33 protein-coding genes are annotated in these 44,086 nt (G+C 61.5%); 9 read left to right on the top strand and 24 right to left on the bottom strand.

Annotated elements, in window-relative coordinates:
* Window positions 1-101: 101 nt before the first annotated feature.
* The 5 genes from RDW26_RS06725 to thrH form a co-directional block, all read right to left on the bottom strand.
* A complete protein-coding gene (locus tag RDW26_RS06725; protein ID WP_307982998.1) occupies window positions 102-1,457 on the bottom strand; it encodes an ATP-binding protein in 1,356 nt (451 codons plus the stop codon).
* 452 nt (window positions 1,458-1,909) lie between these two features.
* Entirely contained in the window at window positions 1,910-2,944 is a 1,035-nt protein-coding gene (locus tag RDW26_RS06720) for an asparaginase (RefSeq protein ID WP_307982997.1), read from the bottom strand.
* A gap of 311 nt (window positions 2,945-3,255) precedes the next feature.
* On the bottom strand, window positions 3,256-5,967 hold the full coding sequence (gene fdhF, locus RDW26_RS06715) for a formate dehydrogenase subunit alpha (RefSeq protein WP_307982996.1): 2,712 nt from the start codon (window positions 5,965-5,967) through the stop codon (window positions 3,256-3,258).
* Complete coding sequence (locus tag RDW26_RS06710; protein ID WP_307982995.1) at window positions 5,960-7,840, bottom strand: NAD(P)-binding protein; 1,881 nt, start codon at window positions 7,838-7,840, stop codon at window positions 5,960-5,962. The genes fdhF and RDW26_RS06710 overlap by 8 nt, the downstream gene beginning before the upstream one ends.
* Window positions 7,841-8,173: 333 nt before the next feature.
* Window positions 8,174-8,779 carry a bifunctional phosphoserine phosphatase/homoserine phosphotransferase ThrH gene (gene thrH, locus RDW26_RS06705; protein WP_281624902.1) on the bottom strand — a complete coding sequence of 202 codons (606 nt, stop codon included), beginning with the start codon at window positions 8,777-8,779 and terminating at the stop codon, window positions 8,174-8,176.
* A gap of 246 nt (window positions 8,780-9,025) precedes the next feature.
* Between thrH and RDW26_RS06700 the strand changes: the two genes are divergently transcribed.
* The 4 genes from RDW26_RS06700 to RDW26_RS06685 all read left to right on the top strand — a co-directional run bounded on the left by RDW26_RS06700 (window position 9,026) and on the right by RDW26_RS06685 (window position 14,065).
* Window positions 9,026-9,700: a response regulator transcription factor gene (locus RDW26_RS06700; protein ID WP_307982994.1), complete on the top strand. Its 675-nt coding sequence runs from the start codon at window positions 9,026-9,028 to the stop codon at window positions 9,698-9,700.
* On the top strand, window positions 9,697-10,866 hold the full coding sequence (locus tag RDW26_RS06695) for a sensor histidine kinase (RefSeq protein WP_307982993.1): 1,170 nt from the start codon (window positions 9,697-9,699) through the stop codon (window positions 10,864-10,866). Before RDW26_RS06700 ends, RDW26_RS06695 begins: the two co-directional genes overlap by 4 nt.
* Window positions 10,867-10,951: 85 nt before the next feature.
* A complete protein-coding gene (locus tag RDW26_RS06690) occupies window positions 10,952-11,821 on the top strand; it encodes an ABC transporter ATP-binding protein (RefSeq protein WP_307982992.1) in 870 nt (289 codons plus the stop codon).
* 12 nt (window positions 11,822-11,833) lie between these two features.
* Window positions 11,834-14,065 (top strand): ABC transporter permease, encoded by a 2,232-nt coding sequence (locus RDW26_RS06685; RefSeq protein ID WP_307982991.1) that lies wholly within the window; start codon window positions 11,834-11,836, stop codon window positions 14,063-14,065.
* A gap of 59 nt (window positions 14,066-14,124) precedes the next feature.
* Here the strand turns inward: RDW26_RS06685 and RDW26_RS06680 are convergent, their stop codons facing one another.
* Together RDW26_RS06680 and RDW26_RS06675 are read right to left on the bottom strand one after the other, a co-directional pair.
* Window positions 14,125-15,156, bottom strand: a complete 1,032-nt coding sequence (locus tag RDW26_RS06680) for a class I SAM-dependent methyltransferase (RefSeq protein WP_307982990.1) — start codon at window positions 15,154-15,156, stop codon at window positions 14,125-14,127.
* 4 nt (window positions 15,157-15,160) lie between these two features.
* Entirely contained in the window at window positions 15,161-16,354 is a 1,194-nt protein-coding gene (locus tag RDW26_RS06675) for a cysteine desulfurase family protein (protein ID WP_307982989.1), read from the bottom strand.
* A 554-nt stretch (window positions 16,355-16,908) separates the two neighbouring features.
* Here RDW26_RS06675 and RDW26_RS06670 point away from each other — a divergent pair.
* On the top strand, window positions 16,909-18,930 hold the full coding sequence (locus tag RDW26_RS06670) for a GNAT family N-acetyltransferase (protein ID WP_307982988.1): 2,022 nt from the start codon (window positions 16,909-16,911) through the stop codon (window positions 18,928-18,930).
* Window positions 18,931-19,102: 172 nt separating this feature from the next.
* Here the strand turns inward: RDW26_RS06670 and RDW26_RS06665 are convergent, their stop codons facing one another.
* From RDW26_RS06665 to RDW26_RS06615, 11 genes are all read right to left on the bottom strand, one after another.
* Window positions 19,103-19,876, bottom strand: a complete 774-nt coding sequence (locus RDW26_RS06665; protein WP_298628185.1) for an ABC transporter ATP-binding protein — start codon at window positions 19,874-19,876, stop codon at window positions 19,103-19,105.
* Window positions 19,863-20,828, bottom strand: coding sequence for an iron ABC transporter permease (locus tag RDW26_RS06660; RefSeq protein ID WP_307982987.1), 966 nt, complete (start codon window positions 20,826-20,828; stop codon window positions 19,863-19,865). Before RDW26_RS06660 ends, RDW26_RS06665 begins: the two co-directional genes overlap by 14 nt.
* Window positions 20,829-20,911: 83 nt before the next feature.
* On the bottom strand, window positions 20,912-21,904 hold the full coding sequence (locus RDW26_RS06655) for an ABC transporter substrate-binding protein (protein WP_307982986.1): 993 nt from the start codon (window positions 21,902-21,904) through the stop codon (window positions 20,912-20,914).
* Between the two features lie 30 nt (window positions 21,905-21,934).
* Window positions 21,935-22,957, bottom strand: coding sequence for a putative heme d1 biosynthesis radical SAM protein NirJ2 (gene nirJ2, locus RDW26_RS06650; RefSeq protein ID WP_307982985.1), 1,023 nt, complete (start codon window positions 22,955-22,957; stop codon window positions 21,935-21,937).
* A gap of 93 nt (window positions 22,958-23,050) precedes the next feature.
* Window positions 23,051-23,806 (bottom strand): MerR family transcriptional regulator, encoded by a 756-nt coding sequence (locus RDW26_RS06645; protein WP_307982984.1) that lies wholly within the window; start codon window positions 23,804-23,806, stop codon window positions 23,051-23,053.
* An 82-nt stretch (window positions 23,807-23,888) separates the two neighbouring features.
* Window positions 23,889-24,875, bottom strand: a complete 987-nt coding sequence (locus RDW26_RS06640) for a C-terminal binding protein (protein WP_307982983.1) — start codon at window positions 24,873-24,875, stop codon at window positions 23,889-23,891.
* A 24-nt stretch (window positions 24,876-24,899) separates the two neighbouring features.
* Complete coding sequence (locus RDW26_RS06635) at window positions 24,900-25,310, bottom strand: hypothetical protein (protein ID WP_281624086.1); 411 nt, start codon at window positions 25,308-25,310, stop codon at window positions 24,900-24,902.
* An 8-nt stretch (window positions 25,311-25,318) separates the two neighbouring features.
* A complete protein-coding gene (ruvB, locus tag RDW26_RS06630; protein ID WP_374110313.1) occupies window positions 25,319-26,395 on the bottom strand; it encodes a Holliday junction branch migration DNA helicase RuvB in 1,077 nt (358 codons plus the stop codon).
* Window positions 26,396-26,451: 56 nt separating this feature from the next.
* On the bottom strand, window positions 26,452-27,054 hold the full coding sequence (gene ruvA, locus RDW26_RS06625) for a Holliday junction branch migration protein RuvA (protein WP_307982982.1): 603 nt from the start codon (window positions 27,052-27,054) through the stop codon (window positions 26,452-26,454).
* On the bottom strand, window positions 27,051-27,659 hold the full coding sequence (gene ruvC / locus RDW26_RS06620) for a crossover junction endodeoxyribonuclease RuvC (protein ID WP_307982981.1): 609 nt from the start codon (window positions 27,657-27,659) through the stop codon (window positions 27,051-27,053). The genes ruvA and ruvC overlap by 4 nt, the downstream gene beginning before the upstream one ends.
* Window positions 27,660-27,841: 182 nt before the next feature.
* Window positions 27,842-28,642, bottom strand: coding sequence for a YebC/PmpR family DNA-binding transcriptional regulator (locus RDW26_RS06615; protein WP_042436615.1), 801 nt, complete (start codon window positions 28,640-28,642; stop codon window positions 27,842-27,844).
* Window positions 28,643-28,938: 296 nt separating this feature from the next.
* On the opposite strand from RDW26_RS06615, the gene RDW26_RS06610 reads away from it, so the two are divergent.
* The gene (locus RDW26_RS06610) at window positions 28,939-33,519 is read left to right on the top strand and encodes an acyl-CoA dehydratase activase (protein ID WP_307982980.1); all 4,581 of its coding nucleotides are present in this window, start codon (window positions 28,939-28,941) and stop codon (window positions 33,517-33,519) included.
* A gap of 3 nt (window positions 33,520-33,522) precedes the next feature.
* Entirely contained in the window at window positions 33,523-34,164 is a 642-nt protein-coding gene (locus tag RDW26_RS06605) for a TetR/AcrR family transcriptional regulator (protein WP_298628219.1), read from the top strand.
* A gap of 118 nt (window positions 34,165-34,282) precedes the next feature.
* On the opposite strand, the gene RDW26_RS06600 is transcribed toward RDW26_RS06605, so the two are convergent.
* On the bottom strand, window positions 34,283-34,843 hold the full coding sequence (locus RDW26_RS06600; RefSeq protein WP_307982979.1) for a putative ABC transporter permease: 561 nt from the start codon (window positions 34,841-34,843) through the stop codon (window positions 34,283-34,285).
* 492 nt (window positions 34,844-35,335) lie between these two features.
* On the opposite strand from RDW26_RS06600, the gene RDW26_RS06595 reads away from it, so the two are divergent.
* Window positions 35,336-36,502, top strand: a complete 1,167-nt coding sequence (locus RDW26_RS06595; protein ID WP_294382483.1) for a phosphoglycerate dehydrogenase — start codon at window positions 35,336-35,338, stop codon at window positions 36,500-36,502.
* Between the two features lie 395 nt (window positions 36,503-36,897).
* Here RDW26_RS06595 and mnmA read toward each other — a convergent pair whose 3' ends face one another.
* The 3 genes from mnmA to upp form a co-directional block, all read right to left on the bottom strand.
* Window positions 36,898-38,052, bottom strand: a complete 1,155-nt coding sequence (mnmA, locus tag RDW26_RS06590; RefSeq protein WP_307982978.1) for a tRNA 2-thiouridine(34) synthase MnmA — start codon at window positions 38,050-38,052, stop codon at window positions 36,898-36,900.
* Between the two features lie 67 nt (window positions 38,053-38,119).
* Window positions 38,120-39,049 carry a gamma-glutamyl-gamma-aminobutyrate hydrolase family protein gene (locus tag RDW26_RS06585; RefSeq protein WP_307982977.1) on the bottom strand — a complete coding sequence of 310 codons (930 nt, stop codon included), beginning with the start codon at window positions 39,047-39,049 and terminating at the stop codon, window positions 38,120-38,122.
* Between the two features lie 8 nt (window positions 39,050-39,057).
* Window positions 39,058-39,699 carry a uracil phosphoribosyltransferase gene (upp, locus tag RDW26_RS06580; RefSeq protein ID WP_307982999.1) on the bottom strand — a complete coding sequence of 214 codons (642 nt, stop codon included), beginning with the start codon at window positions 39,697-39,699 and terminating at the stop codon, window positions 39,058-39,060.
* Window positions 39,700-40,276: 577 nt separating this feature from the next.
* Between upp and RDW26_RS06575 the strand changes: the two genes are divergently transcribed.
* Window positions 40,277-41,815: a hypothetical protein gene (locus tag RDW26_RS06575; RefSeq protein ID WP_307982976.1), complete on the top strand. Its 1,539-nt coding sequence runs from the start codon at window positions 40,277-40,279 to the stop codon at window positions 41,813-41,815.
* Here RDW26_RS06575 and RDW26_RS06570 read toward each other — a convergent pair.
* Both RDW26_RS06570 and RDW26_RS06565 read right to left on the bottom strand, forming a co-directional pair.
* On the bottom strand, window positions 41,804-42,865 hold the full coding sequence (locus RDW26_RS06570) for a ParB/RepB/Spo0J family partition protein (RefSeq protein ID WP_307982975.1): 1,062 nt from the start codon (window positions 42,863-42,865) through the stop codon (window positions 41,804-41,806). The two genes, RDW26_RS06575 and RDW26_RS06570, sit on opposite strands and share 12 nt — an antisense overlap.
* Entirely contained in the window at window positions 42,858-43,859 is a 1,002-nt protein-coding gene (locus RDW26_RS06565; RefSeq protein ID WP_307982974.1) for a ParA family protein, read from the bottom strand. The genes RDW26_RS06570 and RDW26_RS06565 overlap by 8 nt, the downstream gene beginning before the upstream one ends.
* Window positions 43,860-44,086: the final 227 nt, after the last annotated feature.

Raw genomic sequence — 44,086 nt, 5'->3', positions numbered from 1 at the left:
CGACAACGGCCCGTTGGCCTGCCCCACGCAGGCCAACGGGCCATCTTGCAACGCCGCGCCTATCGCCGGCACCCATTTCCCCAACTTGTTCGACTGCCTCTCTACGGCAATGCCGGAGCAAACGAGAAATCTCCCGCACTTTCCTCCGTCAACTCATCCAGGCAAAACGTCATGTACAGCGGAGCGTACGTGACCCGCCCTTCCTGCGAAAGGTTGTTGCGAGACAACACCACCGCTTCTGGAATCTTATAACCCCGAATGTCCAGAAGATGATTCAGCGCCGCATGCGCCCGGACCTTCTTACCTGATTTCACCTCGACGGGAACGACCTTCCCGCTTCTCCCCTCTATAAGAAAGTCCACTTCACCAGCCTGTTCGGACTGGTAATACCATAAAGGAATGCCCAAAGCCGTCAGCTCCTGCGCAACCACGTTCTCGTACACGCCGCCAAGGTTAGGGTCTTTCATGTCAAGATAAATCGACCGCGCCGTGCTTTGCGGATAGCGCGATACGAGCATGCCCGTATCCGATTCGTATAATTTGAACTTCGATGCCTGCTCCGTGCGCTTCAACGGGCATCGCGCTTCGGTGGTTTGCAGCACCTGCAAACCGACCCCGGCGTTCACCAGCCACAGAAAATCGTGATGGAACGACTCCATACGTGCCGCATCGCGTAGCGACGACAGCTTGAACCGATGCGCTGCCCCTTCAAGCTGCACGGGGATCTGGTCGAAAATCGCACGGACCTCGAAAGCGCGATTACCTGCATATTTGCCGATGTCTTGCGCGTATTGCCGCACAAGCAACGTCTGCATCGCACGCGTTTCCGCAAGCGAATAGCCCGAACCCACGTACTTCTGTACCACCTCGGGCATGCCGCCTGCCACGATATATGCGCGATAGTTTCGCATCATGATGTCGTGAAGATATCCTTCCACCGGCTTTCGCTCGCGCAAGCACTGCCTGACTTGATCCAGAAATCGCTGCTCAACGCCCACGGCCCAGCAAAACTCCTCGAAGTCCATAGGACGCATGACCAGCTGTTCGATGTAACCCACTGGAAACGACGAGATCCCTTTGAACTCGGTACCCAGCATGGAGCCTGAAAATACGAACGAATAGCGCCCATCTTCTGTAAGCGCCTTCATGAGCGTGACGATTTCCGGATATTCCTGAATCTCGTCGATAAAAATCAGCGTTTTGCCCTCGACAAGCGGACGATCGGACAGCAAAGCGACGCGATTGATGAAGTCCATTGCGTTTTCGGCACCGATCAGCGCTTCCCTTGCGGTTTTGTCGAGCAGAAGATTCACCTCGAAGTAGCACGCGTATTCCGCTGTTCCGAATTCACGGATTGCATAACTTTTCCCAATTTGGCGTGCACCAGTGACAAGCAAGGCCTTTTTCGAGTGATTTTTCCAGTTGACCAGCTGTTTTGTAACTTTTCGTCGCAACACGGACAACCTCCACCGCATGAATTGGAAAATAGAATGCATCGATTATCGCACGAATCGGGAAATAGCATCAGCCTAATTCTGCACTTTTCCGCAAATAGGAATCGCATAAAACAGCATTTTTTTGAAAATAGGAATCATCGTAAACTGCATTTTCCTGCGAATAGAGCGAAAGCGCCGGGCGACCATCGCGACGAACCCCGCAAAACGCCCCGAGATCGACAACGGCCCGTTGGCCTGCCCCACGCAGGCCAACGGGCCATCTTGCAACGCCGCGCCTATCGCCACAGCGCCGAAACCCCAATCGCGAAAAGCGACACGTTCTCCCGTCTCTTTTCACGTATGCGTATGCGCCTTCCTTGCGATCTCGTCCTTAAAATGTGATGTATCACACTTTTAAGGACGAGTATTTGCAATTTCAGACTGAGATGAGATTCTAGGCTATCCCCTCGCCCTTAGCAGCTGGCGAACAGTTCCGCCAGCTGCTCGCGGTCCACGACGCCGTCGGGGTCGGCCGCTTGCGCAAGCGCCCACATGGTCTTCGCCAACAGCGCCTCGGTGGTAGCGCTGCCGCCCATGAGCACGCCCGGGCGGTCGCAGAACGCGCGACCCACCTCGTACACGCTCAAGTCGGCGCCCTCGTACGGGCACTGCGTGGTCATGACCAGCGTTTTCCCGACATCCACCCATGCGAGCAGCGTTTCGGTGATGCCATCGTACTCCGGGATGCCTCCCAGCCCGAAGGCCTCCACCACCAGCGCATCGCACGCGGGGCGCAGCGCGTCGACGACCAGCGCGTCCATGCCCGGCGTAAGCTTGAGCACCGCCACCCGCGGGTTGAGCGCATCGTAGAAGCGCACGGTCGAAGGCGCACCGCCAACCTCCTCCGCGGCGCAGGCCCTTGCCGCCCCGCATATCCGCCCGCAAACCCCATCAGCCCATTCAACCCGTCCGTCGCGCACGCGCCCCAAGTCGGGAACGTTCAAGCTGTCGAAGGCCTCGAAGCTGCGGGTGCGCACCTTACGCGCCGCCGTCCCCGAGATCACCTTGCCCCCGAACGCCACCATCACGCCCACGGCGACATCATCGCAGGCCACACGCACGGCATCGAGCAGATTGCGCTTGCCGTCGGTTCCAGGGTCGCCCATGGGCAGCTGCGAGCCGGTCAGAACGATGGGCTTCGGGCTACCCTGCACCAGGTACGACAGCCCCGCCGCCGTGTACGCCAGTGTATCGGTGCCGTGAAGGACCACGAACCCGTCGAAGTCGTCGTAGCTCCGACGCACCTCGCCCGCGATGGTCAGCCATCCCTCCGGGCGCATGTTCGTGCTATCCACGTTCATGACCTGCGCCACCTCGACATGGCAAACCTGCGCCACCTCAGGCACGAACGCCACCAACTGCTCGCCGGTCAACGCCGGCGCTAGGCCGCTGCCTTCCTCGGCCGACGCGATGGTCCCGCCCGTCGCAATCACCAAAACCCGTTTCATATGCGCCCCTTCCCCTAAACGATCCGCGAATCCATTAAGCAAGTTCCGATTCCGCTACTGTACCCCGAGATACGCGCAACCAAGCCCTCGAACCCGCGAATCCCTGAAATGGCTGGCACGGGCGCCCACACCGAGACCAAACCCGCAACCAACCACGTAGCCGGACCCACAACCAACCCGATGTAACCAGCCGCAATCCAGCACAGCGCCCCTCGCGAACGCAAAAAAGCGCCGGCAGCATCCGCGGCCGGCGCCCCTTGGTTGCGAGGTCGCCGCCAAGCGGCGCCCCTCGCTCGATCTCGCTCTATCCCTTACGCCTTTTCCACCCTCACGGCGCACACCTTGTACTCCGGCGTGGCCGAGATGTTGTCGAGCGCGGCGTTGGTCAGCCAGTTGGCGTTGCCGTCCTGGAAGTGGAACGGCATCCACACCTCGCCGGGGTTGGTCTTGCCCGACACGCGCGCCCAGCTCTCGATGACGCCGCGGCGGCTGCTCACACGCACGCGATCGCCGTCGGCGATGCCCGCGGCAGCGGCGTCCACATCGTTGATCTCGATGAACGACGTGCCGTCGATCTGGTTGAGCCCATCGGTGCGGCCCGTCATGGCCTGCGCGTTGTACTGCGCGAGCACGCGGCCGGTCATCATGACGAGCGGGAACTCATCATCAGGCTGCTCGGCCGACGGACGGTACTGCGCCAGCGAGTATCCGCCCATGCCGCGCGAGAACTTCCCCTCGTGCATGATGCGCGTGCCCGGATGATCCGGACCCGTGCACGGCCACTGCAGACCCTGGCCCGCCACGGCGGCGGAGTCCAGACGCGCATGGCTGATGCCCGCGTACGACGGCGTCAGGCTTGCCACCTCGTCCATGAGCTGCGCGCCCGTGAGCGTCGGCTGGTCATACCCCATGCGGCGCATGATGTCGGCGAACACCTCGGTGTCCAGACGCGCGCCCGCCGGACCGTCCACCGCTTTGCGCACGCGCTGCACGCGACGCTCGGTGTTGGTGAACGTTCCCTCCTTCTCCGCATAGCTGCGACCAGGCAGGATGACGTCGGCATACTTCGCCGTCTCCGTCATGAACAGCTCCTCGCACACGAAGAAGTCCAGCGACTCCAGCGCGCGGATGACGTGGCCGGTGTCCGGGTCGGTGCGCACCGGGTCCTCGCCGAACAGGAACAGGCCGCGGATGCGCCCGTCGATCATGGCGGGGAAGCACTCGGTGGCCTTCAGGCCCGCGGCCTGGTTCAACTCGACGCCCCATGCGGCCTCGAACTTCGCGCGCATCTCGGGGTTGGCCACCTTCTGATAGCCCGTGAAGTCCGCCGGGCCCGCGCCCATGTCGCACGCGCCCTGCACGTTGTTCTGGCCGCGCAGCGGGTTGATGCCGCAGCCGGGACGGCCCAGCTTGCCCGCGGCCAGCGCCAGGTTCGACAGCGCCATAACGCCCTCGGTGCCCGTGGAGTGCTCCACCACGCCTAGGCAGTAGACGATAGGGGCGCGCTCGGCCGTCGCGTACATCTCGGCGGCCGCCTCCAGGTCACGCGCATCGATGCCGCAGATCTCGGCCACGCGCTCGGGGGTGTAGTCGGCCACCATGGCGGCAAGTTCGTCGAAGCCCTCGGTGCGGCTTTCCACGAACTCGCGGTCCACCAGGCCCTTCTGTATCAGCACGTTCACCATGCCGTTCGCGAACGCCACGTTCGTGCCGGGACGCAGCTTCAGGTGGATATCGGCCTTCTTCGCCAGCCCGATCTCGCGCGGGTCCACCACGATCAGCTTCGCGCCACGCTCGACCGCCTGTCGCAGGCGCATGCCCATGACCGGGTGCGCCTCTTCCGGATTGCTGCCCACCAGCAGGATGACCTGCGAATCCTCGCACACATCCTTGATGGAGTTCGTCATTGCGCCCGAACCAAGTGTAGTTGCCAGACCGGCAACGGTAGGGGCGTGTCAAACACGTGCGCAGTTATCGACATTGGGGCTGTCGAATGCGCACCTCGCCATCTTCTGGAAGAGATAGATATCCTCGTTGGTGGAACGCGAGCACGCGAACGCCGCGATGCTCTCGCCGCCATGCTCCTCCTTGAGCTCGGCAAACCTACGCGCCACCAGGTCGAGCGCCGTATCCCAATCGGCCGGCTCGAACTCTCCGGTCTCGGGGTTTTTCACCAGCGGGGTGGTGATGCGGTCAGGGGAGTTCACGAAGTCGAAGCTGCCGGAACGGCCCTTCACGCACAGCAGGCCGTCGTTGGACGGGCCGTCGGCTGCCTGCACGTCCACGATCTGGTCGCCCTTCACCACCAGGTCCAGCTGGCAGCCCACGCCGCAGTGCGGGCAGGTGGTGCGAACGGTATGGGTGTCCCATTCGCGGTACAGCCCGCGGCGCTTCTCCACCAGGGCGCCCGTCGGGCACGCCTGCGCGCAGTTGCCGCAGCTCTCGCAGATGGTGGCGTCCCAGTTCGGCCCGAACGGCGCGCGGATGGTGGTGCGCACGCCGCGCTTGCCGGTTTGCAGCACATGGTTGCCGGCCGCGTTGTTGCACGCGCCCACGCAGCGCTGGCAGGCGATGCACAGGTTGGGGTCGAAGCGCAAAAACGGGTTGGAATCCAACACCGGCTTGCGCGTTTGCGCAACGGGGAAGGTGGGGTGCGAAACGCCCACCTCGCGCGCCACGGCCTGCAGCTCGCAGGCGCCGTTCTTCACGCAGCTGAAGCAGTAGTCGGTCGAATCGAGGCCGTGGTTGGAGATCAGCAGGTCAACGGCCATGCGGCGATACTTCAGCACGCACTCGGTGGCCGTCTGCACCTGCATGCCGTCGACCACGCGCGTGGTGCACGCGGGCACGGGGGCGTCCTGCCCCTCGACGTCGACCACGCACACGCGGCACGATCCGATGGCGCTGCGCTCAGCCAGGTAGCACAGCGTGGGGATGTGGATGCCGGCCTCGCGGGCGACTTCCAAAACGGTCTGGCCCTCGCGCGCCTCGAGCGCGCGGCCGTCGATGGTGATGTTAAGCATACTGGATACGCCCCCCTTCGCAGGCGCCGGCGCCGAAGTGGTCGCAGCGCAGGCAGCGGCCGCATTCTTGCATGGCCTCCTCCGTGCTCATGGGAACCTCGACGGCATCGAAATCGTTCTTGCGCTCGCGCGCGGGGCGCTCGAGCACCTCCACGCGGCCGTACGCCGCGCGGTCGTTGGGCTGGGCCGGCGGAACCGCCACGCCGCAGTCGAGCGTGTGGTTGAAGCCCAGCATATGATCGATGTTACGCGCGGCCACCTTGCCGGCGGCGATGGCCTTGATGGCCGACGCCGGGCCGGTTTGGCAGTCGCCGCCCACGAACACGTTCGCACCCGCGGAGGCGTCGGCGCCGCGGGCGGCAATCGCCTCGGCGTCCATCTGCGCGTGCAGCTGCTCGTCGGCCTTGAACTCGCCCCATTCGGCCGCCATGCCGAACTCCTCGAACGGCGCGGACACGATGTTCTGGCCCACGGCGATCAAGATGATGTCGGCGGGGATGCGCATCTGCGGCTTGTCGGCGGCCACGGGCGCGGGGCGACCGCGCTTGACCGGGCCGATCATCTGCGGATTCGTCAGCAGCGCACAGCAGCGGCCCTGTTCGTCCTTCTCGATGGCGGCCGGCGCCTGCAGCGTGATCATCTCCACGCCCTCGGCGATGGCCGACTCGATCTCGGCCGGCAGCGCCGTCATGTCCGAGATGCGGCGGCGATACACCACCGACACCTCCTCGGCGCCGGCGCGCACCGCCGTGCGGCAGCAGTCCATGGCAACGTTGCCGCCGCCGATGACGGCCACCTTCTTGCCCGTGAAGTCGGGGTAATCGCCATCGCCGATGCGTCCGAGCAGGTCAACGGCGGAAAATACGCCCTCGGCATCCGTGCCGTCGATGCGCAGGCCCTTGCCGGTTTGCGCGCCGATGGCCACGTACACGGCATCGTAATCCGCGGAAAGCTGCGCCATGCGCGCGGCGTCCACGGGGCTTTCGGTATGTACGGTGATGCCGCCCACGGCCAGGATGCCGCGGATGTCCTCGTCCAAGCGCTCGCGCGGGAAGCGGTACGCGGGGATGCCGTAGCGGATCATGCCACCCAGCTGCTTGCGCTCTTCGAACACGTCAACGTCGTGGCCCATCAAGGCGGCGAAGTACGCGCAGGTCAAACCGGACGGGCCGCCGCCCACGACCGCCACGCGGCGGCCGGTTTCGGGCAGGCGCTGCGGCACGGGCACCTGGTCGGCGCGCGCGTGCTCGCAGGCGAACTCCTTGATGCCGCGGATGTTGAGCGGCGCGTCGATGAGCGTGCGGCGGCACCGCTGCTCGCACGGGTGCTCGCATACCAGGCCGCACGCGGTGGGGAACGGGTTGTCCTTGCGGATCATCTGCACGGCGCCGGCATAATCGCCCTGCGCCACCAGCGCGATGTAGGCGGGCACGTTCACGTGCGCCGGGCAGAACGTCTCGCACGGCACCGACTGGCCCACGCTGCGCTGGCATTCGTGCTTGCTCACATGGCTTTCGACCTCGGCGGCGAAGGCGTCCAGACCCTCCAGCAGGGCGTTCGCCGACTCGTAGCCGATGGCGCAATCGGACGTGTCGCGCACCATCTCGGCCAGCGCGCGCATGCGCTCGACCTCGGCGGCGTCTGCCTTGCAATCCACCAGATGGCGCAGCATGCCCGCCAACTGGGGCAGGCCGTCGCGGCACGGTACGCATTTGCCGCACGTTTGCAGCGCGCCCTCCTCGAGCAGCGTCAGCTGCTGCGCCAGAGGACACATGCCCGGCGGCATGGCGTCGACGCGACGTTTCTGCCGGTCCAGGAACCCGCCGATGCGGGCGTCGTCCGCCGAAGCGGGCGCAATGGACAATCTCGTCATTTCTCCCCCGTTTCGCCTGCTTATGCAGGCTCGCAACGCTTGTATGGGGACGGCAATGGTATAAGCCGCCCCATCGTACTCCTAGTGTTTTGATACTTGCGCAGTATCCTATGGCATAAGGCGAAGGTTCAGGTTTCGGTCTTGTTAACCCTCCGAACAAACACACGCCGTAAAGCGAAAAAAGGCCGCCGCCGAAACGCAAGCCACCAAGGCAAACGTTCCAAGCGACGGCCTTAAAAACCCCAAAATCCGTCAGCCGGACACTTCGGGGACGTAGCACTATCCGTCCGAAACCGCCCGAACGGCCCGCGCCTCTTCCGCGCAAAACCCGCCTTACAGCGCGGCCTTGATGGCGCGCGACAGGTCCTCGAAGGTCTCGTACGCGGGGATCTCCGGATGCTCGGCCTTGATGGTGACGGTGCTGCGGAACAGGAAACCGGCCTTCGACGCCTTGATCATGCCCAGGTCGTTGTAGCTGTCGCCCGAGGCGATGGTCTCGAAGCCGCAAGAATGCAGCGCGCGGACCGTGGTCAGCTTCGTCTGATCGCAGCGCATGCGATAGCCGGTGATGGTGCCGTCATCGGCAACCTCCAGCGTGTTGCAGAAGATGGTCGGCCAGCCGAGCTTCTCCATGATGGGCTGGGCGAACTGCTCGAACGTGTCGCTGATGATGATCACCTGGGTTTGCGCGCGCAGATCGTCCAGGAACTCCTTGGCGCCGGGCACGGGCTGGATGTCGGCGATGACTTCCTGAATCTGCGGCAGGCCCATGCCATGGCGGCGCAGCACGTCCAGGCGGAACTGCATGAGCTTGTCGTAGTCGGGCTCATCGCGCGTGGTGCGCATCAGGTCGGGGATACCGGCCTTCTCCGCGAACGCGACCCAGATCTCCGGTGCCAGCACGCCTTCCAGGTCCAGACATACGATATTCATTCCCATGAGGGTTCCTTTCACGCCGTCGTTGCTTTCGCAAGCCTCTTATGCGCATAAGCATAGGCTAACCCGCCGGCGCGGCCGACCACGTTCCGGCCAATGCCGCAAGCGGAAGGGGAAACGGCACCTGAGAGGCAACCGCACCCTGACCTATAATGCTACGTCCCCAAAGCGTCAGGCCTGTGACGAAACGCCGGCAAGCCGCGGCGTTGCGTTATCATCGGCTCATCCGTTTGATGTGGAAGGGGACCGATGGCGCGATTGTTCATTGTCGAGGACGATGCCTCCTTGCGGGAAAATCTTGTGCGCATGCTCAAACTTAAAGGGCACGAATGCCTTTGCTGCGAGTCGTTTGTGAACGCCGCGGTCGAAGCCCTGGCGGCTCGCCCCGATTGCATCCTGCTCGACCTTTCGCTCCCCGGCGCGTACGGCCACGAGATCTGCCGCTCCATCCGCCAGGAAAGCAACGTCCCCGTCATCGTGCTGACCTCCTCCGACAGCGAGTTCGACGAGGTCATGAGCATGAATGTCGGCGCGGACGACTACGTGGTCAAGCCCTATCGCCCCGCCGTGCTGCTCGCCCGCATCGATCGCGCGCTCGCGCGCAGCGGCTCCGCCGACCCGGCGCGCGGCAGGCTTGAGCACGCCGGCGTTTCGCTCGACCCCGTGCGGGCCGAGGTCTCATATCGCGGCAAAACCATCGAGCTCTCGCGCAACGAGCTTCTGATCTTGCGCATCCTCATGGAGAACGCCGGCTCCATCATCTCGCGCAGCGAGCTGATGGACGAGCTGTGGCAAACCGACGCGTTCGTCGACGACAACACGCTCACGGTGAACGTGAACCGCCTGCGCCGCAGCCTGCAATCCGCGGGCGTGCCCGACGGCTTCATCACCACCCGCCGCGGCCTGGGCTACGTGATCCGATGAGCGCCTCGATCTGGGAAAACCGCACGCCGGATGCAGCATCCAACCCGCCCGCCATCCCGCCGCGCACCCCCGCGCCCGCGCAACCCGCCGCCGACGGCCGCGCCGACCGCCCGGAGCGCGCCTACTCCTTCGGCGCGTACCTCCGCTCGCACGCCGGGTTCGCGTTCGGCGCGGTTTCCCTGATAGCCGTCGTTGCGGGCATCATGGCCGTCACCGGCTCGAACGCTTCGGCAATCGCGCTCGTTTCCTTCTGCGAAGCAGCATTCGCCTGCGCTGCGCTTGCAGCCGGTTTTTTGCGCGATCGAGAGTTCTACCAGCAGCTGAACCTGTTCTGCGACTCGCCCGAAAACGCGCGCTACCTCTCGTCGATCCTGGACGAGCCGCGCACGCTCGAAGGTTCCATCGCCTACCGCGCGCTCGCCGTGCAGGGCAAAGCCGCCTCCGACGAGCTTGCCGCCCGTTCCCGCGACATGAAGGAGTACCGCGACTACATCGAGCTGTGGGTCCACGAGACCAAAACGCCCATCGCGTCGGCGCAGCTTGCGCTGTCGAGCCTTCACGGGCCGGAAATCAACAAGGTGCGCGGCGACCTCGACCGCATCGAATCACGCGTTGAGCAGGCGCTTTACTACGCACGCTCGGCAACGCTGAGCGAGGACTTCTCCATCGAGGAGCTCAACCTCGCGGCCCTCGCGCGCAAGGCGTGCCGCCAACGGTCCCGCACGCTCATCGGCGCGCAGGTCTCTCTCGAGTTCGCCGTCGACGACGAACTCAAGGTGCTCGCCGACGCGAAATGGACCGACTTCATCATCGGCCAGGTTCTGGAGAACTCGGCGAAGTACGGCGCGAAGACCGTCCGGTTCGAGAGCACAGTGAAGGACGCGGGCACGAAAGACGGCTGCATCGAGCTGGCGATCGGCGACGACGGCGACGGCATCCCTGCCGCCGATGTGCCGCGCGTGTTCGACCGCGGCTTCACGGGAAGCAGGGGCCGCACGCATCACAAGGCCACGGGCATGGGGCTGCACCTGGCCGCCGTGGCCTGCGAAAGAATGGGCCTTGGCCTGCGCATTTCCTCAGAAGAGGGCACGGGTGCCACCGTCGCGCTGACCTTCCCCCTCGACCGCACGCGCATGGACTTGGCAGCTAACCTTACAAAACCGTAAGATTGCGGTAAGGCCCTTCGATGGCTCCGTTTTCGCAAGCGCCGCATCATGGGGATATGCCGAATCAAAGAGAAAGGAATCCCCCATGACCATAGTTACCGCAACCCCACCGGCAGGCATTGCGAACGCAGGCCGGCCCGACAGCCGCAACGTCCTGCTTTCCGTGCGCGATGTTCGGAAAGTCTACGGCTCGCGCGAGGCCATCACACGCGCGCTCGACGACGTGTCGTTCGATATCTGCAAGGGCGAGTTCGTCGGCGTGATGGGTCCATCGGGCTCGGGCAAGAGCACGCTTTTGAACTGCATCTCCACCATCGACACCGTGACCAGCGGGAACATCATCCTAAACGGGCTCGACATCACGCAGCTGCGCAGCCGTCAGCTCTCCAAGTTCCGCCGCGATGACCTGGGCTTCATCTTCCAGGACGCGAACCTGCTGGACACTCTGACCGGTTTCGAGAACATCGCCCTGGCCCTTACCATCAAGGGCGAGAAGGCCGATGCCGTCCGCACAAAGGTCGACAGCACCGCGAACATGCTGGGCGTAACGGACGTCCTGCAGAAATACCCGCGCCAGATGTCGGGCGGCCAGCGCCAGCGCGTCGCCGCGGCGCGTGCCATCGTCGCCGATCCGAAGCTGGTCCTTGCCGACGAGCCCACCGGCGCGCTCGATTCGCGCAACGCCGCCGTCCTCCTTGAAACCCTCGAAGTGCTGAACGCGAAGCTGCACGCCACCATCATGATGGTCACGCACGATGCAGTCGCCGCCTCCTACGCCGACCGCATCCTGTTCATCAAGGACGGCAAGCTGTTCAACGAGCTGCGCCGCGGCGATGACGCCCGAACCGATTTCTACCAGCGCATCCTTGAAGTCCAGGCGTTCCTTTCCGGCAAGCAAGGCGACTCCCCCGCGGTCGGCTTCGCGCCCTCGCACGCTGACGCGCCGCGCAACTAGGCGGTGGCCATCATGTTGATGAAACTTGCCTTGCGCAACGTGCGCCGCAGCATGCGCGACTACGCCGTGTATTTCGTAACCCTGACCTTGGGCGTGGCGGTGTTCTACGCCTTCAATGCCATCGAGGATTCCCGCGTGCTGTTCGAGGCGCAGGAAGGCGCCGCGAACGTGTTCCTGGCGTCGGGCGCAAGCATTTTCGACATCCTCGCGCAGGTCATGACCTATTTCAGCATCGTTGTCGCCGTGGTTTTGGGATTTCTGGTCCTGTACGCCAACCGGTTCGTAGTTCGCGCGCGGAAGAAGGAATTCGGCACGTACCTGCTACTGGGCATGAGCCCGCGCCAGGTTTCCTCGGTGGTCCTGACGGAAACGCTGATCGTCGGCGTTATCGCGCTAGTGGTCGGCCTTGGGCTCGGCTTCTTGATCTCGCAGGCGATCGCCTTCGCCACGGCGGGGCTCATCGGCGTGGCCATCAGCGACTACCATCTGCTGTTCAGCGTCCGCTCCGCACAGCTGACGCTGGGGTGCTTCGCGCTCATCTTCGCCGTGGTCGCCCTGTTCAACGCCGTGCAGATCTCGCGCTGCAAGCTTGTCACGCTGCTTTCGGCCGGCTCCCGCAACGAGCGCACGCCCATGCGCAACCCCATCGTCTGCCTCGTCGTGTTCGTGCTGTCGTGCCTGGTGTTGGCGAAGGCGTATGCCGAGCTCAACCTTGACGGCCTCGTGTACTTCGGCGAGCACTTCCGCATCGCAACCGCGCTGATGCTCGTTGGCACGCTGGGCCTGTTCTGGTCGGCCTCGGGGTTCTTCATCCTGCTGATTCAGCGCCTGCGCAGCGTCTACTTCAAGGGACTGGCCATGTTCACCATGCGCCAAATCGCCGCGAAGGTGAACACCGCGTTCGTATCGCTGTGGGTGGTGAGCGTCCTTCTGCTCTTCAGCATCGTCGTATTCTCCACGGGCTTCAGCCTGGCGTCGCTGTTCTCCGACCAGCTTGAGGAGAACACCCAGTTCGACGCATCCATCCGCGCGAGCCTGATGTCGCTCGACGTTTCCGAGATGGAAGCAGTGCCGGCCGAGCAGTACGGCGGGGAAGACGAGAAGGCAGCCGCGATTATGGAAGCCGAAGCCCAGCACGATGAGATCCACAGCCTATGGCAGGCGAACGGCGGCTCAACCGCTGCGTATTTCAAGTCGCTCATCCCTGATTGGGGCGAACGCGTGACGGGCTCGGCTCAGGTTGACACGTGGCTTGCGACCGATTTGACGAACAAGCAGCTTGTCGATGCGTGCGGCTTCACGCTTGCCCAAATCGGCTCCGACGAGAACTCCAGCATGGCCGACGAGGGTGTGCAGTATGTACCGTTGTCGCAGTTCAATGCCGCACGTCAGCTTGCAGGCGAAAAGCCCATCGAACTTGCTTCCAACGAGTACCTGGTCGACAACACGGTCGATAAATCCGCCGACTACGCGAAGGCCCTAGGCCAGAAAGGGCGCACCATCACCGTCGACGGCCATAAGCTGACCGCATCCGGACAGGTTGTTTCGCAATCGCTCCAGGTAAGCAACATGAGCTGCTTGATCGCCGTACTGGTTGTTCCCGACGAATTGGCGGCCGACAGGTTCGCCGCAGGCGATCTGCCGTATTTGAGCGAGCTGAACGTCAACCTTGCCAGTGACTCGAAAGAACAGGCCATGAAAGATCTGATGGCTGAATACGGCAAGGCCGTTCCCCCGAGCGAAGAGCTTGCCGAGGCTGGCTGGACGTACGACTCCCGCCCATGGCCGGTGTCCTATTACGACACGAGCGAGGGCATTATCGCCGATAGCATGGGGCTTAAACTTCTGTTGGTCTACCTGGCGCTTTACGTTGGATTCATCTTCCTCATGACCACCGCGGCGGTCCTTTCCGTCCAGCAGCTCTCCGAGGTGGCAGACGGCATCCCTCGCTATCGCCTGCTGGCTCAACTGGGATGCGACAGGAGCATGGTGCTGCGAAGCCTGCGCACGCAGATCGGCATCTATTTCGTGGCTCCGCTCCTGGTTGCAGGCTGTCATTCCGCATGCGCGATCAGCCTTCTGTACAAGAACCTGCTGTCGTTTTGGGGCACGGGGGCGGTTTCCGGCACGCTTGCCGTCGGTATCGCGCTAGTAGTCGCGGTGTACGCAATCTACTTGGCGTCCACGTACCTGGTCGCGCGATCAGCGGTGATCTCCGGCGCAGGCAAGAAGCTGCTTGCATAGCCGAATATAGATACGAAAAAGGGCGATTGCCTGCGAACGGTTCGCATGGCAGCCGCCCCTTACTTTACGCGCATAACCACGTATTCGTTCAAGTTGCCCGTCTTGCCATCTGCCTCGAAGCGGCTAACAAGCTCCGCCGAATCCGCCACCGCCACCAGCAGCCGCTCGATTTCCTGCTCGTCGAAATGATGGCAATAGCGGTACAACCCCTGCGTGTCCTGCCAACCCAACAGATAATCGTTCGGTGGCAGCTCGGGAAGCCCCAGCTCATCGAGCGCACGGCTCGTAGTCTCCTGCGCCTTGCGCGCCAGCTTGTCGCTATTGAGGAATCTCCAGAAGCTCACGGCCACGAACCCGCCCGGGCGCACCTTCGCGATAAGCGCGCGCAACAGCTCCACACGCCAGCGCTCCAACGGCACATGATGCATGAACCCGAACGACACCGCCAAATCGCACGACGCATCCGGCGCCTCAAGCGCCTCCCGAAGGCAACCGGCGGAAAGCCGCTCGATCGCGTCAAGATTCTGGAAGCTCATTCGAGACAAGGGCCCAAACCCGTCCCGCTCCCCCGCCTCCACCAGAGGATCGCAATTGTCCACCGCCCAACCCGACAGCATCCTGCCAGGCAAGGCGTCCGCCAAATATCGCTCGAAACGCAGATTGCCGCAAGCCAGGTCGAGCACACGCAGCGGTTCCTGCCCGCTTGCGCCAACATCGGCAACAGCACATGACTTCCCGCAACCCTCGTCGTCTGCAGCACGCGTATCGCGACGGACAGAGCCTTCAACCGCCCCATCCGCAGCATGCAAAGCCCCAGGTTCGCAACCCGTTCGCCCGCCTGCCGCGTCCATAACCTCGAGCAAACGCACCCAGCCCTGCCATGGCGACTGCCGCGTTTGCGAGAACGATTCCGCGTTCGCTCGATAAAACTCGCTGGTCAGCGCGCACAGCCGCAACGTCAGCGCCTCTTCGGCGCCTCTTGCCGCATCACCGTCCGCCGCAAGGTCTTCAGTTGTACCAACCGCGCAAGCTGCGCCACCGCCTACAGCTGCACGCACTTGTCCGCCGTTAGGGTCCCCACGTAGTTCCATGTCCTTACGACTCGCGCATCTCTCGCGCGCATTGCGCCAGCACGGCAACGAAGCGGTCGACGTCTTCCGGCGTGTTGCGATGGAAGAAGCTCACGCGCAGCGTTTCCTTGCCCTCGCGAAGCGGGATGCCCGCCGCCTGCAGCGACAACGGATGCTTCGGACGCCACGTGCCCGGCGCGACGGTGGTGTGGTTCTCCTCGCACGCCGAGGCGCGCGACACGCACACGCGGCGACCGGACAGATACTTCACCGACACGGCGTTGGGCAAACCAGGCACGCTGATGCTCAGAATGTAGGGGCTTCCGCCTTCCGGTGCATGCACCACCACGTCGGGAATCTCGCGTTTCAAGCCCTCGATGGCGCGCTCGCGAAGGCTTGCTGCGTATTCCATGTCCGTTTCCATATGCGCCGCCGTGATGCGCACGGCTTCCGCCATGCCCACGGCAAGGAACACCGGCTCGGTGCCGGAACGCAAACCACGCTCCTGGTTGCCGCCGAACGCGGTAGTATGCATGGGAAGCCCACGCTGCACGTACAGGATGCCGATGCCGCGCGGCCCGCCGATCTTGTGCGCACCCGCCGTGAGCAGTTGCACGCCCCATTCGCGCGGGTTGACCGGCATCTTGCAAAACGCCTGCGTGGCATCGCAGTGTAGCGGCACGCCCGGAGCAAGCTCGTCACGCAACTGTGCGATTTCAGGAACAGGGAAGATCCAACCCGTCTCGTTTTGCACGCGCATTACCGAGACGAGCGACGTAGGACCGTCCTGCAGATGCTCCGCCAGCTGCTCCATGTCGAAGCCTCCGTCGGGCGCATCGACGTAACGGCAATCCCAATCATGGTCACGGCGCATGCCGCGAACGGCTCGGGTCACCGAAGAATGCTCGAGCGTGGAGGTGATGATCTTGCCTGGGTTCTCGCGCTGAGCCAAGCACGCCCCGCGTATGGCCAGGTTGTTCGATTCCGTCGAGCCGGACGTGAAGTAGATTTCGTCGGCATCCACGCCAAGCACATCGGCGATGATCGCGCGGCTATCCTCGAGCATTTCCTTGGCGCGTCGCCCCACCACATGCGGCGACGAAGGATTGCCCCAGCCGTCCATCATGACCTCATGCATACGCGCAAGCACTTCCGGATAAGGAGGCGTCGTTGCGGCGTTGTCCAGATATGTAAGCGGCTTGTCCACGGGCGTTCCCATCGTTGCTTCGTTTCGTCCTTTCCTTTAATTCTAACGTGGCCGTTTAAATGGCACTAAACCAACATCACTTGGGAACTGATTTCTCGATAAGCGGATAACGCCTGGTCATTGCCCATTTTAGGCATACTTTCGATAAGCGTTCTGCATCATCCAAGCCCCAATCCGTCGACCATTTGCATGGAACCGCCGCGCACGTTCCGCAAAGCCTTCACGAGTATGCCGGCATTGCGCAGAAAGAACCGATGTCGAGCGCTCCCCAAAGCCCGAAACGCTTCTTGCCGCTTCCATGTCTGCCGCACGATCAGGCCCCGCGATCGACCCCGTTACCAACCATAGCCGTCGCACATCTGGTCCCTAGCTTCGCGCACGCCCAAGCATAATGAGGCAAAGCCGGGGCGGTTTGCTCGTCGGCCGACCCGCCCTGCCCCTGGCATCCATGCTGTGGCGCTCGTGATGGGGGTCTCACGCGACCCGATATGCAGAGTTCCACGGCTTTTCTCGACACGGGCGCACCGCCCCTTCGCCCTTTTGCGCGATGCCGTACAATACTGCCTATGGAAAAGACACTGCAGAACATCCTCGGCGAGATCCGCCGCGCCAACGCCCCGCTTGCCCCCGATGCGCTCGACCGCATCATCCGCGCCCGGAACCGCGAGGTCGCCGGCCCCGTTCGCTATGTGGCGAAAAAGAAGCTGCTGCCGTTTTATCAGGAAGCGAAGGAGCACAACCCGGAGCAATGGCGCAGCTGGGGCATTTCGCCCGCCGAAGAGGCCCTGCTGGTTCGGACGCTGCAGGTCAAACCGCGCCGCACCGCATCCGGCGTGGCCACCGTCACCGTGCTCACGAAGCCTTGGCCGTGCTCAAGCGCATGCCTGTACTGCCCCAACGATGTGCGCATGCCGAAAAGCTACCTGCACGACGAGCCGGCCTGCCAACGCGCCGAGCGCAACTGGTTCGACCCGTATCTGCAGGTCACCGCCCGTTTGCGCACGCTGCATCAAATGGGGCACGTCACCGACAAGGTGGAGCTGATCGTGCTGGGCGGCACCTGGAGCGACTACCCCGAAGCGTACCAGATCTGGTACATGCACGAGCTGTTCCGCGCCCTGAACGACATGAGCTGTGAAGCCACGGTGGAGCGCGAATCCGAGACGCGCCGCGAGCAATACCAAAGCGCCGCCATAGCCTGCGAACGAGACGACCTTGCCAGCTGGGCCGCCGAAGCCCAGGCTCGCATCACCGCCGGCAACGCCTCCTACAACGAAACGGTTCGAACCCTATACGCCTGCGGAGCCCGTGCGGACGATGCCCGCTTGCGCGCTCGAACGAATAACAGCAACACTGAGATCGACAATGCTCTTTTGCAGCGTCGATCAATCGAGCGCAATGCCGCAGCCATCGATGCTCCCCCTTGCTCTGCCGCAGCCGACGATGCACAGGTCGCCGCCTTTGAGTCTTTCGCACTCGACAACTTGCAGGACGGCACCTCCAATAACGGCTGGGCCGCTGCCGCACAATGGCAAACCGCAACGTTTTCCCAGCTGGAAACCTTGCAACGCGAAAACGAAGCCGCAGAGCACCGTTGCGTGGGGCTGGTCGTGGAAACCCGCCCCGATGCCGTCACGCCAAAACGGCTTGCCATGCTGCGCCGCTTGGGCTGCACGAAGCTGCAAATGGGCATCCAAAGCCTTGACGAGCACATTCTTGCCGCGAACCATCGCGGCATCGGCGTCGATCGCATGCAGCAGGCCTTCGAGCTTGCCCGCATCTTCGGCTTCAAAACGCACGCGCACTTCATGACGAACCTGCTCGGCGCAACGCCCGAAAGCGACGCCGCGGATTATCGGCGCATGGTCGAACATCCCGCCTTCAAGCCCGATGAAATCAAGCTGTATCCTTGCGCGCTTGTGGACGGCACAGGGCTGGTCGCACATTGGCGCGATGGCAGCTGGCGGCCCTATACCGAGCGGGAACTGGTCAACCTGCTAGCCGATGACGTGCTGGTCACGCCGCCGTTCACGCGCATCTCGCGCATGATCCGCGACATCTCGGCACACGATATCATGACCGGCAACAAGAAGGTGAACCTGCGCCAGCTGGTGGACCTGGAACTTGCGAAACGAGCCCGGCCGGTGCAGGAGATCCGCTCCCGCGAGATCGCTTTCGGGGCCGCCGCAAACGACGAGCTTTCGCTGTCGGAAATCGCCTACGAAACGACGAACACCCGCGAGGTGTTCCTGCAATGGATCACGCCCGACAACCGCATCGCGGGCTTTTTGCGCTTGTCCATGCCGAATGCCGACTACGTCAACGCGCACGGCTCCGACCTGCCCATCCATTCAGGCGAGGCCATGATCCGCGAGGTGCACGTATACGGACGCGTGGCGGGCCTGCATCAAGGCGGCGAGAACGCCCAGCACCGAGGCCTCGGCCGCATGCTCATCGAGCGAGCCTGCGATATAGCCCGCGAAAACGGCTACACCGCCATAAACGTGATCAGCGCCATCGGCACACGCGGCTATTACCGCAAGCAAGGCTTCGCCGACAACGGGCTGTACCAGCAACGCAGCCTATAAGACGCAAGGCGGGCATCGACGCTTTCGTCCCGCAAGACCGCTGTCTTTGATCGCATGCGGACGCCCGCTAACTTCCGCGTGTCGCGGCTCACATCTCGCGAACGCCCACTTCTCGCAGGTACAGCTCGCCACCTGTTAAAAGATGGCGAGCTAGAACGCCACGGAGGCAGATTCATTCACGCAACTCGAAAGGAACCCAGGCTGTGCCGTAACTTGTCTGCACGTGCTCCAAGCGTACGCCGAAGGACTGCTCGATAGCACCACGAACGCAGCCATCCGTCGGCTCTCCCTGCGCAGCCAAGCGCCCTCGCTCCATCACAAAGACCTGGTCGGCAACCGAAAGAGCCAGGTTCAAATCGTGAATCACCGCGATAACCGTCTTGCCACGCTGCCGAACCTGGCGGATCAGCCGCACCATATCGAAACACGCCGCCACGTCCATGAACGACGTTGGCTCGTCAAGCAGCACGATCGGCGTGCCTTGCGCTAACACCATGGCCATGCGCACGCGCTGCCGCTGCCCGCCCGACAAGCTCTGCAGCGAACGATCGCGTAACTTGGACACGCCGGCGAGCAAAAGCGCCTCGTCGATGCGTTCCTCATCTGCCCTGCTCAAGCGCGAAAACGACCCGCAGCATGGAAACCTTCCGCACGCCACTAGCTCGCGTACCGTCATCATGGGCACCTCTTGCTGCTGCACCAACACGCCCAAAAGACGCGCTCGCTCGCGAGCAGCCAACGACGACACGTCGCGCCCGGCGACGCACACGCGCCCCGACGTCGGCTTCACCAGCCCCATGGCAAGTTTCGCAAGCGTTGATTTCCCGCAGCCGTTCGGCCCGACAATGCAGCTGATACTCCCTTTCGGAAACGACGCGGAAAAGCCGTCGAACAAAAGGCCGCTGCCGTATCCGAAAACGACGTCGTCAAACTCAAGAGCGCCCATCGACTTCTCCTTTCCGCGAACGAAGAATCAGATAAATGAAGAATGGGCCGCCTATCAGCGCCATGCAAATTCCCACAGGGATTTCGAACGGCGCGAACAGCGTGCGCGCAACGGTGTCGCACGCGCACACCACGATGGCCCCGACAACAGGCGAAAGCAGCAATACGCGACGGTTGTCGTGGCCGACAAAGAAGCGAACGATATGGGGGACGACTAGCCCGACGAATCCGATAAGGCCGGCAAAGCAAACCGCGGCACCCGCTAACAAGGCCGCAAGCAAAAGCAACGTCAGCCGGGTTCGCCGCACGTTCAGCCCCAGCGCGTGCGCACCCTCATCCCCCAACGACAAGACGTTAAGACGCGTTCCCTGGCCTGCCGCAACAAGCAGCCCGACACAGATCGCGCACCCGGGAATCACCAGCTCAGACGCCATCACGCCCGAAAGGCTTCCGACCAAAAACCCAGATGAGTTCACGTAGGCGTCCGGATTGAAAATGAGAATCGCATTCATTCCCGCCGTGAATATGGACGTGAGCGCCATGCCGGCAAGCACGATGGTCAGGCGCGAGGCCCCCGCGTACAACGACACGAAGAACACCAGCAACGCCGAAGCGAGCGCGCCCGCAAACGCACCAGCTGCCGACACGCCCAGCGCATGCGGAGCCACGCATGCGAACAGCAAAACGAACAGGCCGGATCCAGCGTTGACGCCGATAATGTTTGAGCTGGCCAGCGGATTATTCAGCGTTGCCTGGATAAGCGCGCCCGCCTCGGCAAGCGCAGCACCGGCAAGCACGCCCCCAAGGACACGCGGCACGCGCACGTTCGCCAGCACGTTCACTGCCATGTCGGACGCGTTGCCCGTAGCGTACGCCACCACGTCGTTCGCGCCAATAGATGACGACCCCAGCGCCAGACCAGCGAACACCACGCCGGCAAGAGCCAAAAGCAAGACAAGCAGCATCACGCGAAAGCGGCGCTGCGCACAATCCGTCGCCCCGACCGTTTTGAGTCGATTCCTACGCACGAATCAACCTATTCGCCGTACAGCGCGTCGAACAGGACTTGATACGCTTGATCCCACTCAGCATTTGGCTTGAACTGGAACAACTGCGGATCAAGCGTCACCACACGATTGTTCTTCACCGCATCAAGCTGCGCCCATGCCGGGTTCTGCGTCGTCTGCTCGGCCAGCGCTTGCTGCGCCGCCTCGTCCGAATTTCCCATAGGCAGAAGGAAGATGGTTTGCGGGTTATCCTGAATCAGCGCCTCTATGCTGTAATCGGACAACAGGCCCTTATCGGAATCGGCGATGTTCTGCGCGCCCAAATCGGCAAGCATGGTTCCCGTCTGCGTCGAGGACGACTGCACGCGCGTGCCACCCGAATACGTGGTCAGCACCACGGCACTGCCAGCTTGCTTTCCTTCTGCCTTGGCGCAAATCTCGGCGATCCTATCTGCCGGACCCTGGCCGTTTTCCGCATACGCCCGCTCGTCGCCTGTGATATCGCAGCACGTGCGCAGCATGCGCAGATAGTCGTCGAACGTGGTTACCTTGAAATACGCCACGGGAATGTTCGCCGCCGTAAGCGTATCAGCCAGCTCGGTTTGCGCAACGCCGCCACCGCGGCCGCTGCTCGACCCTGTCAAAATCACGAAATCGGGGTTGAGCGCGATAATCGATTCGGCGTTGAGCGACGAAAAATCGCCGATCTTCTGCGCATCCGACGCAATGTGGTAATCGGAGAAAGCGTCATCGGACGCTCCAACCAGCGTGCCGCCGGCCAGCTCCCACACGTTTGCGAAGCTGCCCATGCCGGCAACCACGCGATTATGCGACGCGACCGTCACTTCGCGGCCCAAATCATCGGTAAAGGTATACGCGCCTTGCGTGGCCGACGTCTCCGTTTCGCCCGCATCAGACGCAACGGGGTTTCCTTGCGACGCACACCCCGCTAAAGAAAGCGATCCTGCGCCCATAGCCAACACGCACGAAAGCGCAACGGCGCCTTTTGCAACTTTGTTCATTGCTTGCTCCTTTTGGATTGATACGTGCCGCTAAGCAACCGATACGCCGGACGCATCCCGTGCTGCGCTCTTCATGCCCCATGCGCAATAATCGTCCTGCGCCAAAATGTCCCCGTCGTGGTAATACGCAGCGCGAGCGCGGCATCCGCCGCAAACGCCCTTATAATCGCACGATCCACACGCGCCCTTATATGCCTGCGTGCGCAGCTCTTGAAACACCGGACTGGTGCGCCAAATCTCATCAAACGGCTGTTTGCGCACGTCACCGGCATCTTCAGTCATATATGCACACGCGCGCACAATGCCTTCGCTTCCGACCACACAGTACGTCAGCCCCGCCAAGCAACCTCGCGTATAGCGCGTTTCAACACCGATCTGCTCGGCAATACGCATAAACTGCGGCGCGCACGTAGGCTTGACCTCGATGCCGGCATCACGACCGGCGCGCAAAATATCAGCGAGCAACTGCTCGTTTTGCTCAACGTCGATGCTCTCGTCTGAAATGTCCTTACCACGCCCGACCGGCACCAAGAAGAACACCGAATGGTTCATCGCGCCCAATTCTTTGGCAAACCGAGTGATGTCGCACACCTCGTCACGGTTCCAATCAACCACGGTGGTGTGAATCTGAAATGGCAGGCCAACGCTTTTACAGGCTTCGATTCCTGCCAGCGTTGCTGCATGCGCACCGTTGATTCCTCGAAACTTGTCATGCTTTTCCGCGTCAAGGCTGTCAATGCTGATGCCCATAGCGCACGCACCCGCCGCTTTCAGCTTTCGCGCAACGTCTTGCGTGATCAAGGTTCCGTTGCTGCCGAATACCGGGCGGAGTCCGCATGATGCCGCATGAGCCACTAAGTCGAAAATGTCATCACGCATAAGCGGCTCACCACCGCTGAAAATCATGATCTTGAAACCTGCACGTGCAATGTCGGAAATCATCGCACGCGCTTCTTCGGTCGACAGCTCTCGGTTATCGCACTCATCTGCGTCTTGATAGCAATGAGCGCACTTCAGGTTGCATCGATTCGTGGTCATCCACGATACGATCATCGTCTCCCCCTCTGATCAAGTTATCACTACAGGGTAAACGGTACCGAGCGACGTTACGTCGCCGTCAATACAACGATAAGCGTACCTGTGCAGCTATTCCCGCATATCAGAGCGAGAACAATCAAGCGCATCTTGCAAAAAACTCAGTGTGCGCCGTTGAATACCAGCATAAAAGTCACGACCGTATTGCTTCGGCCCCGAGCTGCGTTGGTTCGCCAAGCGCTTCAAACCAGCAAGGGCATGGGGCATACCCCCTAAGCTGGAAAAACGAATTGCAAGCGCTCGCGCGCGCTCATCGGTTGCCAAAACACCGTCATGCATTGCCTCGATCGTGTCGCCCATCAGCTGATGCCAGCAGATAACCTCTTCACGAGTCAACTCGGGAATCGGGCAACCCTCAAGCGATTCGCCGGTGATGGCAGACCACAGCATGTCCTCACGATCCCGCACGCTCCCAACGGCGGATGCAGATTCGCTCCAATCCACATGATCGGCCACAGCAAGATGCGCGCGCAAACTCTGCAACGCATTCATATCCCGAAGAATCCTCGCGCTTTCACGCTCAAGCTCCGCTTCACGTTCCGCCAAAGCGCCAGTCAGCTCATCGTCGGGGTCGCTCCCTTCGCCCTCCTGAATCTGGGAAAGCGAAAGCCCCAGGTATTTCAGCGTGATTATGCGATTGAGACGGTCGACGTCAGCCGAGGAATACAAGCGAAGATTTTGCTCTCCTTTGCATGTGGGATGCAGCAGCCCGCGTTGATCGTAGTACTGGATGGTTCGAACCGTCACGCCGACGCGCGAAGCCAATTCTCCAACCGTCATCAAGTCTTGGCTACTTTGTTCTCCCATGTCCTGCTTCACCCCACGAACCGACATCTACCCTGCCGAAAAATCACTACTGTAACGGATGACGCTACGTCATCGTCAAGCACTACCTCGCAGATAAATCGAACACGCAAGGGTTCAAGCAATCAACCGGAACCCGGCCCTGCACAGCGTCGATAGCCGCTTGCATCGCGCGCTCGCGCAGTTCGCGGCCGGATTCCTCCGACCAATACGCCGCGTGCGCCGAAAGCACGGTGTGCGGCGCCTTCATGATGGGATGGTCGAAGTCGAAGGGCTGCTCCTGTTCGAACACGTCCAAGCCCACGCCCCACAGCTTATCCTCGCAAAGCGCCTGGGCCAACGCCACGGTATCCACCACAGCGCCGCGAGCGGTGTTCACCAGCACAGCATCCGGCTTCATGATGGCAAGGCGTTCGGCGTTGATCAGATGATGCGTCTCGGGGGTAAGCGCCGTATGCAAGCTAACCACATCGGCCCGCTGCAACAAATCATCCAAACGCAACACCGGATATCCTTCGGGGGTGCGTCGTCCAGGCTTCAAGCTACGCGACCAGCACACCACCTCAAAACCCAGACCGGCAGCCTTCTTGGCCGTCGCTCTGCCGATTTCCCCCATGCCGACGACGCCGAACACGCGACCGCGGCACTGCCCGAGCGGACGCGTGCGCGCATAATCCCACACACCGCGACGCATATCGGCATCAAGCTCGTTAATCCGGCGCAAAACCGAAAGCGCCAGCGTAATAGCGTGATCGGACACCACTTCCGTACCGTAGCCTGGCACGTTGCAAACGGCAACGCCATGCTCGGTTGCGGCCTCCACATCGATCTCGTCGTACCCGACACCTGTGCGGCTGACCGCCTTCAGGTTCGGACAAGCTTCGAACACCTCGCGCGGGAACATCGCATACGACGTCACTGCTGCATCTGCACTGGTCTTCAACAACCCATCGATAACCGCCTGGGCGGTGCGGCCACGGGTGACCTCGAACTCGATGCCCGCTTCCCGAGCCATAGTCTCTTCCAGGTAGTTATCCTCGAAGTCGGTATCAACCGCTACGATCTTCGCCATATTCGCTCCCGTCATCTCCCTTTGCTAGGCGTTAGCTTGCTCGGCCATTTCCTTCAAGTCCGACAGGTCGGTGGGGTCGTCAGGCAAATCGATCCCATACGCATCAGCGATTGCACGCGCTTGCTCCACGCGCAATGACGCCAGCGCACCTTGTTTCGCCTGCGTCAGGTACTCGGACGATAGCAACAAGCTACGCGCGATGAACTCCGTCACACGCGGATCAGTGCCGGAGACCTGCAGCACGCCGACGACGGATTCCGGGGTCAATGACAGCAAACTGGCGCCGTCCATCCCAACGGCGTTCCCGACAACCTCGTCCAGCGTATCGGCCGCTTCCTTCGGATCTTCATCCTCGTCAGTGACGCGACGCAGGCTTTTGAACATCGCCTGGTAAAAGGCCAACAGCAGCTTCATCAGATAGTCTTGCTCGAACATCGGCGCTCCTAGCTATTCGTCGGTTCGTGGAAAATGCCCAAATGCTCGTACGCTCGCTCTGTTGCCTGGCGGCCCTTCGGCGTGCGGATGAGCAGGCCCTGCTGCATCAGGTACGGCTCGTACACGTCCTCAAGCGTATCCGGGTCCTCGGCTAACGCCGACGCCAGCGTGGTCAACCCCACCGGACGTCCGCCGAACTGCACACACAGCAGCTCCAAGATGCGATTGTCCACCGCATCCAACCCCAGCGGGTCCACTTCGAAAAAGCTCAGCGCCTGCGCGGACACGTCCTCGTCGATGACGCCGTTACCGCGCACCTGTGCCCAATCGCGCACGCGTTTGAGCATACGGTTTGCCAAACGAGGCGTGCCACGGCTGCGACGCGCAATTTCCAACGCGCCGTCGTACGAGATAGGCACATCCAAAATGGAAGCAGAGCGCTGCACAATGGAAGCCAGCTCCTCGGGCGTGTAGTACTGCAGGCGGAACGCGATGCCGAAACGATCGCGCAAAGGCCCGGTAAGCAGACCCGTGCGCGTGGTAGCGCCGATAAGCGTGAACCGCGGCAGGTCCAAGCGAATGGAACGAGCCGCCGGTCCCTTGCCTACCACGATGTCCAACGCGAAATCCTCAAGCGCGGGATACAAAACCTCTTCCACCATGCGGTTCAGACGATGGATCTCATCGATGAACAGCACGTCGCCCTCTTCGAGGTTCGTCAGGATAGCCGCAAGGTCTCCGGTACGCTCGATGGCGGGACCGCTGGTGGTTTTGATGTTCGCGCCCAGCTCGTTGGCCACTACGGTAGCAAGGGTGGTCTTGCCCAGGCCCGGAGGTCCCGAGAACAGGATATGATCCGCAACGTCGCCGCGCTCCTGCGCAGCTTGGATCAAGATGGCAAGCGACTCCTTGATCTTCGTTTGGCCGAGATAATCGCCCAGACGCTTCGGCCGCAAGCTGCGATCGAGCGCAAGGTCATCCTCGGTCAAATCCGGCGTGACCGCACGCTGCGAGGGGTCGGTCGCACCGACAGGAGCCGCCGACGCAGACCCGCCATCGAAACCGGAACCCGCTTCGAACACCATTCCCTCTATTTTCACTCCATCAGCCAAAGCTCAAGCTCCGTCATCCATTTGCCCCGTTATTTACCCAAACGTTTCAAGGCATATTTTATCAGCGCGTTCTCATCCGCGCCTTCGGGCGCGCCCTTTAACGCAACATCTGCCTCTGCTGAGGCGAACCCCAGCGCCAGCAACGCCTCGCGTGCGCCCTTCAGGCGTTCGGCCGCAGCCGCAGTCGCCGAAGCGGGCGCACCCGAAGCATCGAACAAGCTTGCCAGCCCCTGATCGAACGAACCCTTCAACTCCAGGATGATGCGCGATGCCGTTTTCTTGCCCACGCCCGGGATCTTCTGCACCGCAGCCACATCCTGCGCCTGCACCGCCGCCACCAAAGCCTCGGGCGTGAACGAGGACAGCGCCGCCAGCGCAACCTTCGGACCTACGCCGCTGACCCCGATCAAGCGCTCGAACAGCGCCTTCTCCTCAAGCGTCAAGAACCCGTATAGAGCGATGCCGTTATCGGACATCTGCAGATAGGTATGCACCTGCACAGGTTCGCCCACCGCCGGCAGCTTCGAAAGCGCGCCTTGCGACATGCCGACGGCATATCCGACGCCCTGCACATCGATATACGCGCACGCGGCGGTTTTCCCCGCCAGCGCGCCTTTCAGAAATGCGATCATCGCGCACCTTCCTCCAGAATCTTACGCGCCGCCGCGCCGGCGGCGCCGCCCGTTCCCGCGCCGGCCATCACGCGGCCGCGCGCTTCCAGCTTCGCCAACGCATTAGCGCCGCCGACTCCTCCGAACCCCTCGTGGGTGGTATAGCAGATGGCGGCCGCAAGCGCATCCGAGGCGTGATCGGGCTTCGGCTCCACCTGCAGGTTCAGCAGCTTCTTCACCATATACTGCACCTGCGCCTTATCGGCCGAGCCGGTGCCCACCACGGCCATCTTGATCTGCCGCGGCGTGAACTCGCCGACCGAAAGCCCATGCTGGGCGCACGCCACCAACGCCGCTCCTCGCGCCTGGCCCGTAGCGAAAGCGGCGGTGATGTTCTGCCCGAACCACACGGTCTCGATTCCCAGGCACACGGGCTCGAATCGGCTGATCACGGCCGAGATCTGCTCGTGGATCTTCGCCAAGCGCTGCGACAGCTCCGCACCCGCAGGAGTGGACACGCACCCGTACGCCACGCATTCCATACGCGGGCCGTCTTGCCGCACCACGCCCCAGCCCGTGTTCGCCAAACCCGGGTCTATGCCCAAAATCGTTCGAGGTTCCGTCATCCGCCCGCCTTATCCGTTCAAACATTTGTTCGTGGACATACTACCACACAGATGTTCGCATTCCCTCAACGATTTTCCCGCCCCTGCTTCTTTCCAAAACCATCCGCCCGACGCAAGGCCCCAGCGCGCAAAAAGGCCTCCCGCCAGGGAGGCCTTTCGTTCGCGAAGGATGTTCCGCGCGCTTACTCGTCCAGAGCAGCCGCGATCTCCTCGGTGATATCCATGGTGTGGTACACGTTCTGCAGGTCCTCAAGCTCTTCCAGCTTGTCAACCAGGCGCATGACCTTCTTAGCGTCGTTGGCGGTGACGGTTGCGGGCGTGGTGGCCTCCATGGTCATCTCGGCGCCCTTGACCTGCACGCCCTGCTCTTCCAGGGCCTTCTTCACGGCCATAAGGTCGGACGGCTGGGTGTAGACGATCCACTCCTCATCGGCGTCCTCGTAGTCGTCGCCGCCGGCCTCGATGACGGCCATCTCGAACTCTTCCTCATCGGCAGCGGCGCCGTTCGGGCCCATGGGATGCTTCTTGTCGCCCGTCTCGATCTCCTTGGGGACCATGATCTGGCCCTTGCGCTCGAACATGTAGGAAACGGAACCGGAGGTGCCCAGGTTGCCGCCCGCATGGGTGAATGCGGCGCGCACGTCGGCAGCGGTGCGGTTGCGGTTGTCGGTCAGCGCCTCGCAGAGGATGGCCACGCCGCAGGGGCCGTAGCCCTCGTACACGACAGTCTCGTAGTTCGCGGCGTCCTTACCGGAACCGAAGGCCTTGTCGATGGCGGTCTTGATCTTGTCCTTGGGCAGGGAATAGCCCTTTGCCTTCTCGATTGCGGCGGCCAGCGACGCGTTGTTGTCGGGGTTCGGGTCGCCACCCTCCTTGGCAGCAACGGTGATGTTGCGCGACAGCTTGGAGAACAACGCAGAGCGCTTAGCGTCCTGCGCAGCCTTGCGATGTTTCGTGGTTGCCCACTTAGAATGCCCTGACATAGCACGTCCCTTCGAATTACAGCAAATACCAGCTGATAATTCTAGCACCCTTGTCAACTATCCCGTTTCACCCACCCAACCCTTCATAGGTATTGCAGACGGAGAATGCGGGAAGACCAGGCGAAATAACCTTATCCAACAGGTGCATCGCCCGAAAACAGGCCCGAAAATCGTGACAAAACCGATATCTTGTCGCTTTTTTCCCAACACCTTGTTGGATAAACTACCATGGGAATCGAACGAAACGCTTTTGCGGCGCGCTTTTCGCGCCACCCTGCACCACCTGAGGAACAACGATGGGAAACATATCTGCCGTCGACGTCGGGATCGACGTTGGCTCGACGACCACGAAGATCTGCGCGCTCGACGCGCGTTCGCACAACTTGCTGCACACGTCGTACGAACGCCACAGCGCACGCCAGGCCAAAAGCGTCCACGCGGCGCTCAACTCGCTCGCGAAGCTATTCCCGCAGGCCGACATCAGGCTTGCGCTCACCGGCTCCGGCGCGGCACCTATCGCCGACAAGCTCGGCGTACCGTTCGTGCAGGAGGTCGTCGCCAACGCCTGCGCAATCCAGGCGCTCTACCCGCGCACGCGCTGCGCCATCGAGCTCGGCGGCCAGGACGCCAAGATGATCTTCTTCCGCGCCAACGAAACCACCGGCGCGCTCGATGTCGCCGACATGCGCATGAACGGCAGCTGCGCCGGCGGCACGGGCGCCTTCATCGACGAGATCGCCTCGGTCCTCAACATCCCCATCGAGCAGTTCAACGAAGCTGCCGGCCGCGGACGCACGGTCTACGACATCTCCGGCCGCTGCGGCGTGTACGCGAAAACCGACATCCAACCCCTGCTCAACCAGGGGGCATCACGCGATGACCTGGCCCTATCGGCATTCCACGCCATCGCCAAGCAAACGCTCGGCGGCCTTGCGCAGGGCATCGACGTGCGTCCGCCCATCATCTTCGAAGGCGGCCCGCTCACGTTCAACCCCACGCTCGTCGACGTCTTCAAGGAACGGCTCGGCCTCGCCGATGACCAGGCCATCGTCCCCGAGCACCCCGAGACCATGGTCGCCCGCGGCGCCGCGCTATCGCTTTCCGGCATGTTCGCCGACACGCCCGCGACCATCGACCCCGCCACTGCCGCGCCATCGCTCGTCGGCTTCACCAGCGCCGACGACGACCACGCCCCCGGCACGCCCTTCTTCGAAACCGCCGCCGAGCACGAAGCCTTCACGAAGCGCAACCGGCTGCCCAAGGAGCCGCACGGCCCCGAAAGCGCCGCCGCGAAAGCGCACGCGCGCAACGGGCGGCTTCGCGCCTGGCTCGGCATCGATTCGGGCAGCACCACCACCAAGCTGGCCCTCGTCGCCGACGACGGCCAGCTCATCGACAGCTTCTACGCCAACAACGAGGGCGACCCGCTCCAAGTCGCCCGCCGCGCGCTCATCGACCTGCACGGCGAATACGCCTCCGCCGGCGTCGCGCTCGACATCGCCGGCGTCGGCACCACCGGCTACGGCGAGCTGCTGTTCCACCGCGCCCTGCACGCCGACTACCACACGGTCGAAACGGTGGCGCACGCCCACGCCGCCACCCGCTACGTGCCCGACGCCAGCTTCATCCTCGATATCGGCGGCCAGGACATGAAGGCCATCTGGCTTTCCGACGGCGTCATCGGCAACATCGTGGTGAACGAGGCCTGCTCGAGCGGCTGCGGATCGTTCCTCGAGAACTTCGCGCAAACGCTCGGCATCCCCACGGCCCAGATCGCCGACTCGGCGTTCTCCAGCGAACAGCCCGCCGTGCTCGGCAGCCGCTGCACCGTGTTCATGAACTCCAGCATCGTCAGCGAGCAGAAAAACGGCCGCACGCCTGCCGACATCATGGCGGGCCTGTGCCGCTCGATCATCGCGAACGTGTTCACGAAGGTGGTGCGCGTGCCCAACCTCGACAGCCTCGGCGAGCACATCGTGGTGCAGGGCGGCACGTTCCGCAACGACGCGGTGCTTTGCGCCCTTGAGCAGCATATCGGCCGCCCCGTCTCGCGCGCACCCTACCCTGGGCTCATGGGTGCCATCGGCGTGGCGCTGCTCACGCGCGACCACATGGCAAAACAGGCCGACGAACAGGCAAAATGCGCAGAAAGCGAACCCGGCCCCCGCGCGACCCGCCCCACCGGCGCGCCAAACCCCGCCACGACCGCCAGCACATTCATCGGCTTCGACGCGCTCGGCGCGCTTTCCTACCAACAGCACGCCAACGTCGCCTGCCCGTTTTGCGCCAACCGCTGCAACCGCACCGTCATCTCCTTCGCCGACGGCACCACCTTCGTCACGGGCAACCGCTGCCCGCGCGGCGAAATCGTAGGCGACCCGACCGACCCCGCCACGCGCTCGGCGCTCAAAACCGCCGACGAGCGCGCCAAAACAGGCGAGAACCTCTTCGAAACGCGCCAAAAGCTCCTCTTCCAAGACTGGCCCATCGAACAAATCGCTCCCGACCGCGGCATCACCATCGGCATCCCGCGCGTTCTGGCGTTCTGGGACGCCATGCCGTTCTGGAACGTGCTGCTGCGTTCGCTCGGGTTCGCCATCCGCCTTTCGCGCCCGTCCACGCGCGCCATGTTCGAAGAAGGATTGCCCCAGGTCACCTCCGACACCATCTGCTTCCCGGCGAAGCTCGTGCACGGGCACGTCCACGAGCTCGCGCGCGCCGGCGTCGACCGCATCTTCATGCCCATCATCACCACCGTGCCCAGCGAGAACACGGCATCCACCAGCGTATCCATGTGCGCCGTGGTGAAAGGCTATCCCATGGTGGTGAAAAGCTCCGACGATCCCGCCGAGCGCTGGGGCATCCCCTTCGACAGCCCGTTGTTCCACTGGTACTCCACCGAGGACCGCGACCGCCAGCTCGTGGATTACCTGGAAGGCACGTTCGGCATCCCCGCAGATCAGGCCATACGCGCCATCAAGCAGGCCGACAAGGCCCAGCGCGCGTTCAAAACGCTGCTGACCGAGGCGGGCGCGCGGGCCATCGAATCCGCCCGCAGCGCCGGGACCTACGCCATCGTGCTTGCCAGCCGCCCCTACCACAACGACCCGCTCGTCAACCATGACCTGCCCAAAATGCTTTCCGACATGGGGCATCCCGTGCTGCCGCCCGACGCCGTCCCCGGCATCGCCGACGTCGACCTGTCGGCAAGCCGCATCGACATCGTGAACAACTTCCACCAGCGCATGCTCGCCAGCGCCGTCATCGCCGCCGATTCCCCCGCGCTCGAATACGTGCAGCTCGTCAGCTTCGGCTGCGGTCACGACGCCTACCTTTCCGACGAGATCTGCCGCCTTATGAAGGAGCGCTCCGGCAAGCAGCCGCTCATCCTCAAGCTCGACGAGTCCGACGTCGCCGGGCCGCTGCGCATCCGCGTGCGCTCGTTCATCGAAACCGTCGACGAGCGCCGTGCGCGCCAGGCCGTCATCGGCTCCATCGCCAGCGGGGACGAAACCGCCGCGGCCGACGCGTCCGCAAGCGGCGCGCCCGCCAGCCCCTCGACACCCGCCGGCGCCCATCCGCTGCCCGACCCCTACCCCGTCAAGTACGTCAAGGCCGACCGGCGCATCAAGACCATCCTCGTGCCGAACACCTCGCACGCGTTCTCCTTGCTCATGTCGGCGGCGTTCGCCCGCCAGGGTGCGCAGGCCGTCTCCCTTGACATCGGCCGAGAACGCGCCATCGAGCTGGGAAAACGATACGTTCACAACGACATCTGCTTCCCCGCGCAGATGACCATCGGCGAAGCCCTCGCCGCGCTTGACAGCGGCGAATGGGACCCGCATACCGTCGCCATCGGCACCGGCAAATACATCGGCGATTGCCGCTTGACGCATTACGCGGCGCTGCTGCGCAAGGCGCTCGACGACGCCGGCTACGACTACGTCCCCATCATCACCAACGATGACAAGGACGCCCACAACATGCACCCGGGTTTCAAGATGTCGCTCGGCAGTGCCATCCGCGTCGCGTTCGGCCTACCCATGATCGACGCGCTCGAGGACCTGCTGCGCAAGATGCGTCCCTACGAGCTTGAGCCCGGCAGCGCCGACAAGGCGTTCGACCAGGCTATCGAATGCGTCATGTCGGGTATACGCAAGCACGGCGTCCGCGGCGCGATCGCGGGCTTCAAGCAGGCCATAGCCGTCATGGGGACCGTTCGCTACGACCGCTCGAACCCGCGCCCGCAGGTGCTCATCGTGGGCGAATACCTGCTGAACTTCCACCCCGGCGCCAACCACGACATCGAGCGCTACCTTGAATCGAACGGCCTGGAGATCATCGAGGCGCGCATGACCGACGTCATCCGCAAAACCTACTTCTACCAAGATGCGCAGGCACGCGAATTCCATGTCTCGCAGCCCTTCGCCGCCAAAGCGTTCAACCGCGTGGCGAACCGGCTGTTCGAGATCGCGCACGACGTCTGCGACGGCATCGCGAAGGCCCACCCGCTCTACGAGCCCGCATGCCGCATGCCCGAGCTCGTACGCGAAAGCGACCCCATCATCCATCACACGTTCGATGCCGGCGAAGGCGTGCTCATCCCTGCCGAGATCCTGCACCATGCCGCGCGCGGCTGCCGCGCGTTCGTCATCCTGCAGCCGTTCGGCTGCCTGCCGAACCACGTGGTCGGGCGAGGCATCGTCAAGCAGCTCAAGGCGCGCTACCCCGACGCGAACATCCTGCCGCTCGACTACGACCCCGATGTCAGCTTCGCCAATATCGAGAACCGTTTGCAAATGCTCATTATGAACGCGAAGGCGCAACACCAGCCCAGGCAAAACGCCGAAAGCACCGGCACCAAGGACCAGGAGTAAGCCATGGCACGACCGAGGAAAAGCGAACGCGACACCGCCGATATACGCTTAGCAAACGCATTCTGGGCCCTGCTCGAGCATCATCGACTCGCCAACATCACCGTCGGCATGGTCACCGAGCAGGCCGAACTCAACCGCGGCACGTTCTACTACCATTTCAAAAGCATGGACGATCTTGTCGACCGCGCCATCGAAGACGAGGTCCTCGGCAATGGGTCCGTTTTACAGAACATGCTCAGCCTCGTTGCGGGATCGTCGACCGCCATCGGCTTCGAGGCGTTCACCAAGCACGACATGGAAAAGATCGCCCTGCTCATCAAACAAGGCGGCATAGACTCGTTCTCCATTAAGGTCAAGCGCCTCATGTTCGGCACTTGGAAGGCGATCCTATGCGACGAGGGCGAGGAGCTTTCCCAGAGCACGCGCATGATCATCGAATATAGCACCAGCGGCGTCATCGGCATCATCGCCTACGGCGCCCTTCACGAAAGCGGCGAAGCGCCTCCCGATTTCTTCCTCTCGTTCGCGAAAAACAACTCGGACTTCCTTGTGAGGCAGATCGGGATCGCCCAAGGCATTCCCCACGAAGCCGTGCTCGAGCGGGTCCGCGCCACGCTGCGCATCGCCGGCATGAACGACCGGTAGCCCAAACCCGCCCGAAAACGAACGTGCCCGACGCGTATCGAGCACGTCGGGCATGTTGACGTATAGGCAACCTCGAAGACCCTTCCCGAGCGCTTCGCACCCGGTCAAGGGCACATCGTCACCCGCGGAAACCCGCCAAGCACGGGTACATCGACATCGTCTGAAAACGGTTCGCCATCACATCGTTGCCGTAATGCGCGGCGAAGAGGCGCTGCACGGCATCGACGGGCTCGGCCCCGGCCAAGCGGTTCATCCAACAATCGAACGCCGCGAACGTCACCGCCGTATCCACCAGGAAAAACGCCAGCAATCCCCAGGCCAACGGCGCACGCCATGCATTGGGGACCGTATCGGCCGCGCGCTGCATCACCGGCAACGCCAGCTTCACCCACGCTACGCCGGCAGCTCCCCATACAAGCGCGATGCCCAAACACGTATGCCCACCCAGATTGAACGGTTGCGAAGAATAATCCCAAGCCACAATGCCGAACGCGTTCTCCCAGAACCATCCGGCAAACCACTCGAACGCAGCCCCGACAACAGCCGCCACACCGAACAACACGCCGCCGCGCGCATCCGACAAGCGAGCGAGCGCCAACGTCATCAGAACACCGCCAACGCCGTAAATCGGGCTGAAAGGCCCCCACAAAAAACCCGGCGCGGTTCTCCCATCGGCCATCAACGAAATAGCTGACCACCGTCTCACCGATCAGCCCTAGCACGCTGCATACCGCGAAAATCCACACCAGATGATACAGGTCCAGCTTGATCGCCTCGGATTTCGCAGTGTCGCATAAAGCCGCATCGTCGGCCGCCCTAAGCGAAGCGCCGGCGCCATCGGGGGTATTGACCGCAGCAGCCGTCCCCTGCATCAGCACGCGATTGCAATCGGCCGACCGCAATGAATCATAGCGAAGCATGTCAACCTCTTCCCCTTTCTTTCCCCAACTGGTCATTATGGCACACCTCGACAGGCCCACCCAAGGTGCAAACCACCGGTAAACAACCCGTCATCTTCGAAAGAGCCGCCGCTCACCGAGCCGCAATCTGCCGCCAAACCCGCCCCAAAACGCCCGGCTGCCGCCGCATCGTTGACTTCGCCCAAAAGCAAACCCACCATATAGCTAGATTTAGTTCGCAAACCGCAACCGCACATGCCGAAGGGGGCTTCATGCGCTACATCAACTGCCTGAACAACATCTCCGCCAAGGGAACCGACCTGCTCGGATCCGACTACCAGCTCACCGACGACATCGCGCAAGCTTCCGGCGTGCTCGTGCGCAGCGCCGCCATGCACGACATGGACCTTCCCGAAGGCCTGCTGGCCGTCGCCCGCGCCGGCGCGGGCGTGAACAACATCCCGCTTGACAAGTGCGCCGAAGCCGGCATCGTCGTGTTCAACACCCCTGGCGCCAACGCGAACGCCGTGAAGGAGCTCGTCCTGTGCGGCATGTTGCTGGCAAGCCGCGGCATCCTGCCCGGCGCCGCCTGGTGCCGCGAGCACGCCGATTCCCCCACCATCGGCAAGGACGCAGAGAAGGCGAAGAAGGCCTTCGCCGGCCAAGAGATTTCCGGCAAGACGCTCGGCGTCATCGGCCTGGGCGCCATCGGCGCACTGGTGGCCAACGCCGCCATCGACCTGGGCATGAACGTGCTTGGATACGACCCCTACGTCTCCGCCGAGGCCGCCTGGCGCCTGTCCCCCTCCGTCGAGCACGTCACCAACCTCGACGACGTCCTGCATCGCAGCGACTACGTCACCATCCACGTGCCCGCCATGGATTCCACGCGCGGCATGATCGGCGCACATGAGCTTGAGGTCGCCAAACCTGGCTGCGCCGTCATGAACTTCAGCCGCGACACCCTGGTCGACAATGCCGCCATGGCAGAGGCCCTCGAGGCCGGTCGCGTGGCCACCTACGTCACCGACTTCGCAACGCCCGAGGTCATGGCCATGCAAAACACCATCGTGCTGCCGCACCTCGGTGCCAGCACCGCCGAGGCCGAGGACAACTGCGCCATCATGGCAACGCTGCAGATGAAGGATTACCTGGAGAACGGCAACATCAAGAACTCGGTGAACTACCCCGCCTGCGACATGGGTCCCGCCCCCGCGCAGGGCGGTCGCGTCGCCGTGCTGCATGCCAACGTGCCCGACATGCTCAGCCAGATCACCGGCGTGTTCGGCGAAGTCGGAGCAAACATCGACAACCTCACGAACAAGGCCCGCGGCAACGCCGCCTACACCATGCTCGACCTCAACGCCCCCGCAACCGACGAGCTTGTCGCCAAGCTCACGGCCATCGAAGGCGTTCACCGCGTCCGCATCGTGAAGTAGCGAACGCAACACACAGCATCACGCAAAAGGGGACCGACTCGCACGATGCGCAGTCGATCCCCTTTCTCTTCGCAACAGGCTGCGTTGCTCCATGCTCCCACGGCAACTCGCCCCCTACGGCCTCGTTCACGAAGAACAGGCCCGCATCGAAAGCCAAATCACCCAGGTAATCACCTGAACAGCCAAAGGCGCCAGGTTTCGCCGTCTGCGCAGCTTGCCGAGGCATCCGAAGACGCCCAGCAATACCGAAGGGACTGATTCCGGAGAAGTTCCGAAACCAGCCCCTTTCGGCGTACCTTTTATGTCAGACATCCAAGCTGCAGAACGCGGCTCAACCGCTTTCCCAATGCAGCCTTTCGATTGGAAACCCCAGCTCAAATCACCATCTAGAGATTTTACTCGCTGGTCTCTATCGTCCCGCCGCCCACAACGGCGTCGCCGTCATACAGCACGAGCGACTGCCCCGCCGCCGGACGGGCAACCGGTTCATCGAAGCGAACCACCAGCTGATCGCCTTCCATAACCGCCTCCGCCGCCTGCGCTCGTTGGCGATAATGGGTTTTCGCCGTGACGCGCAACGGCTTGTCAAGCTCCGCCACCGAGATCAGATTCACATCCCCGGCGCGCACCTCGCGCACTCCCAGCTCGCTTCGCGGGCCTACCACCAGCACGTTCTCGGCGGCATCTTTGCCCACCACGTACAGCGGCTCGGGCGCGGCAACGCCGATGCCCTTGCGCTGCCCTATCGTGTAATGGACCAGCCCGCTATGCCGTCCAAGCACCTTGCCGCAAACGTCGACTATGTTCCCAGGCTCGAACGCCGCAGGAACCGTCGGCTCCTTGCCGTCATCGCGCACGGCATCGTCCCCGAACCCCATGTACCGGGCAATGAACGACGCATAGTCGCCATCGGGCACGAAGCAGATGTCCTGGCTTTCCGCCTTGTGGGCGTTTCCGAACGAATGCTTCTCCGCCAGCTCTCTCACCTGCGGTTTTGTCAGCTCCCCAAGCGGAAACAGCATATGCGCCAGATCATCCTGCGTCAGGTGATACAGCACATAGCTCTGGTCTTTCGCCTCATCCAGCCCACGGCGAAGCTCGAAGCGGCCCGTTCGCTCGTTGAAAACCCGGCGGGCATAATGGCCGGTCGCCACATAGTCGAAACCCAGCTGCGCACGGCGGCGCTGCAAAGCGGCGAACTTCAGATATCTGTTGCAATCGATGCACGGATTCGGCGTGCGGCCGTGCAGGTACGCATCGCAGAACCGATCGATCACCTCGCAGCCGAACGTTCCGGTGAAGTTGAACGTGAAGTGCTCAAGACCCAGCCCGAACGCCACCTGACGGGCGTCCTCCACATCGCTTTGGCTGCAGCAGGTGCTCTCGCCTACCACGCACGCGCCACCGGCGCCGGCAACCTCGTTGTCGAACAGCTTCATGGTAACGCCCGTTGCATCATAGCCCGCATCGCGAAGCAGCAGCGCCGCAACGGAGCTGTCCACCCCGCCGCTCATCGCAACCAGCACACGCTCTCGCATTTCACCATCCACCTGGGATTTCTCCTTCAAACAACCTACTGCTGCACTATTATCGAACGCCCCGGCTTCAGCCATCGAACTAGATATAATCGGCAAACTTGACCGCAGGCCACACGGCATTCGGATCGCATTCCTCGCGATCGATGCGCAAGCAATCATGGCAACGCCCCTCGCGACAGCGCATCTGCCGCGCCTCGTCGATCAAGGCGCGGAACAACGGCGCCATATGACCGCCGTCCTCCACAAAGTACTCGGGGTGCCACTGCACGCCCATAAGGAAGCGACAATCCTTCGCCTCCACGCCTTCCACCAGGCCATCGGGCCCGTAGGCAGCAGCCGCCAAATTGGGAGGCAGCGCGCGAACGCCCTGATGATGCATGGAATTCACCGCAGCGGAATCGCAGCCCAAAATCTCACCGAGCTTGCTTGAGCGCATGATCGAAACCGTATGGGTTGGATGTCCGTATTCCTTCGTCTGCCAATGGTTCACGCGCCCGCCCGATTGCGTTTGCACGCCCTCTGTCGGCACGGGGACATCGTCGGCGGCGCACACGCCATCGAACTGCTCTTCCAGGTCCAGATACAACGTGCCCCCGAAGAACACGTTGATCATCTGCATACCGCGGCAGATGCCCAGCAGCGGATAGTCGAACTGATACGCGTAGCTGAGCAGCAGATACTCCACTTCCTCGCGCTCGGGCGTCAGCTCGGAGAGCTTGCCGTAGGTGATATCGCCGCCATAGCGCACGGGGCTGATATCCTGGCCGCCCGACAGCACGAAACCGTCGATGCGCGGCAGCAGCGATTCATACACGCTGACGTCGCTGGTGAACGGGATGATCAACGGCGCGCCGCCCGCAGCGACGATCGCCTGCGCGTAGTGGTTGTTCATGCGAAGGATGCCCTCGTTCGGGTCGTACGTCGGCACGATGCCTATGACCGGCCGCGATGCACCCATCGCTTTCGTTGCGATCTCCTCGATGCTAACGGGACGCTGCATGCTTTCCATAACGCCCCCTACAAAGTGCCGAAGATGCGGTCCCCCGCATCGCCCAAACCGGGAAGGATATACGCCCGATCGTTCAGCCCGTCGTCCAACGCGCACGTCCAAATGCGAACATCGGGATCTTCCTGCAAAACGGCGCGAACCCCTTCAGGAGCAGCCACCAGCACCAGGAATCGGATATCGCGAACGCCCTGCTCTCGCAGATAATGGATAGCGGAAAGCGCACTGCCGCCCGTCGCCAACATGGGATCGATCAAAAACACCGTCCTATCGGCAATGCCCTTCGGCATCTTCGCGTAATACTCGCGGGGCTGATGAGTCTGCTCATCGCGCTCCATGCCCAGCACCCCCACCGCAGCGGAGGGTATTGCAGAAAGAGCCCCGTCCAGCATTCCCATGCCCGCACGCAGGATCGGCACCACGGCAAGCTTTTCGCCCGCAATCCGCTTCCCAACCGTATGCTGCAAAGGAGTATCCACCTCAACAGGCTCCGTTGCCAAATCATGCGATGCCTCATACACTTCCAGCATGGCAACTTCATGCACAAGCTGGCGAAACTGGGAGGGAGCCGTGGATGCATCGCGCATGATCGACATCTTATGCGCGATAAGGGGATGCTCGAGCACACTCAGCCGCTCGTCAGCTAATCGCATCTCTTCCATCCCAAGGCTCCTCTCAGACTTCAGCGATCTTTGACTGCATATCATACGCTAAAGCCCGGGCGCCAAGCACCGTCAACCGGCGTTCGGCCATCAAACTATAACAATTTTTTCCATTCGGAAACAAGTTGCAACAATTTCGCGGGCAGATGAGCCCGTCAGACAAGAAACACCAGACGGGAAGCGTGTTTTGCGGCAGTTTTGCAACGCTCTCAACGCTGCAACAACCACCAACGCGAAGCCGAATCAAGCCCTTTTGCCCGTTTTCATAACAAAACAATGTGGACAGCCAAGTGTTTCTTGTTATAGACTGTGCAAGTAACAAGCGTGGATACCTATGCGCCAACATAGCTCCCGCTTGCATCGACAACAGAAAAAAGAACCCCCTAGCGCCAACTAGGGGGTTGCCTAAGTGATCAAGTATCGACCACTCACTCACAGGTGATATTTTACCACTTAGAACATACGCTCACAAGGCGTTCTTGTTTTTGCACCCTTTTTTTCATTGTCGAAAACGGAATACATTCGACTAGATAGCGACTGCGTTTACGCAGGTCGCGAAGGGTGCAGTATGCCTCAACCACATGTAGGTGCGGCGGTCCCCCACGTGCAAGGAAGCGAGTGGGAGATTTTCCGCACGCTCATCACGCACGATGACCGCAACAGCTACTACGTGGTCTCGTCTGACGCCAGCGGTTCCTGGGAGGACACCGCGGTAAAAAGCGAATCTCTGCCGGCCATGGGCTTCAACTCGAAGTCTGCCTACTACATGACCCACAACGGGTTCACCTCGGCGTGCCGCAAATCAGAGCAGGTCAGGCAATTGAACGCGCTGTTCTTCGACCTCGACTGCCACGATCAGGGCCTTCAGGAAACCCGCACCATCGTATCCCAAACGCTCAGTGCGCTGAAACAGGCTGTTGCGGAGGGCATCCTTCCTCAACCCACCATGACGATCGACTCTGGTCGAGGTGTGCAGTTGTTCTACATCCTCGCACGATCGATCCCGTACCGCGTGAGCGCAAATGGCCAGGTCAACGTCAAATCGGTAAAGCTGTTCGAAAACATGCAGAAGCGCATGGCTTCGTTGCTCGATTCCGTCATCTCCCCTATCAAGGGTATCTCGGTAGATCGTGCAACGTTCGATGTTTCCCGCGTTTCCCGCATCCCCGGAACCTTCAACGCAAAAGCAGGATGTTTCGCCACACTGTGCGACTACTCCTTCGATGCGCTGTACAGCTTGTCGGGGCTTTCCAGCTTTGTAAGCGCACATCCGAAGGAACCGGTACAAAACAATAACCTCAAGCGGGCATTCAAGAAGACTGCGTCTGTGCTGAATTACCAGCCGATGCTGAACAGCCGACTTGCAAAAATCGCCGAGCTTCAAAAGCTTCGCAATTTCAATTGCGAAGGAAACCGTGAACTCATGTCGTTCGTGTTTTACAACACAGCAGTTCAGGTGTATCCGCACGAAGTTGCCCAACGAAAACTGAGCAACTTCAACAATGCGTTCGTCAGCTCGCTCAATCAAAGCGAGCTGGACGGGATCATCAAATCGGTCGACTCCGTCACCAACCTGCGCGGAGAGCAAGGTTATTACCTCATCGGCGCAAATCGCCTTCGTGAGCTTCTTGGCATGACGCCTGAAGAAGAAATGGCAATCAACTTCTTTGAATCAAAGCGATCGGTCCTGCGACAAGAAGCCAAACGCATAACCAAAGAGAAACGCGAGCAGAGAAACGCTCGTATCGTAGCCTTGTTCCGTCAAGGTTCACATACGTATGCCTCGATAGCAAAACAAGTTATGTGCTCGGTCAGGACTGTAGCTGCGGTCATTAGCTCCTATAAGCAAACCCAACGCCAACCAGTCTTGGTGAACACCACACGTTATAACAAGAAAGTACTAGATGCATGCAATTTTTTGTCATACGAGTTTAAGAAGTGTTTGTTACCCAGCTCCCTTTCTCTTCTTGCTACTCATTCGACTGTGTGTTTGTCTCGTTTGCATATGACAGAAACCCTCCCTACAAGTGTTTTTGTCACTCGCGTTTGGGAGGGTTTCGTCTTTGCTGTTTCTCGTTTTCTTTATACGAAACGATTAGTCCAGTGATTTCTCGATCGAACGCACCAGGGCTTTGATTTCTCCTAGCAGCTTGAAGTCTGCTTCTCCTTCTGCGTTTTCAGCATGCCGGAGAGCATTCCTTGCTGTTTTCAGGTAGCCGTTAACATCCTTTGGTGCTTTGGGCTCTCGTACGGCTTTTTCGAGCGTTTTGGTTTGCGTGGCTGCAACAAGCTCTTCAATTGGTTGTTCCTGTTCAGAGGTCTTTGCTGCTTCAATGAGAGTTGTTATCTCCTCTGCAGTCAATTCCTCTTTGTGGACAGCGTTGATTACGCTTTCTTGCTGCACACTTGTTAGCTTGGACAAAGCTTCTGCCTGGGATTGCGTGATGCTTCCTGCGTCCAGGAGGTCGTTGCCTTCCTTCGAAAGGTTCCTCGCAATGTTCAACAACACCTGTGCTGTACGCTCTGACACTCCAAAGTGTTCTGCCAGGTACGTTTTCGTATTCACGCCCTTCAGGGACGGGTCGTCTTTGCGCCACTCTACCAGTTTGTCAGCAAGAACCCTAAAACCTTGTGCGCGTTCCGATGGCTTGATGTTTCGCTGGCCGATGTTGCTCGAATGCATGATGAAGTTTGCTTGCTCATCGGAAACTGCACCCAGCTTGTGGCATCTGCCGGGAACCATGCGCCACGCATCGCCATACTTTTCAGCAAGGAGCTTGCATGCTCGCCAACGGCGCTCTCCATCGATGATCTGGATTCCGTCTTCGGTTTCTCGCAAGATCAGCGGCTCGACTTCCTTGCTGTTCCAAATCAGGCCGGCAAGGTTGTTCACATCCTCGTCAGTGATGGTGTAGCTGTTATTCGGATTCGGCTTCAAGTTGTCGATATCGAACCAGTCGAAGCCCATTTCGGCCAGCAGCGTGTTTCGACGATTGCTGTTGGCCATCTTATCGGTAATAGCGCCCTCTTGGTTGTCCCTTGCCTCGAATGCCGCAAGGCGCATTTGCTCGTCGGTCAGCTTTTCGTAACGCGGCGTCACGTTGGCGATAGCTCCTCCGTTGTTCTTCAGTGCGGCTTGTAGCTTGTTCCTAGGCATTCATTTCCTCGATTTCCTGGGCCAACAGTCGATACGAAATCGCGGGTTTGCTGTTGGGGTCATACTTGATCAGGGGCTCCATCGCCAAACTTGCTTCAGGGACCACGGTACTCTTCTCGATCTTCGTGTTGAAGTACTCCGCGTTCGGGATAGCTTCCTTCATCATCTGGCAGCCGTATTTGTATGCAGACGTATTTCGCTCGATCATGGTCTGCAAAATCTTCCAATGTTGCGGCAGGCGACGACGCTCCCTTGCCGTGCGGTTGATCGTATCGATCGTCTGCGAAAGACCTGCGATAGCATAGCCGTCCACTTTAATCGGGATGATGATATGCGATGCGTTGTTGCCTGCTTCAAGCGCGACGATTGCGTTCGTGGTAGTCATATCCAGACGAGGACCGCAGTCGATGATGATGTAGTCGAACTTACGGTCCCCGCCCTTGGCGGTTTCGTCGATAAGATCCTCGATGGCGTACAGCAAGCGAGTGTCCACGCCGCCAGCTATCTCTGCTTTCAGGCGAGTGTCTGCGTCTGCGAATCGGAAATTCGAAGGGACGCAAAAGACGTTCTCATAGTCGGTGGTGCGCATGACCTCGCTCAGCGACATGCGCGGGGAGCTTGGGGTTGCCTGGTACAGGACGTCGGCGATGCAAGCTTCTTCCGAGCGGGGATCGTAAACGCCCAAGCTTTGGCTGACATTACCCTGGCCATCCATATCGATAACCAGAACCTTGTAGCCGAGCTCCGAAAGGCAAACCGCAAGGCAGGTGCTCGTGGTCGTTTTCGCGACGCCGCCCTTGTAGCTCATGATCGAGATGATGGTGGGCTTGTCGGCGGATTGGGTCAGCTGCCCGTTCAGCAACAGGTCGGCAAGCTGCGACTTGTTCAGTCCGCGGCGTTCTGCTTCCTTTTCAAGCTCTTCTACGGTTTCTCTACCCAACGACAGAGATTGCTGCTGCTTTTCCCCGCCGCGCACTTTTGCCCTGCTGGCCATTTGCGCTCCTGTCTACTGTATAACACGAACATATGTACGATTGTATTTGAGGAGTGTGCAGAATCTGCACAGTGCTAATTTTACTTACTTACAGAATGATATTCAAGCTTTTCTAACATGTATTATAGTGAAACACACAATTATTTGTTATAGCTGATTCAGCATTTCTACCAATGGAATGATACTCCTCTATATATCGTGGGCCGCGTTTCTCTACTGTGCAGAAT

Source organism: uncultured Senegalimassilia sp., assembly GCF_902464545.1.
GTDB lineage: Bacteria > Actinomycetota > Coriobacteriia > Coriobacteriales > Eggerthellaceae > Senegalimassilia.
Note: the sequence above shows the minus strand (reverse complement) of the source record. Positions and strands in the feature narration are given on the sequence as shown.

Coding starts and splice junctions, on each gene's coding strand:
- RDW26_RS06720 (WP_307982997.1), bottom strand. CDS start 2,944: ATGAAACGGGTTTTGGTGATTGCGACGGGCGGGACCATCGCGTCGGCC.
- RDW26_RS06710 (WP_307982995.1), bottom strand. CDS start 7,840: ATGACGAGATTGTCCATTGCGCCCGCTTCGGCGGACGACGCCCGCATC.
- thrH (WP_281624902.1), bottom strand. CDS start 8,779: ATGGGAATGAATATCGTATGTCTGGACCTGGAAGGCGTGCTGGCACCG.
- RDW26_RS06700 (WP_307982994.1), top strand. CDS start 9,026: ATGGCGCGATTGTTCATTGTCGAGGACGATGCCTCCTTGCGGGAAAAT.
- RDW26_RS06695 (WP_307982993.1), top strand. CDS start 9,697: ATGAGCGCCTCGATCTGGGAAAACCGCACGCCGGATGCAGCATCCAAC.
- RDW26_RS06690 (WP_307982992.1), top strand. CDS start 10,952: ATGACCATAGTTACCGCAACCCCACCGGCAGGCATTGCGAACGCAGGC.
- RDW26_RS06685 (WP_307982991.1), top strand. CDS start 11,834: ATGTTGATGAAACTTGCCTTGCGCAACGTGCGCCGCAGCATGCGCGAC.
- RDW26_RS06680 (WP_307982990.1), bottom strand. CDS start 15,156: ATGGAACTACGTGGGGACCCTAACGGCGGACAAGTGCGTGCAGCTGTA.
- RDW26_RS06675 (WP_307982989.1), bottom strand. CDS start 16,354: ATGGGAACGCCCGTGGACAAGCCGCTTACATATCTGGACAACGCCGCA.
- RDW26_RS06670 (WP_307982988.1), top strand. CDS start 16,909: ATGGAAAAGACACTGCAGAACATCCTCGGCGAGATCCGCCGCGCCAAC.
- RDW26_RS06665 (WP_298628185.1), bottom strand. CDS start 19,876: ATGGGCGCTCTTGAGTTTGACGACGTCGTTTTCGGATACGGCAGCGGC.
- RDW26_RS06655 (WP_307982986.1), bottom strand. CDS start 21,904: ATGAACAAAGTTGCAAAAGGCGCCGTTGCGCTTTCGTGCGTGTTGGCT.
- nirJ2 (WP_307982985.1), bottom strand. CDS start 22,957: ATGATCGTATCGTGGATGACCACGAATCGATGCAACCTGAAGTGCGCT.
- RDW26_RS06645 (WP_307982984.1), bottom strand. CDS start 23,806: ATGGGAGAACAAAGTAGCCAAGACTTGATGACGGTTGGAGAATTGGCT.
- RDW26_RS06640 (WP_307982983.1), bottom strand. CDS start 24,875: ATGGCGAAGATCGTAGCGGTTGATACCGACTTCGAGGATAACTACCTG.
- RDW26_RS06635 (WP_281624086.1), bottom strand. CDS start 25,310: ATGTTCGAGCAAGACTATCTGATGAAGCTGCTGTTGGCCTTTTACCAG.
- ruvB (WP_374110313.1), bottom strand. CDS start 26,395: ATGGTGTTCGAAGCGGGTTCCGGTTTCGATGGCGGGTCTGCGTCGGCG.
- ruvA (WP_307982982.1), bottom strand. CDS start 27,054: ATGATCGCATTTCTGAAAGGCGCGCTGGCGGGGAAAACCGCCGCGTGC.
- ruvC (WP_307982981.1), bottom strand. CDS start 27,659: ATGACGGAACCTCGAACGATTTTGGGCATAGACCCGGGTTTGGCGAAC.
- RDW26_RS06615 (WP_042436615.1), bottom strand. CDS start 28,642: ATGTCAGGGCATTCTAAGTGGGCAACCACGAAACATCGCAAGGCTGCG.
- RDW26_RS06610 (WP_307982980.1), top strand. CDS start 28,939: ATGGGAAACATATCTGCCGTCGACGTCGGGATCGACGTTGGCTCGACG.
- RDW26_RS06605 (WP_298628219.1), top strand. CDS start 33,523: ATGGCACGACCGAGGAAAAGCGAACGCGACACCGCCGATATACGCTTA.
- RDW26_RS06600 (WP_307982979.1), bottom strand. CDS start 34,843: ATGGCCGATGGGAGAACCGCGCCGGGTTTTTTGTGGGGGCCTTTCAGC.
- RDW26_RS06595 (WP_294382483.1), top strand. CDS start 35,336: ATGCGCTACATCAACTGCCTGAACAACATCTCCGCCAAGGGAACCGAC.
- RDW26_RS06585 (WP_307982977.1), bottom strand. CDS start 39,049: ATGGAAAGCATGCAGCGTCCCGTTAGCATCGAGGAGATCGCAACGAAA.
- upp (WP_307982999.1), bottom strand. CDS start 39,699: ATGCGATTAGCTGACGAGCGGCTGAGTGTGCTCGAGCATCCCCTTATC.
- RDW26_RS06575 (WP_307982976.1), top strand. CDS start 40,277: ATGCCTCAACCACATGTAGGTGCGGCGGTCCCCCACGTGCAAGGAAGC.
- RDW26_RS06570 (WP_307982975.1), bottom strand. CDS start 42,865: ATGCCTAGGAACAAGCTACAAGCCGCACTGAAGAACAACGGAGGAGCT.
- RDW26_RS06565 (WP_307982974.1), bottom strand. CDS start 43,859: ATGGCCAGCAGGGCAAAAGTGCGCGGCGGGGAAAAGCAGCAGCAATCT.